Origin of the sequence: Heyndrickxia sp. NPDC080065 (assembly GCF_050281185.1) — a bacterium.
GTDB lineage: Bacteria > Bacillota > Bacilli > Bacillales > Bacillaceae_C > Heyndrickxia.
Map to the genome: position 1 here is coordinate 115,343 of NZ_JBNNWS010000008.1, position 57,671 is coordinate 173,013.

Sequence of the window (57,671 nt, forward strand, 5' to 3'; positions counted from 1 at the left end):
ATGGAAACTTGGAGTCAATTGGTTATTAGCTATGCAAAATGAAGATGGAGGCTGGGGTGCATTTGAAAAAAATCAATATAAAACATTTATTGGGTTATTTCCAATTGAAAATTTTAAAGACACAGCTATAGACCCTTCAACAGCAGATTTAACAGGTCGAACTTTGGAGTTTTTGGGTAATCATGTTAATATAACCAATTTACACCCCAAAATTCAATCAGGTGTCAATTGGTTATTGCAGCATCAAGAGAGTAATGGATCTTGGTATGGACGGTGGGGTGTTTCTTATATCTATGGAACATGGGCAGCTGTTACTGGTTTGATGGCGGTTGGAGTTGGGGCAGAGCATCCTTCTATACAAAAATCTGTCCAATGGTTGATGGAAATTCAACAACCAGATGGTGGATGGGGTGAATCGTGTAAAAGTGATAAAGAAAAAAATTACATTCCACTTTCGTTCTCTACGATTGTACAGACTTCATGGGCTTTGGATGCGTTAATTTCAACTACAAGCTATCCTACCCATGAAATTGAAAAAGGAATAGACTTCCTTACAAAAAGTGCTTCCAAGCCAATAAAATCTTTCACATATCCAACAGGAGCGGGATTGCCTGGGCATTTTTATATTTATTACCATAGCTACAATCTAATTTGGCCTTTGCTAACATTAAGTAACTATCGTAAGAAATTTATAGGACAATGAACCAATTTGATTAAAGGGGGTATATTGCCGTTTCTCCTATATTTATAACACATAAGATATATCAGCATTTAAGAAGTGGGGGACAATCTACTTTCGATGCTTCCAGTGTTATGTAAATTAAAGTAGATAGGAGGGAAGATAATGGGAGGAATTGATCCAAGATTAATGCGGACATTTCGCGGTAAAATGATGAATCCTTGGCATGCCCGACGTTGTTATATGATTTGCCGATCATATCGCGGTTGTGATTTACGACGGCCAGAACATGCTTACGGTATGGTAGACCGTTTATCAGGGTGCCTAGGGGTACCAGTTACTCCAGCACAAAGAGATCATGCCGCAGGTTATTTAATGCGATGTGGGGTGGATCCTCAAAACCCACATCATCAAAGAAGAATGTGGCGAATGGTTCGTGGTGGCTGGTAATAACCATAAAAGAATTTATTAATTTGGACGATATCTATATTAGAATGAAATAACTCTTTCATCTTCTAAATGAGGGAAAGAGTTATTTGTTTTTGAATCATTGGATATAGATGAATCATCTGGGAAATACATTTGAATAATATCCCTCTCTTACTCATAGAATGTATTAAATCGTAATTTTAGACGAATATTGCATGAGGGGAAGGAAATTGAAAATGAACTTTGAGCCAACAAAAATTAACATTGTTAATGCTGACATCAATAGCGCAGAGCATATAGGTTCGATTTCTTTTGGATCCACCGTTAAGGTTGGCAGAAATGTTTTTGCCAAAAAAAATCAGCCCTTTGGTCAGCAGTTAGGTGATACAACAGTTCTGGTTGCTCCTGTTGGAGTCACTTATGATGATGAAATATTAGATCATTCCATCATTAAAACAAATATTTAATTATATCTACTATTATTATATCACCAATGTTCATCTGATTTTTCCACTTTTCATTTCATATTAATTTTAATACTCCATTTTTCATCACCTGTAACTGTATTTTCTAATCTATCTTTAAAATCGTGAAATATTATTATCTGTTTCTCGGGGATGGGAGAGATGCATATGAACTTTGCCCCTGTTGTAATAAATCTTCAAACCTTGAAAGTAAATTCGATTGATCATTCAGCTATTTTAAATATGGGACCAAGTCAACATATTGATTTCTATCTTGCATATAAAAGAAATCAAGGGATTGGGGAACAAAATGGTGATCAATCTCCGATATTATCCCCGATTTCACTCGTTTTGGATCATGATATTAATGATACTCCTTCAGTTAAAAACAGTATTATCTAATAATAGGTTTTGTGCCTATAGGGATACGGGAGGTTTTCGGAGATATTTTTCTAAACGTATTCTCGACATAATTTATAAAGTTAAATTAGGGAGTGATTATATGGTGTTATTTACACCAATGGTTATTAATCTTTTAGGATTTAAAGTTAATGCAGTTGATAATTCGTCAGCAGTAAATGTAGGATCTTTTCAAGTTATTGATCATTTTAATTCATATAAAAGAAATCAGGGAATTGGTGAACAAAATGGTGACTTAGCACCGATTTATATTCCATTCGGAACAGTAATAGACCCTGATATAACTGATGACACGACTGCTAAAAACAGTTTAATTTAAAGGAGAAAAATATGCTGGGGGTGCTTGTAACGTTCTCAATTCGAAATACAAGTTCCCTACAGTTTTTTTTGTACCAATTTTATTTAATAAAGCTAGTGGAATAAATTGAACGCTTATTAAAATAATAATGAGTATTAGGAATGAGGTGTAAGCAAAATGGATATAAAGCCGAAGTTTTCTAGTACATTGAAAAAACAGATGGAAAATGATTTACACTTAATTAAAGAAGATATCGAAAATATTCTGGTCACAATTAAGAATAAAGATTGTTGTATTCTAGGTGAGTTCGAACAAATTAATCGAAAATTTGCTGAGCTCCAAATGAGTGCTGCCTCCTTTTATCTAAATTCCTATTTATCACCTTTTATGGATAGATACGAAGTGTTGACAACTGCAATAGAACATTTGTCTAGAAGAAAACATGGTGCATTGATTGTTATTGGTCGCAATGATCCTGTAGATTCTCACATGCATTCTGGGATTTCAGTGGGAGCAAGCCTATCATACTCTTTACTTGAGTCAATTTTCTATCCTGGCAGTCCCCTTCATGATGGAGCGGTTTTTATTCATAATAATAAGATTATATCTGCTGGAAATGTGCTGCCACTTTCGCAGTTCTATGTTGGTGAAAAAAAACTTGGAACTAGGCATAGAGCAGCGATAGGTCTTTCCGAACAAACCGATGCAATCGTTTTGGTAGTATCTGAAGAAACGGGAAAAGCCTCTTTTACTATGGAAGGCAAGATATATCCTTTTCATCCTGGGGCGATTACATAATCAAAAGATCATATTTATTAATATTGAAACATTAAAATACAGTTGTCTTAATATATTTGTGTAATTTTCATCGTTAAGTAGATGATTCTGTCATGTTTTATGAAAAATAGCATACATTTTTAAAAAAGGGACAACCATTGGAAGGGGAGAAGCACATGTCATTGCCTATATGGATATATTTATGTTTAGCTGGAATTGCTGTTAGTGCTTTTATGGCGGTCAAAACATCAAGAGAAGATCGAAAACTAGAACAGGAATGGATAGAAAAAGAAGGGGAAGAATATATTGAACGAATGGAAGAGGAAAAAGAAAGAAGGAAACAAGTGAATGAAGTAGGATAAAGTACAATCATTTAATAGCTATTAAAAAGAGGAGGCCATATGGCCAACCCTCTTTTTTATGCTTATTTTTTAGAAGTAGAACCAGATGTATCAGCATTTAAAACATTATCAAATGCTTTCTTTAAGTCTTTATCTTTGATATCCAATTTCGCATCTTTAATTTCTTTTTTCATCACTTCAGCAACTTTTGGTTGATTAACTTTTTCAGCTGTTATTTTCTCTTTAATTTCTTTTTTCATTTTGTCATCTAAAGGTGCTTTATCTTTTTCGCCAGTCAATTTAATTATATGGTATCCGTATTGGGTTTGAACAGGCTCACTGATCTCATTAACCTTTAATTTATAGGCTGCTGCTTCAAATTCAGGAAGCATTTTACCAGTATTAAACCAACCAAGTTCGCCGCCTTTTTTTGCAGAACCAGTATCAGTTGAATATTTCTTCGCTAAATCGGCAAAATTTTCACCTTTTTTAAGTTTAGCTTCGATCTCTTTTGCTGTTTTTTCATCAGCAACAAGAATATGGCTAGCTTGAATATCAGGCTTAATATTATTGTCGTAATAATCTTTTATATCTTTATCTGTTATTTTTAAATCCTTAGATGCCGCTTTTTGTTGTAATAGCCCTACTTTAATCGTGTTACGGAAGTCTTTTTCATTTGCATATCCGTATTGTTGAAGTGCTGTTTCGAACTGGTCTCCCAGTTGCTTCTTAGCGTCGTTTACTTGTTTATCGACTTCTTTATCAGAAACTTTATATTTATCGGATAGTACTTTTTCAAATACGATTTGTTGTAGAACTTGATCTCCGACTTTATCTTTCATTGCTTCGTATAATTCATCTTTTGTAACATTACCTGCTTTTGTTTTTACAACTACGTCACTTCCATTACTGCTACATGCAGCTAGTCCTAAAACTCCTGCCGCTAATGAAAGGGATAAAACCCATTTTTTCATCAATAAACAACTCCCTGTTTAAATAATCGTCCAATAAAACTTACAACAAATACTATACCATACATGTTATCAGAAAAGAAACATAATACCGGAAGACTAATGGTATTTTTAAGGAATTCTAATCAAATTTTAACTTAATCGATAATGAAGATTGTTTTTAACATCAAATATGAAAGTGAATAGAATAACATTATCTAGATGGGGAGGTGACTAATAATGGGTGGTGGAGCATATGGAGGCGGTTTTGCGTTACTCGTTGTATTGTTTATTTTGTTAATAATTATTGGAGCAACTTGGGTCTATTAGTAAGAAATAAATCAGGTTCAAATTTGAACCTGATTTATTTATGTATATAAAATTTCTACATAGGAAGAAACGAGTAAAATCGTAACGAGAATATTGATTGTCATAAAAACCTTTGGTTGTCTTTCTTCCGGAATTTCTTTTTGTATACAAAGAGAATTGGTCATATTGTTTATTAGGTATAAAATAACAATGGCAAATAAAATAAAAACGGAGATCAATAAAATCCCTCCCTTTAATCTCCTAATACATATATGCTTAAGATACCAAATTTTGAAATAAAAAGATAGGTATTTTGATAACCTAACTGAATAAGAGAAGAGAATAAATATATAATACAATAGATTACGGTTGGAAATTGCCGAAATCTGACGAGAAAATGATAGCTTTTTCATTAGGATGATAGTAAATTCAAAGGTGAAGTTGTATTATACTAGTATAAATGGGATATAAAACACTTATTTAACTTTAAAAAAAGATCTATAAAAGAAGATTTTATAAGATACTAACAAATGGGGTAAATATATGGAATCAATTGAGCAAAGACTTGATCGAATAGAATTTCATCAAAAATTGTTAATGAAAATGCTATCTGATGGTCATTACGAATTTTATCGAATAATTGTTGAAAAGCAGCTTCAAGAAAAAGAAGTAGAAGCCTTCTATAAACTTTGTGAAAAGTTGAGTGAAGAATGCGAAGAACAAAAAGCAGACAACTTTGTCTTTTTTTCACCACTTTTTAAAAAATTTAAAGAAGAGCTTCATTCGAAGCTCGATCCTATAGAAGTTATTCAAGCTTGCATCAAACAAAATTTATATCCGGAACTTATGAAGATTTTACTTAAAAACATTCCAAAAAGCTAAAAATTACTTAAGCTTTCATTCTCAGTCTGAAGTTTTTTTACATTCCCATTTACTTCACAAAACTCGGTTTCAATATTATTAAAAGATGTTTCAAATATTTCCATGAAATCATCCCCATATATATTTCTGATAATCGCCATTAATTCAATGAATTCTGGAAATTTACCGTATAAATCTCTTAGTGGCATTGCTCCATTTAATACAGTACTATTTGACGGATTGAAAGACTCCATAGAGTTTAATAATATCGTTTCACCTTTATCGGTTAATTGAATATAAGTGTTACGCTTGTCATTTTCCTTTTTTGAGAATTCCAAAAGGCCTCGTTCCTCTAGCTTTTTTGAAAAATTAAAAGCTGTGGAAACATGCATAACTCCAAATTTAGCAACATCTGAAATGGAAGCACCTTTAAGATGATAGGCAATCCATAAGATATGATGTTCATTAATATTTAAATCATAAGGCTTTATCCATTGCTGCCAATCCTTTTCAATCATTTTCCAAATCGCTTTACTTATTTGTGCAATTCTCTGACTAAAAAGCATCGCTTCCTTTACTGAGTATGGTCTCTCTGTCATAACTCCACCCACTTTTTCTATATATCTTATTTTCATTATGCCAATAAAATAAAAATTAATAAAGATATAAATATACAAAATTTTTAGAATAAATCTTCCCTTGTGTAATAAAATAAATTTATTCTTGTTTTATTACATTATGATTGATATTGGCAAATGTGTTATTTTTCTTCTCACATACCATTAATCCGGTCGTTTTTGAATTTTTTGCTCTAAATCTTCAATTGAATCTTTTAATGCTTGAACTTCGCGGAAGATGGATTCTTTATTTGGCTCAATATCATTTTGCCATTCTGATATAGTGGTTTTTACATCAGAGATTAATTTGACTGCCATATCCTTTCCTTCAGTTGTCAATACTTGAATTGAGTTTTTTAGCTCATTAACATTTTTCGTCATATCTTTAACTGTAGACACCCATTCCTTTTTAGAATCAGCTAATTGTTTTCTTAATGCTTTACCGGATGATGGAGCTGAAAGCAATGCAGATATTGCTCCGGCAAATCCTCCAACAATTAAACCATATGCGAATGCTTTTTTATCCATGAGAACACCCCATTTATATATTTTATTTTTTAAAGTGATTATTAAGAATTTTTTGCATACCTATATATCTATTTTTCTACAATAATTTGCAAAATCCTGCAAGAATATTTTAATTATATAATATTTTTTTTGAAAAATCATGGTAATTCATTATTTTATAGACATTATGAAGGGAAAAAGAATCATGAAAATATTTGCAGTCGCATATTTTTTAAGGATAGAAGTATTTTAAAAATATAATTTTGGACAAAGAGGTGTTGATAATGAAAGGAATAATATTTTGCCTCTTCCTCATTAGTACTTGTTTCTTTATTGGAATGTTTCATTCTTTCTTTAGCTTTCAGAGATTAGGGGTGTATCCCCCAAAACGGATTCTAAAACAACGAATTGTCGTTTTGGGGAGTGGGGGGATCATTTCTGTCATTTTGTCCTTTCTCTTGTTAATGATGACAAAATAAAAAGAACCCCGATCTTGGGGTTCTTAAAGAATTTATATATTTTCAGCAATGGTTGTCCGCTTTATGATTGTATTTACAATAGGATAAAGAATGAACAGTGTTATAGAATTCAATACTGTCGCAGGTAATACAACAACTGAGAATAGCGCCTTAAATGAATCTGGTAGACTAAATATAAAATATGCAGATGTTAAAAATATTACTCCAGATACAAGAGTACCAATAATAGTTAGTATGATAATTGCTAGCATTGATTTCAATCGTTTTGAAATTAACAGAAATAATCCAAAGAAAATAAAAGAAGTCAATATTTTATCAATAATATTTGGGATTAATCCCCCCGGAAAACTTGTTGTTATTCCTGATAGGATCCCTGTAACGACACCTAATAAAAGCACATTTTTCTTTCTAGGAAATAATAAAATTCCTAAAAACATCATCGTTAACATCATATCTGGTTTCATGCCTAGAAAAATTTGCGGAATGACTAGATGCAAAACTGCACCAATCCCAACGAATAAACTTAAGGTTACTAATGTTTTAGTATTCACTTCTCATCTCTCCTCATCTCTACTAAACTCGGGTTCTCTCCTACTGTACTCTGAATGTCAGTAGCGAAAGATTAGTAAGATTATATCATATAATATTAAATATGTAGAGAGTTATTATGAGAAATGAAAAAATCCTGCTTCCTTGAAGCAGGATTTTTAATAGGTAAGAAAGTATAATATTTATTGAAGTAAAAAATCATGAATAGTGTCTGCTATGTCTAGCTCCAGCGCCTATCGACTAGCGTACTTCAGGACTCCTCCCTACGATAAGTCAACATCGTTTCGCCCTTAAAGGGCTCATCGTGTTTCCTTTATCTCAGTCGATGTCCCTCCAGTACGTACGTCGATGAGCAAGGCGCCTGCGCTTTTCTTATGAATTTATTGAATATGTTTAGAAATTGCTGCAGCGATATTTTTATAGTCTTCTTGAGTATATTCACTTTGATGATTTTTCCATACAGCCCCAAATCCATCACCTTTACCGTAACGAGGAATAAGGTGTAAATGGAAGTGGAAAACAGATTGTCCTGCATGCTCACCATTATTATTAACCAGGTTCATTCCTATTGGTTCAAATTCAGTTTTTAGAGCATTTGCAATTTTTGGGACGATTTCGAAAAGATTTGAGGCAATCTCCGGTGTCAGCTCATAAATATTTTCTTTATGTATTTTTGGAATAACTAAGGTATGACCCGTTGTTACTTGACTAATGTCTAGAAAGGCAACTACATGTTCATTTTCAAAAACCTTTGCAGATGGAATTTCTCCATTTACAATTTTACAAAAAATACAATCACTCATAAAATGTTCCACCTTTCATTTATATTTTTCTTAGTATACCTTATAATGTCAAAAAAGTGGAATAAAAAGGACGGGATTTCGCTGAAATCCCGTCCTAATTGAAGGGGTATTAATAAGGGTTTATAAAATAAATGGTCTGCCTTTGATAAACACCTCATTTATGATAAGAGTGTTATTCAAATGAATGGAGTATATGACCTTTGTTCAACGTGATCATCTCCTTATTGTTTTAACATTATCTATTAACGTTTAAAACAGTAAGTGATCTACGACAAACACCTCATTTATTAAATGTGTGTTAAATCCGTTGCTGCCATATTCATTGACCAGCCCTTAATCGCTTTTACGGTTACGGTCTTTAATAACCACCCCGTTTTTTAACGTTTACTAACCCCTTCACTAATTATCCTGTACAATTTGATCTAAATTATTCGAAGGAAATTACTTTTTTTGTTATCCTTAAATATAATGAAAACTACTATTGCAAAATGAAGAAAGGACGTTTAAATATGTCGTTACTTGAAGTGCAAAACTTAACCGGGGGTTATACTAAAAAAGCGGTATTAAATGATTTATCCTTTACAATTGAAAAAAATCAAATGATCGGTTTAATAGGTTTGAATGGTGCAGGGAAAAGTACAACGATTAAGCATATCATTGGATTAATGGAGCCGAAAAAAGGAACGATTCGTATCAATCAGCTAGAGCTTCATAAAGGTCCTGATGAATATAGAAAACAATTTTCTTATATCCCTGAAACACCAATTTTATATGATGAATTGACTTTGGATGAGCACCTAAAGCTAACAGCAATGGCTTATGGGATAAGCAGTGATACATATCTAGAAAGAATTAAGCCTTTATTAAAAGAATTTCGTTTAGAAAAAAAATTAGGCTGGTTTCCTGCACATTTTTCTAAAGGAATGAAGCAAAAGGTCATGATTATGTCTGCCTTTTTAGTTGAACCAAACTTATATATTATTGATGAACCGTTTGTAGGCCTAGATCCATTAGGGATCCAATCATTATTAGACTTAATGAAGAAAATGAAGGAAAACGGTGCTGGTATTCTAATTTCAACCCATATCCTTGCAACAGCGGAGAGGTATTGTGACGGTTTTGTTATTTTACATAATGGACAGGTAAGGGCAAAAGGAACATTAAAGGAATTACAGGATGATTTTAATATGCCTGGAGCGACATTAGATGATATCTATATTCAGTTAACAAAGGAAGATTCCGATGAAACAGATTGAAAGTTTATGGAAGGAAAGGGTTCAATTATATATTCATGATTTAAGGCGTTACCTTAAATATATTTTTAATGATCATCTTTTATTTGTAGTGATTTTTGCTCTGAGTGCTGGTGCTTATTATTATAGTGGCTGGGTTAAAACCTTGAACGCTGACTTTCCAATCGGATGGGTCATGGGCATACTTTTAGGTATTGTCTTAACGATGAGTCCTATCTACACTTTACTAAAGGAAGCGGATAAAGTTTATTTGCTGCCGATTGAGATGAAATTAAAGTCATATTTTAGAAAAGCGATTTTTCTAAGCTTTTTTCTTCAAGCATATATCTTATTAATGCTCCTTGCAGTATGTATGCCAATGTATGCAAAAGTAAGCGGGAATGGATTCAAATCCTTTTGGTATATATTAATCATTTTGTTCATCTTAAAAATCTGGAATCTCTTTTTGCAATGGGATGTACTAAAGCTCCAAAATCAAAAGCTCGCAGCAATTGATTGGATTATCCGCTTTATTTTAAATATGAGTTTTATTTATTTTATTATCGAGCGTGTCGATATATGGATTAATGCAATATACATCCTTCTTTATTTAGCATTATTTGTTGTTTACCATCAGAAGGTAAAAGAAAAAACTTTAAAATGGGATATATTAATTAATAGAGAACAAAAAAGAATGAGTGCGTTTTATCGTTTTGCAAATTTATTTACAGATGTTCCGAAACTAAAAGGTCAAATAAAACGAAGAAAATGGCTGGATCCAGTACTTCAATTTGTACAGTATGATCAAAGAAATACTTATACGTTTCTATTCGCTAGAACATTTATTCGATCAAGTGAATATTTCGGTCTATTTGTGAGACTAACTCTCATTGGTGGTGTTCTGCTTTATTTTAGTGGACAGCAATATTTATTAATTGGAATACCTATCCTTTTCCTCTATTTAACCGGATTCCAGTTAATACCAATGATTCGATATCATGAGTTGAAAATTTGGCAATACCTATATCCTGTAGAGGGATCATTAAAGGGAAAATCATTTTTACAATTGTTAAATATTTTTCTTTTTGTACAATCCATCATCTTTGGCATCATTGTTTTACTGCGTCACTCATGGGAAAATGGTTTATTTGTCTTAATTCTAGGGATCGTCTTTTCTTTCATATTTATTAAGTGGTATGTACCTTCTAGATTACGTAAAATAAATCAAAGATAAAAGGTTGATAATGAAACTTCATATTCTTGTTAACGTATAATTTATTAATGAGAAGAGAAGGAGTTTTTATATGACGAGTGAACAACAAATAAAAAGTGAAGTTGAAGTTTGGAAACGTAAATTAAATAAAAAATCAGGAATAGTGAACCGGATTACGAAAAGAGCACAAGACAAAATAACTGGATTCATTCCTGAAAAAGCACATCAGCTCATTACGGAAAGTATTAAAAAGATGATACAAGCAACCCTTTTTGGATCTGAATATTTAACAAAGCCTAAAGTGACTCAAAGCTTAACAATGGAAGAAAAAGAAAAATTAATTATGGAGAGCTTGAATAAATTTCGTAAGACAGCAGCTGTAGAAGGAGCAGGAACAGGGGCAGGCGGGATCCTGCTTGGACTTGCAGATTTTCCACTATTGTTATCAATAAAAATGAAATTTTTATTTGAAGCAGCCTCTATCTATGGATATGATGTCAAAAACTATGATGAACGACTATTTATTTTATATGTATTTCAATTAGCATTTTCCAGTGAGGAACATAAAAGAGCTGTTTTAGAAACAATTGAAAATTGGGATCAATTAAAAGTGGAGTTAGTTGATGTTGACTGGAGAACATTACAGCAGGAATACCGTGATTTTATTGATTTCGTAAAAATGCTTCAGCTTGTTCCAGGAATAGGAGCAGTGGTTGGAGCTTACGCTAATTACAACTTGTTGGATCAACTAGGGGAAACAGCCATGAATGCTTATAGGATTCGGTGGCTTAATCAAAATAATACGAAAATAGAAGATCCCACTTGAACGGTCAAGTGGGATTTTACTTATTTTATATTAGTGATATGCTTTTGTTCAAAGGTAAGAAAGTATAAAATTTACTAAGGATATTAGGCATGAAAAGTGTCTGCTGTGTCTAGCTCCAACGCCTATCGGCTAGTGGATTTCTCCGTCTTCTCCCTACGATAAGTCAACATCGACTCGTCCCTCGCCGTGTCTCCTTTATCTCAGTAGAAGACTACGAAATCTATACACTAGAGCTGCGACGTTTCCGCTTTTCTTATTCTACTGTCTGATAATTCAAAGCGGCTGTTCCTAATGTTTTCGCAGCGATTAGTAATGCTTTTTCATTAATATCAAATTTAGGGTGGTGATGGGGATAAGGATTTTCCACATTATCAGGTTCAGCACCAGTAAAGAAAAATGTTCCTTTAACATGTTGCAAGTAATATGCGAAATCCTCTCCACCCATTTCTGGTGCAGCCATTACAATATTCTCTACATCTGCAACATTTTTAGCACAAGAAACTAAAAAGTCAGTTTCAACTTCATGATTTACAACAGCAGGATAACCCCTATGATACTCATACTCAATTTCACACCCTGCTGCTAAGCATGTTCCTTTGACAATTCGTTCAATTTCTTCTTCGATAAAATCACGAACATTCTCGTTGAATGTTCTTACGGTTCCAGATAATTTTGCTGTATCGGCAATGACATTAAAGGCATTTTCTGCGACGAAAGAGGCAACAGTGACAACTGCAGAGTCAATTGGATCAACTCGACGACTTACAATTTGTTGTAAATTCATTACCAATTGAGAGGCAATTACAATAGCATCCTTTGTTTTATGTGGTTGTGCACCATGTCCGCCATATCCTTGAATTTTGATTTCAAAACGATCAGCTGCCGCCATAATCGGGCCTGTTCGGTACGAAATAGTGCCACATGGAACTGGTGACCATAGATGAGTACCAAAAATAACATCAACACCTTCGAGGCAGCCATCTTGTATCATAGAAATGGCACCGCCGGGCGCAAATTCCTCTGCATGCTGATGGATCATTACATACTCTCCAGCTAGTTCATCCTTCATTTCAAATAGTGTTTTAGCTAGAACGAGAAGTGTGGCAGTATGACCGTCATGACCACAAGCATGCATAACTCCAGGTACTTTTGACTTGTAAGGAAGATCTGTCTCCTCATGGATTGGTAAAGCATCAAAATCTGCACGTAAGGCAACTGTTTTACCAGGATATTTCCCCTTAATTCGCGCAACCACACCATTCCCTCCAACATTTTCCTTTACTTCTATTCCTAAGTTTTTATAAAAATCAGCAATATATTTAGCTGTTTGAACCTCTTGGAATGATAGCTCCGGATGTTGATGTAAATATCTTCTGATATTTACCATTTCATCATATGATTGTTCAAGCTTTTGAAATAGTGTTTGGATTGTCATTGTTAGCACTCCTTATGAATGAAATCTTAATCTTTAAACAATTATAACACTATTAATAGAAGATTTGTAAAAACAGAACATCTATTCAATGTATTCCGACATTTCGTATTAAAAAAGGTGGGAAATGAAAAATCCGTCTGTAGACGGAGATGAACTAAAACGATTGTACGTTCAATAAAAAAGAAAGTAATATATAATTAATATATTAATATAAAGGGATTTTTTAGTTTTTCTCGAAATTAAATTAGAAAAGCGCAAGCGCCTTGCTTATCGGCGTACGGATTTTGTAGTCTTCGACTGAGATAAAGGAGACACGACGAGGGACGAGTCGATGTTGACTTATCGTAGGGAGAAGACGGAGAAATCCGCTAGCCGATAGGCGCTGGAGCTAGACACAGCAGACACTATTCATACTTAATATCCTAGTAAATTTTATACTTTCTTATTTTTAAAAAAAGGCGGGGAATTATATTGTTATTTTCAGTTGTTTTACTTTTAGTAGGAATTGCCCTTCTTTTAATAAATGTCGGTGTCATTTCCTTGGAAATAAAAGAGTTTTTTGTCATGTTTATTCCTATCGTGTTTGTTATTGTAGGAATTTGGTATATTATTAAGTCCATTCGTAAAAAATCGTCAGGTAATATATTTTTAGCTCTATTATTTTCGACTTACGGTGCATTATTAATTTTAAGTCAGCAAAAGGTGATTCATTTTTCCTTTGGAGATTGGTGGAAGCTTTGGCCTATATTTTTAATCTATTTGGCAATCGATCAGCTGTTTTTTAAGGGAAAGGGGAAGGTCGTTGTCAACTTTGATTCAAAAGAGGACGTTAAAGTATATAAAATTAATTTAAAAGATACTGCTAAAAAGAATTTAGAAAAAAATATTAAAATGAATATGAAAAATTTAGGGGATGGAATAAAGAGTAATCTAATAAGTTCGGAAAGCAAAATAAAGGAGAATATAAAAAAGAATCTTTCTGTATCGGATGTTCATTTTAATGAGCAAAATTGGCCGTTAAAGCCGATGGATATTCATACAACCATTGGTGACTTCTACTTGGATTTTAGCAAAGCATTTATCCCCGAAGAGGAGACATCTGTCAAAATTAAAAGTAGAATTGGTGATGTGAAGATGCTTATTCCCGAGGATATACCAGTTAGAATTGATGCGAAGACAAAGGTAGGAGATATTCGTTTATTTGACTTAAAATCTTCAGAAACAAAGCCACATTTGTTTTTTGAATCTCCCGACTATGAAGAAGGTATAAAAAAAATCGATATAATGATAGAAATTGGAATTGGTTCTATTCGAATCGATCGGGTATAGGAAGGAGGGAAGTTCTTTGAGAAAGGTTCAAAGTATTCGTTTTTGGTTTATTAAGAATTTTATTATGATGGCATTAATGGGCGGATTAATCTATTTTGTATTTTTACAATTCTATCTCTATACATATGGAGATCAAGTTTTAAATACAAAGAACATCCTCATTCTTACCTTATTTCTATTAGTCGTTTTTTTATTTTTAAGTATTTATTTTGGTTATCGCAGCGGACAAGTCTTTTTAAAAAGGCTTGATGAGATTTTATCCTTTGTTTCAATCTTGAGAAGTGGGAAATATTCTGCCAGAGCACCTGAAATTGAGAAGGATGAAATTGGCTTGATTTTTGAGGAAATGAATCAATTAGCAATGTTTATACAAGATCAAGTGCGTTCATTACAAAGATTGGCTGATGAAAAAACAGAATTGGCCAATCAGGCACATCAAGCTGCTGTGATGGAAGAACGACAAAGATTGGCAAGAGATTTACATGATTCTGTTAGTCAGCAGCTGTTTGCACTAGGGATGATTTCATCAGCAGCACTTAGAACTGTTTCTAAAGATCCAATCAAAACAGAAACAATGCTTGGACAAGTTGCAAATATAGCTGCTAAAGCACAAGGTGAAATGCGCGCGTTACTTTTACACTTAAGACCCATTGATTTAAAGGGAGATAAACTTAATGAAGGTCTGAACAAATTAGTGAATGAGTTAAGAGAGAAAACACAGCTGGATATCGAATGTCAAATTGAAAATATAGATCATCTTTCTAAAGCAATTGAAGAACATGTGTTTCGTATTGTTCAGGAAGCCCTCTCAAACATATTACGTCATTCTGAAGCAACAAAGGTGAGAATAAATCTTGAAACAATTAGAGAGCATCTACATCTATACATAAGTGATAATGGAAAGGGATTTAAGGTTGAAAGAAGTTTAATGACTTCATACGGATTGCAAACAATGAGAGAACGCTGTGAAGAACTAGGCGGAGTTTTTCAAATTCGTTCTATGGAAGAGGAAGGAACATATATTAATATTCGAATACCACTTTAAATAGACTCATACAGCTCATAGAGAAACGAGAAGGTCGAGGAATTTGGATTTAGGGGGAAAAAGGATGAGCAAAGTAAAAGTCATGATTGTAGATGATCATGAAATGGTGAGATTAGGAATCAGTTCTTATCTATTAACTGAAGAAAATATAGATCTCGTAGCTGAAGCTAGTTCAGGCCAAGAAGCTATTAAATTAGCAAAAATACATAAACCAAATGTAATATTAATGGATTTATTAATGGAAAACGGAACGGGGATTGATGCAACAAAAGAAATCATGAAGTTTTCTCCTGATTGTCGAGTGATTATTCTTACCAGCTATTATGATGATGAACAGGTTTTTCCGGCAATTGAGGCAGGAGCACATAGTTATATATTAAAAACATCACGTGCTGAAGAGGTGACAGAGGCGATTTATAAAGCAGCTCGAGGTGAATCTGTCATTGAACCGAAAGTAGCAAATAAAATGATGAATCGCTTTAGACGGCAAGAAAAAAAACCCCACGATGATTTAACAGAAAGGGAAATAGAGGTTTTAAAGTGTTTAGGTGAAGGGATGTCAAACCAAGAAATTAGTGAATTTTTATTTATCGGTGTGAAAACAGTAAAAACACACGTAAGTAATATTCTTGGAAAATTAGGAGTTGCTGATCGCACACAAGCTGCCATTTATGCGAATAGGCAAAATATTACATTAAACAAATAAATGATATTTTTGAGGTTGTAATATTATCGGAGTGAAATCAAAATGCGTCACATTATTGTGACGCATTTTGATTTTCATCATTTGGAATTGTATATTCAGTTTCATAAGGTGTTCCATTAAAAAGACTATTACTAGAAAGCGGGTTTTCCGTTTTGTGTTCACTTATGAACGTTTTATAAGAATCAGTATTTTTCCACCTTTTGTAATCTTTTTCGTCCTTCCACATTGTAAAGATGATATATGTATCACCTTTTTTAGGTTTGAGTAATCTAGAAGCGGTATTACCAAAGGCATTTTCAATTAAATGTTTTTTATTTTTATACCCGTATTCAAACACGGGCTTACCCTCATCTGAAATAGGAATATTGTAGAAAACGACAAATCCACAGTTTTCGAGCTCACCATTCCTATCGAGCACTTCATATTTTCTTGGAGCACCAAAAATAGATTTTTTCTCCGTTTCATGGATTAAGAGTGAGTTCTGGGCATTTTGCATTAAAATGATCTTTTCATCTTTGTATTTGTTAAATATTTTTTCTAAAAAATCATATGTGCCTGTTGTAATGTAAAAATTCAATTTGAATCACCTCACTATCATTATATCCATTAGAAATTATAAAAGTATAGTATAAATGATAGAAAATTCTAACATTATTACATTTTCCTTCACACAAAAAGGGAGAATTTATGACATTTCCACTAGCAAACTATACAACACTCATGAAAAAGTCTATAGTGATATCAGACTATAATGAAGATAGAATTAGATATTTTTTCTTTTAAAAATTTTGTTATACAATGGGGAAAGATTGTTTTGAAAGGTGGACATTTAATACATGAGTAAAATAACGAATGATACCCTTTTGAAGGCGGCAAAGGGTGAAAAAACAAGCCATGTTCCAGTATGGTTTATGCGTCAAGCGGGTCGTTCTCAACCAGAATATAGGGCATTAAAGGAAAAATACTCCCTTTTTGAGATTACCCATCAACCTGAATTATGTGCATATGTAACTCGTTTGCCTGTTGAGCAATACGATGTGGACGCAGCTATTTTATATAAAGATATTATGTCACCACTGCCTGCTATTGGGGTAGATGTTGAAATTCAGTCTGGAATCGGTCCAGTCATTAATAATCCGATTCAAACTTTAGCAGATGTTGAAAAATTAGGAGAAATTTCTCCTGAAGAAGATGTTCCATATGTGCTGGATACAATTAAGCTTTTAACGCAAGAACAATTGACTGTACCGCTTATCGGATTTGCGGGTGCACCATTTACAGTTTCCAGCTATATGATTGAAGGAAGGCCATCAAAGGATTATAAAAAAACGAAAGCATTTATGTATTCAGAGCCTAAAGCATGGTTTGCATTAATGGATAAGCTTGCAGACATGACGATTACATATGTACGTGCCCAAATAAAGGCAGGAGTAAGTGCCATACAAATTTTTGATTCATGGGTTGGTGCTTTAAATGTAGAAGATTATCGAATCTTTATTAAGCCAGTCATGGAAAGAATCTTTTCAGAATTGAGAAAAGAAAATGTTCCACTTATCATGTTCGGTGTAGGTGCTAGTCATTTAGCACTTGAATGGAATGACCTTCCTATAGATGTTGTTGGACTAGATTGGAGACTTCCAATTCACGAGGCGAGGCAAAAAGGAATTAAAAAGGCAGTGATGGGGAATCTAGATCCAGCGATTTTAATGGCACCATGGGAAGTGCTTGAAGAAAGAACAAAAGCTATTCTTGATCAAGGAATGGAAAACCCAGGATATATATTCAACCTTGGACACGGGGTATTTCCACAAGTAAATCCGGAAACCTTAAAAAGACTAACTGCATTTATCCATGAGTATAGCGCAAAGAAATAATAAAGAGTTCTTTTTTCTATTAGGCTGTTTTCGTAAAGTTTGTTGCTTTTTTAGTGATATTTTATTAACAATCTGAGTTGATTGTAGCGGAGGGCACTTGACTCCTGCGGGAAAAAGAGGGAAGTGGGAGACCCCCGCAGGCGGTAACGCCGAGGAGGCTCCCATCCCTCCCGCGGAAAGCAAGTGTCTGGAGCGGAAATCAACGGACTAAGTTTATAGTCTAAAAACAACAATTTATACGAAAAGAGCCTTCTATTAAGATCTTTTTATATTCTTTGCGAAAACAGCCTAACAATAAAGAAAAGAGGTTAAACCGATGACAAAGAAGAAAGTGGGACTTCTAGTCATGGCATACGGGACGCCATATAAAGAAGAAGATATTGAAAGATACTATACACATATTCGCCATGGACGTAAACCTTCTCCAGAAATGCTAGAGGATTTACGTAGCCGTTATAAAGCTATTGGCGGGATTTCACCTTTAGCAAAAATTACAGAAGATCAAGCCTATGGTCTTCAAAATCATTTAAATGAGATTCAAAGCGAAGTAGAATTTAAAGCTTATATTGGTCTAAAGCATATTGAACCATTTATTGAGGATACAGTTGAACAAATGCATAAGGATGGAATCAATGAAGCGATTTCACTTGTGCTTGCCCCTCATTTCTCTACGTTTAGCGTTAAGTCTTACAATGAACGAGCAAAAGAAACAGCTCAAAAATTTGGTGGACCAGTAATTAAATCAATTGAAAGTTGGTATAAAGAACCGAAATTTATTGATTACTGGGTAGAAAAGGTTTCAGAGGCTTATGCAAATATGCCTGAGGATGAACGGAAGTCTGCTTGTTTAATTGTATCGGCACACAGCTTACCAGAAAAAATACTTCAGTATGGTGATCCGTATCCAGATCAACTTAAGGAAACAGCTGATTTAATAGCAAGTAAGGCTGGTATTAAAGAGTATGCAATTGGATGGCAAAGTGCAGGCAATACTCCTGATCCATGGCTTGGCCCTGATGTACAAGATTTAACTCGTGATTTATTTAACGAAAAAGGATATAAGGCATTTGTTTATGTGCCGGTAGGATTTGTTGCTGAACATTTAGAAGTTCTTTTTGATAATGATTATGAGTGTAAGGTAGTAACAGATGAAGTTGGTGCCACTTATTATCGACCACCTATGCCAAATGCCAGACCAGAGTTTATTGACGCATTGGCTGAGGTAGTCTTAAAGAACTTGAAAAATAATTAACATACTATAGCATCAGGGTACCTTCCCTGATGTTCGTTTATTATAAAGCCTTTACAGTAAAAAGAATTTTCAGCCAAAGAAGGTGAAACTTTGTGGAGGGAGAAAAACAAAAAGTAGTTATAGTTGGTGGCGGGATCACTGGTTTAACTGCTGCATATTACTTACAAGAAGAGATAAAAAAGAAAAACTTACCGATAGAATATAAACTAATTGAAGCTTCCAGAAGATTAGGAGGAAAGATTCAAACGATACATAAAGACGGATTTCTTATCGAAAGGGGTCCTGAATCATTCCAAGCAAATAAAAAAAGTATTTTAAAATTAGCTGAGAAGGTTGGAATGCAAAATCTTTTAGTTCACAATGCATCTATGACATCCTTTGTGGTGGCAAATGAAAAGCTTTACTCAATTCCAAACGATGTAAGTGTGGGAATTCCAAGACAAATATCACCATTCATTGCGACGGGATTATTTTCTTTGGCTGGAAAAATGAGGGCGGCAGCAGATTTTCTACTCCCACGTTCAAATGAATCTAGAGATCAATCACTAGGGAAATTTTTTCGGCGCAGGTTCGGAAATGAAGTCGTTGAAAATTTAATTGAACCGCTGCTTTCAGAAATTTATGCTGGAGATATCGATCAAATAAGTTTAATGTCAACTTTTCCGCAATTTTTTGAAGTTGAAAAAAAGTATCGGAGCTTGCTAATCGGAATGAAAAAAACATTTTCTCATGAAGATGAAAATGGATCCAATGGTTTTCTAACTTTTAAAAATGGTTTAGAATCATTTGTCGAATCAATAGAAAAGGAATTAGAAGCTGATTCAGTAATGAAGGGAATTCGGGTTCAGTCTATAGTCAAACATCCAGAGAAAAATGTCTATCATATTTCACTGAATGATGGGGAAAAACTTCAAGCAGATAGTGTGATTGTCGCACTTCCACATTATTTGTTGCCGGATTTATTTTCTAATGATCATTTATTCGCCCCGTTTCGAAACTTTCCCACAACGTCCGTAGCCACAATTGTTATGGCCTTTCCAGAAAATGCTATTAAACATGATATTAATGGAACTCGTTTCGTTGTTTCAAGAAATAGTGATTATACCATTAATGCGTGTACGTGGACACATAAAAAATGGCCGCATTCGACCCCATATGGGAAAGTATTGCTGCGTTGTTTTGTTGGTAGAGCCGGTGACGAAACGGTTGTTGATTTATCAGATGCAGAAATTGAGCAAGTAGTTTTAGATGATTTAAAAAAAGTAATGGATATAACAGAAAAACCGCTATTTACAATTGTCTCAAGATGGAAACATGCGATGCCGCAATATACGGTAGGACATTTGGACCGAATGGCTGATTTTTATGAAAATGTACGAAAAGAACTTCCAGGAATGTTTATTACGGGAAGCTCTTTTAACGGGATAAGCATTCCAGATTGTATCGAGCAAGGTGAGTCTGTGGTAAATCAAATTCTTCAATACTTGAAAACTAGTTCTAATTAGATCATAAAAAGGCTATATACCACCTGTAGGGTATGTATTCAGTGATTTCTATTCGTAGAATAATTGCCGATTGCATACCCTACAGGATTTTTTTGTATTAATAATCTGTTTTACTAAGTCAATATTAAGATATATTCAAATAAAAAATGATTTGTATATTGTAAAAAAGTGTGATATAGTAATTCAATCGAAACTGTTTGACTGTTTTCCCCTTACGGTCAAAATTAAGATATTGGGGTGAGATTTATTGGCAATTGACCGCAAACAATTAATAATCGATGCAGCAACTAAGTCTTTTTCATTATTTGGGTATAAAGCCACTACAATGGACCAAGTTGCGAAGTTGGCAAGTGTTGGAAAAGGTACAATCTATACTTTTTTTAAAAACAAAGAAGAGCTATTTGATGAAATTGTTACTTCCTTAATTAAAGAAATGAAAGCTTCTGCAGAGGAAGCAATTGATGAAAACCTTTCTTTTTCAGAAAACATGCATAATGTTTTATTTCGTATATTGGAATTTCGTAAAGAACATCAATTGACAATCAAACTCTTTCAGGAAGAAAGGGAAATGGGAACTCCCGCTGTATCTGAGGTCATTCATAAAGTCGAGACCGCAGTGTTAAATTATATTAAGGGTTTTATCCAGATAGCAATGGATAAAGGTGAGATTAACAAATGTGATCCGGAAATTACAGCCTTTATTATGTTAAAGTTGTATATTTCATTAATTTTTGATTGGGAAAAACATCATGCGCCCCTTGAGAAAAAGGAGATAGCAGATCTATTTGAGTCTTACTTATTTACAGGATTATCAATCAGATAATCCTCAAATTTTTTGTTTTAATGACCGATTTAAGAATTCAGTCAATTTATAAGAAAGGAAGTTAGAAGATGAAGCGATCACTATTTTTAGCTGAATTAAAAGAGATTGGCCGTCATCCGATGTCCTTAATACAAGTTTTGGCTATTGTATTAGTTCCGATTCTTTATGCTGGTATGTTTATTTGGGCATTTTGGGATCCATATGGTCGATTAGAAAGATTGCCGGTAGCCGTTGTAAATGAGGATAAGGGCGCAGTTATGGAAAAGGAAAAAATCGCCATAGGTGATAATCTAATAGATAATCTTAAAGAAAATAAGAGCATGGATTTTCATTTTGTTAATAAAAAGAAAGCATATAATGGTTTAGATAATCAGAAGTATTATATGGTAATAGAAATTCCAGAAAATTTTTCTGAAAATGCAACGACATTGCTGGATAAAAAACCAAAACAGTTACAATTAAAATATGTGCAAAACCAAAGTGCAAACTACACATCATCAAAAATTGGCGAATCAGCAATGACGAAAATAAAAGATGAGGTATCAAAAGAAGTTTCTGCCACCTATGCTGAACAGATGTTTGATGTCGTTAAAAAAATGGGTGACGGATTTACCGATGCAAGTGAAGGTGCATCAAAACTAAATGATGGTGCAAAACAATTAGGTGATGGAACAAAAGAATTAAAAGATAACCTTGAAACATTGGCGAAAAGTGCTGTGACGTTTAATGGCGGTGTTAAAGAGGCTGATTCTGGTGCGGGTGAAATAGTAAAAGGTTCTACTGATTTAAGCGATGGGTTAAATCAGCTGAATAGTGGAAGCAATGAGTTATATAAAGCTTCTAAAGACATGCAAAATGGAACGAATGAATTAACGAAGGGAATTAATCAAGCAGGTCAAGGGTTGGAACAGCTGAATGAAGGATTGCCAGAATTAGTTAATGGCACACAAAAAGTTCAAGGTGGGCTTAAGCAGTTTAAAAATGAGCTCCCTCCAGCAATAGCTAAATCCTTTACTTCTCAATTAGGAGAAAGTGCTAAAACATTAAATAGTGGAATGGATCAGCTTCAAACTAAGTTAGAGGCAGGGCTTTCATCACAAATTGCTAAACAGGTGATAGATCAGCAAACATTACAGATGAATCAATTATTTGCCTCCCTTGAAGGTAAAGTAGATCCAGAGGTTTTAACTCAATTAAAAACTCAAATGGCTGCTAATGCTGAAGAGCAGGCAAAGAATTTGGAAAGTCAGCTCTCACAAGGCATTCATAAAGGAATGGATCAAGGATTTACTGCATTTAAAACAGAAGTAAATAAGCAAATGACTGGTAATTCAGATCAAATTGCCCAACAAATTAAAAAACAAACAGATCCACAATTTGATCAATTAATTTCCGGAGTAACAACGATCAATAAGAATCAAGTGAAAGTTCAAAAAGGAATTGAACAGTTAACAAATGGTTCTGTATTATTAAGCAACGGGGCTGCAAAGCTTCAAAAGGGGCAAAATCAATACATTGATAGTCTCGGACTATTTAACACTAAAATGGCTGAAGCATCAAAAGGAGCAGAGCAATTATCAAAAGGTGCGGAAAGCTTGAATGATGGATTAAATCAACTTGCGGACGGGTCTGCAAAAATTGAAGACGGAACACAACAGCTTGCAGGTGGATCTAAGAAATTAAATGACGGTACAAAAGACTTAAAAGACGGCACGAAAGAAATGAAAGACAAATTAACTGATGCTTCAAAAGATGCCGGTTCTGTAAATGGAACTGACAAACAATATGACATGATGAGTGATCCAGTTGATCTTGATAAAGGAACGATTAATAAAGTTCCTAACTATGGAACAGGGTTAACTCCATATTTCTTGTCACTCGGATTGTTTGTTGGTGGTTTGTTATTAACAATTATATTCCCACTTCGTGAGCCTGCTGTAGAACCGAAAAATGGGTTTTCATGGTTTATCGGTAAATATGGAATTATGGCTTTAGTAGGTATTTTACAAGCATTGGTCGCAGTATGGATTATTGTTGGCTGGATAGGTGTAGATGTGAAGAGCATTCCACTATTTATTGTGGCTGCAATCATTACAAGTCTAACATTCATGGCCCTTATTCAATTTTTAGTTACTTTACTTGATAATCCTGGGCGTTTTATCGCGATCATTATTTTAATACTTCAATTAACTTCAAGTGCAGGAACATTCCCGCTTGAGCTTCTTCCAAAAGTATTAAAACCGATTCATGAAGCATTACCTATGACTTATTCATTACAAGCCTTTAAGGCAGTGATTTCAAATGGAAACTATACAGTGATGTGGCAAAATCTTGGTGTTTTAGCGATTTACATGATTAGCTTCTTAGTTATAACACTTGTATATTTTATATTTAAGTCAAAAAGAAAAGATAAAATGGTAGCCAATGAAGAGGTTACAGTATAAAAAAAGAGAGCTGAAGCTTTTAATAAAGCTTCAGCTCTTTTTTATAAAAGGATTTTAGCGCAGCGCTTTTATATCTTTAACGATTTCGTCTAATGGAAATCCATTTGAGGTAGAATAATCCTTTACAACTTCCCCATCTTTATTGAAAAGGAAAAACTTGGTGTCATGGACAACCTGTGTATCATTTTCAGGCTTTTTAATCCACGCTTTAAAATTATCCATCCCAAATTTTTCAATTTTTTCTTGTGAATATCCAGTAAGTAAATGCCATGAAGAAAAATCTGGTTCGAAATGTGAGGCATATGTTTTTAAAGCAACCGGTGTGTCGATTTCTGGATCGACACTAAAGGAAACAAAATTTACATCATCATAGCCCTTTTCTTTTATAGCCTTTTGCAAATCACCCATATCTTTTGTTAGCTGTGGACAGACGGTTGTGCAGCTTGTAAACATGAAATGAGCTACCCAAACCTTTCCTTTTAAATCTTGAAGACCGAATTTCTTTCCACTTTGATCAGTGAACGTAAAATCTTCAATTTTATCGCCACTTTTCTTTACATTAGAACATGCACTAAGACTAAATAATATAACTGCAACTATCAATATTAATGATAGACGAAAATGTTTCACAATTGGAACCCTCCAATTATTATGTATTTTATTGTTTCATTATAAATGATATTTAAGGACAATAATATTGAATTACTTATTTTTCGATAAATATACATAATTAACAAAGCCAATATGAAAAAATGAGAGAAATGGAGTATAGTAAAATTGATAACGAATTTCAATTGAATTATAATTTAGGAGTGATTTTTATGAAGCTAACCGTTATCGGTCCTTGGGGTGGTTATCCAAAGGTAAATTCAGCAAGCTCTGGTTATTTACTCGAACATGATGGGTTTCACCTGTTGATGGATTGTGGGAGTGCCGTACTTTCTAAACTCCAGAAATATATAAAACCAGAAAAATTGGATGCGGTTATCATTTCCCACTATCATCCTGATCATATTGCTGATATCGGTGTATTACAACATGCCTTAATTATCAGTAAATATTTGAACAACAATATCAATACCCTTCCAATTTACGGACATAATGAGGACAAACATGGTTTTCAATCATTATTTTTTGATGAAGTATCCGTAGGTGTGGAATATAAAGAAAATCAAGAATTACATATCGGTCCTTTTAAAGTTACGTTTTTAAGAACTAAGCATCCCGTACCATGTTTTGCGATGAGAATAGAGGCTGGTAATCAAATATTGGTTTATACTGCTGATTCATCCTATTTAGACTCATTTTCTTCCTTTGCAGCAGATGCAGATATTTTGTTGTGTGAGTGTAATTTGTATGGTGATATGGATGGTTCAGCAGCTGGGCATATGACTAGCTTTGAAGCGGGTGAAATAGCACAAGTTGCTGGGGTGAAACATTTAATTCTTACCCATTTGCCACAGTATGGGAATTTGGAGCAATTAAAAACAGAAGCAGCTGCAAAGTTTTCTGGTAACATTCAATTTGCAGAGGAATCATTAATTATGGATTTGTCTAATTAAAATAAATAGGAGGAGTTACTTCACATGCTTTTTATAGATAATAATGGGATCACAGATCCACAAATCAATTTAGCAATTGAAGAATATGCATTAAATAACTTAGATATTAATGAAACTTATCTTTTATTTTATATTAACCAGCCTTCGATTATTATTGGAAGAAATCAAAATACAATTGAAGAGATTAATACAGAATACGTTGATAAAAATAATATTATCGTTGTACGACGACTTTCTGGTGGTGGTGCTGTTTACCATGATTTAGGAAATCTAAACTTTAGCTTTATTACGAAAGATGACGGTGAAAGCTTCCATAACTTCTTGAAATTTACTCAACCGGTCATCGAAGCGTTGAAAAAGCTTGGTGTAAATGCAGAGCTAAGCGGTCGCAATGATATTCAGGTTGGAGGACGAAAAATTTCTGGTAATGCCCAATTTTCAACTAAAGGCCGTATGTTCAGCCACGGTACGTTAATGTTAGATTCAGAGATTGAAAACGTTGTTTCGGCTTTAAAGGTTAAAAAAGATAAAATTGAATCAAAAGGGATTAAATCTATTCGCAGTCGAGTGGCAAATATTTCTGAGTTTTTAGATGAAAAATTAACAATGGAAGAATTCCGTCAATTATTATTAAGCTATATCTTTGGTGGAAGCGAAAACATTCAAGAATATAAACTAACTGATGAGGATTGGGAAAAGATTCATCAACTTTCAAAAGAACGGTATCAAAACTGGGATTGGAACTATGGTAAATCACCGAAATTTAATCTGCAGCATACACATCGCTTCCCAGTTGGTGGAATTGATGTACGATTAGAAGTGAATAAAGGAATCATTGAAAACTGTAAAATATATGGTGATTTCTTTGGTGTCGGAAATGTTGTTGACATTGAGGGCAAGCTTACAGGTATCCGTTATGAGCGTTCAGAGATTGAGAAAGCTCTAATGGATATAGATGTAAAGCATTATTTTGGAAACATTACAAAAGAAGAATTAGTTGAATTAATATATTAAAAGTAAACGCCTTTTAAACGCCTTTTCTAAGGCGTTTCTTCTTTATATATTTTTTAGTAAGGCTTGAATCCCTAATTTTCTTTCTATATAATATATTTAGAAAATTATTATGAATGATTGTTCATTCAGAAAGGGGAGGGGAATATGAATTTATCTTCACAATTAAAAAATATAGCAAAGGAACATGCAGACAAACCTGCTTATTATTTTATGGATCAACCTGTTTCCTATGCTGATTTTGATGGTACTGTTACAAAGTTTGCAAGTGGTTTAAAGCAATTAGGGGTAAAAAAAGGGGATCATATTGCGCTACTTCTTGGGAATTCTCCACACTTTGTCATTGCATTATATGGAGTGATGCGATTAGGAGCTACTGTTATTCCGATTAATCCAATTTATACTCCTGGAGAAATAAGTTACATACTTAAAAATGGGGATGTTAAAGCTGTTGTTGCATTAGATTTATTCGTTCCATTAGCTGAAAAATTGAGTTCAATGCTTCCGAATGTAGAGACATTTATCATTTGTGAATCAGATCCAACAAAAAAAGTAGAACTTAATCAAAACTTAAAAATGAATTCGTTTTCAGAGATGATTGCTTCTGGAGATATTGCTTTTGAAGGACCGGATTTATTAGAAGATGATGTCGCTGTTATTCTTTATACATCAGGAACAACAGGCAGACCTAAGGGTGCGATGCTAACCCATAAAAATCTTTTTTCAAATGCCAAAGATACCGGAGAATATTTGAAAATGAACAGCATAGACAGAATAATAACGACTTTGCCGATGTTTCATGTTTTTAGCCTGACTGTAGCTGTTAATGCACCGCTCATTAGTGGTTCTACATTATTAATTGTTCCGAAATTTAGTCCGAAGGAAATTTTTCGATTAGCAAAAAAATATAAGGCAACTGTTTTTGCTGGTGTCCCAACAATGTATAATTTTTTGTACCAGTATCCCGAAGGAAATCCAAGTGATATTTCATCATTACGTCTCTGTATTTCTGGGGGATCATCACTTCCAGTTGCTCTATTGAAAAACTTTGAAAAGAAATTTAATGTCCTTGTGTCAGAAGGCTACGGACTGTCTGAAGCATCACCAGTCACATGTTTTAATCCATTAGATCGTCCCAGAAAACCGGGCTCAATCGGAACAAACATTTTAAATGTTGAAAACAAGGTTGTAAATGAGATGGGAGAAGAGATCCCAGTTGGTCAAGTTGGTGAACTTGTTGTTCGCGGACCAAATGTGATGAAAGGATATTATAAAATGCCTGAGGAAACAGCTGTTACAATTCGGGATGGTTGGCTTTACACTGGAGATTTAGCACGGATGGATGAAGAAGGGTATTTTTTTATTGTCGATCGTAAGAAAGATATGATTATAGTTGGAGGCTTTAATGTTTACCCTAGAGAGGTAGAGGAAATACTTTACGAACATCCTGAAGTAGTGGAAGCTGCAGTAATTGGTGTACCAGATCCTGAGCAAGGTGAAGCAGTTAAATGTTTTGTGGTCCGTAAAAATCCATCCCTGACAGAAGCGGAACTGATTGAATACTGTAAACAGCATTTAGCTAAATACAAACTTCCAAAAACTATTGAATTTATAGAAGAGCTGCCGAAAAATACAACAGGAAAAATATTAAGAAGAGCATTAAAAGAGCAAATGCTGCAAAGTTAATAATAGACTGCAGAGAAAATGCAGAAGTTAAGCTGTATTTTCTTTTAAATAGTAATATTTGAATATTGAAACTATTCGATTGTGGAAGGGTTTTCAATAGCTTTAATTGAAATTATTGAGTGGAATAGGGGGGATATTATGGAGAATATTTTGTTAAACGTGAAAAACTATATTGCCTATGTCACACTTAACCGTGCTGAGGCAATGAATGCTTTTAATTATGATACACTTTGTGAGCTTGCTAATGTAGTCGAATCACTAAGAACCAATTCGGAGGTTCGTGTAGTTGTTTTCGGTGGAACTGGTGAAAAAGCCTTTAGTGTAGGGGCTGATTTAAAGGAACGAAAAACTTTGCCTGAACAGGATGTGCGTAGAAACGTTTACAAAATTGGTGAGGTTTTTGCTGCCGTTGAAAAACTGCCGCAGCCTACTATTGCCGCTATGAATGGCTATGCTTTTGGAGGCGGGATGGAGCTTGCGCTTTCATGTGATTTTCGCATTGCAGTATCTGATGCAGTAATGGGACTGACAGAAACAAGCTTAGCGATTATTCCAGGTGCAGGCGGGACTCAACGATTACCTCGATTAATTGGAGAGGCAAAAGCAATGGAACTAATCTTAACGGCTAAAAGAATGACAGCGGAAGAGGCTTATAAGTATGGAGTTGTTACAAAGGTTGTTGAGCGTGATAGCTTCATAGACGAAGTAGAAGACTTGGCAAACCGAATCCTTTCTAATGGTCCCATTGCTGTTCAACAGGCAAAATTTGCGATTAAAAATGGAATGAATGCAGATTTACAAACCGGACTTGAGATTGAAAGGAAAGCCTATGAAATTACGATTCCTACTGAGGATCGAGTAGAAGCACTGCAGGCATTTGCTGAAAAAAGAAAACCAAATTTTAAGGGGAAATAAATAAGTTTAGGGTGATCCAAGGCAAAGCGTTGTACGCTTAATGGATCCCCTTGTTTTTATTGAAAGGCAAGAAAGTATAAAATTTACTAAGGATATTTGACATGAAAAGTGTCTGCAATGTCTAGTTCCAGCGCCTATCGGCTAGCGGATTTCTCCGTCTCCTCCCTACGATAAGTCAACATCGGCTCGAGAACTACCTCACCGTGTTTCCTTTATCTCAGTCGAAGACTACGAAATCCGTACGCTAGAGCTGCGGCGCTTGCGCTTTTCTTATATAAACATAATTAAAAACCGTCTCCAAATCATCTTCTTGCGAATAATTTAAATAAATATCAAACGAATTTGCATGAGGGTGATGAAATGGATAGAAGATTTCTAAGATATTGTGCTATCGGTGACTCACTAACCGTTGGAGTTGGATCAACATGCTTTGTTAAGGGATTTATTACGAGATATTTATCGCTAACCCGAAAAACGGTTGAAATGCCTATTTTTCCTTCAATTTTTGGGAAATCCGGTGCAACATCTGGGGATATTTTAAACAATTTAAACCATCCTTTCATCTCAACAAGGGTTAAAGATGCAGAAATTATCACGATTACGGCTGGGGGCAATGATTTAATTGGTGCGGCTAAAGCATTTTTACAAAATAAAAACGAGAAGGATTTCCTCATTGCACTTGAAAATGGAAAAAAGAACTTATCAAAAATAATCAATCGAATCATGAATTTAAAGCATAGTCAGGGCCCTTATATTATTCGGATGATTAATTTGTACAATCCATTCCCTAACATAGCAGGTGCTGACAAGTGGGTCGAAGAATATAATCATAATATTGAGCGACTTGCCAATCCACCGATTATTCAAGTGGCAAACATCCATGATTTGTTTCATGGAAAGGAGAAGGAATTATTAGCTCATGATCATATTCATCCGAATAATAAAGGTTATTTGATTATTGCCAACGCACTTTTTCAGTTAGGCTATGAGCCGCTAATAGGAATCAAATAATCACTGATAATCGGATATCACAGTATTTATTTGTTGTGATATCCGATATTCGCTTACTTTAATTAACAAATATTCTAGGATAAAAATGGGTATATTTTTAATAATAGCCTTTTACTATGAATAAAAAATTAGAGATGTTTGTTCTATTTTAATGAAATGACTTCTACATTTATTAAAGAGGGACAAGGAGGGAGGAATAACTTTGTTAAGAAAATGGACTTTTCGTGCGGTGATGGCCTATTTACTATTTGGACTTGCTATCTATGTTTACCTTTTTTACTTAGCTGGAAATGCCATTCCGGCTCAATTTAAAGGAACAAGTGTCGATCCTGCAACCTTTTTAAATAGCAGGGAATTAATGCTTAGTGAGGAATACTCCAAAATCCGCAACCTATTATTTTTCATTTCAACACCTTATGAATGGTTATTTTATTTTTTAGTTCTTATTTTTGGTATATCTAAAGGGTTTGAAAACTGGGCGAAAAATACTTCAAAATATCATGGCATACAGACAGCAGTATATTTATTTTTACTTTCGCTCCTATCTTTTATTGTTACCTTTCCATTAAGCTATATTTCCTATCGTTTTTCAAAAGCCTATAATATTTCTACACAATCTTTTTCATTATGGATGAAAGATGAAGTGATCGGTTTTTGGGTTAATTTTATTGAAATGTTTATTATTGTTGCTGTTTTATATTGGTTAATGAAAAAATTCAAAAAAAGATGGTGGATACCAGCATGGCTGCTTTCTATTCCATTCATGGTTTTCATGATGTTTATTCAACCTGTTGTCATTGATCCTTTATACAATGACTTTTATCCTTTAAAAAACAAAGAATTAGAAACAAAGATACTAGCATTAGCCGATAAAGCAAATATTCCGGCTGAGCATGTGTATGAAGTTAATATGTCGGAGAAGACAAATTCTTTAAACGCATATGTAACGGGAATTGGTTCGAATGCCAGAATTGTTTTATGGGATACCACCTTAGATCGTCTCAATGAAAAGGAAATTCTTTTTATCATGGCACATGAGATGGGACATTACGTGGAGAAGCATATCTATTTTGGTATTGCGGGATATATTATTTTAACTGGGGTGGGCTTGTGGTTAACATCCATAATTATAAATAGAATGGTAAGGAAAAGAGGGAATGAACTAAAAGTGACGGGGGTTTCAAACTTAAGCTCTTTTCCATTATTTTTACTGATAACATCCATTTTACTATTTGCAGCAAGTCCCTTTACAAATTGGGTATCACGTTATGAAGAAACTCGGGCAGATCGTTACGGAATAGCAATGACACAAGATAAAAAAGCTGCTGTACAAACGTTTCAGGATTTAACAAAATCAGGACTTAGTCAAGTTGACCCTCCAATATTAGTGAAAATTTTTCGCTATGATCATCCTACGATGCTGGACCGAATTATGATGGTAGAGCGATTTAAGGAATAATAGTAGACTTTTATAGCGATAAAGAACTAAAATAAGAAAAACCCTCTGACCAACATTTTTGTCAGAGGGCTTTTCTTTATGATCCAAATTGTTTTTCTATTTCCCTTAATTCATTTGTTAATAATAAAAAGGCATTTTTGTCTCTAATGTCCAGTGCTATATCAATCTTCTTTACTATTTGTTCCTTCCGCCTCGTTAAAAGGATTTCATTTAAAATCATTTCTGAATATATTTCCGCCATGAATTTTTCATTTTTGATTTGTGTCATCGCATATGCCTTAACCATCTCTGTGTAGGATTTTTTATTTTCCATCGATGATCACCCTCTATACTTTTTCTTATTATAAGGGAATTTACACAAAAAGTCAATTGAATAATTATAATATTCAGATACTTAAAGTTTTAAATTTTTTTATTTTTTAGAAAAAATAGTACCAAAATTGGAAATCTATGTTACAATATGGTTGTATTCCCCGATTTTTGTTGAAAAGGAGAGAAAAGAATGTCAGAAAAAGAAAGAATGATAGAAGAATATGAGATTTCTCCATATACAATGGCTATTTTGCCAATTACGTATGGATCAAAACTGTATTCAGAGATATGGGAATTAGAAAATCGATTCATCTCCCCCTTTAAACCACTTGACATTGTAAAGAAAAGCTGTGAGTATTTTGGATCGTCCTACGAAGGAAGAAGAAATGGAACTAGGCGTCTCATAGGTGTTACACACAAAGCCCCTATCATGCTGGATTCTTATACTTCAAGCTTTTTGATCCCAACAACATCACCAATGAATCCTGATTGCATTTGGCTGTTACTTAATCATGTACACCACCACGAAAAATCATCTTCAAATAACACCTTGGTTACTCTTCGTAATAATCAGACTTTGGAAATACCAATCTCCTTAAGTTCATTCACAAATCAATTACAACGTGCAGCACAACTTAGACTGAAATATTATCAGCATATTGAAAACATGGATAATAAATATAAACGTACTGGTTTTTATTTGAATATGGAAGCTTCGGAACAAAAAAGAGATTATGAATTTAAAAGATTTTTTTCCGAATAAGTAAATAAAAGCTGCCTCATAAAAGGATCTGGTTCCAGTGAGGCAGCTTTTAAGCCTTTTTTGCATGTCTAGCTCCAGCTGATCAAGGTGTTTGCGCTTTTCTTGTTATAGAAGGAGGTTGGAATCTTTGGAATAAATAATACATCATTAATTCCTCTGTTCGATTACGAAGCCGAGGATTAAAATAATTGTGCTGCTCTTCATATCCTTTGTATAAAAACATGTACATGGTAAAAGTATCATCCGATTTAATTTTTTCTACTTTAATTTGTTGTTGTCTCATATAACGTTTGACATCAGCTAATTCTTTTTGGATGGTCCTCATCGTTTCTTCGATCCAATCAGTATAAGGCTTTTTAAGTTTAAAAGGACTATTTTCAATAATTGTTAAATCACGGTTCAATATAATTAGGAGCATCGGCAAATAAATCGCTTGCTCAATAATATTTCGGTCGTTTTCAGGTATCTTTGTCATCCGAAAAATCCCTCTTTCTTCTTAAAAAGAACATTTGTTCGTATAAATATTTTACTAATGAATGATGATAATTTCAAGTTAATTATTATGACTAGTTTCTCCAAAAAAAACAAAAAAATTGAAAATTTATTGCAGGTAAAATGTTTTGGGTGTCGAAATACTTAAGAAAGCAATTAATTTTTGTAAAAATGCAATATTACATGGAAGGTGATAACGATGGAAAAAAAATTGGGCATCCAAACAGAAGATTTATATCAGTTGAAATCTGTTGTTGATCCACAGCTTTCTCCGAATGGGGATGAAGTTGTTTATGTGCAAACACATATTGATCAAGAGAAAAAGGAATACGTCTCGAATTTATTTTACATAAATTTAAATGATAAACAGCCAAAACAATGGACATATGGGGATCATCGAACAAATACACCCCGCTGGTCTCCAAATGGAACTGTGCTAGCTTTCGTCTCTACGAGAGATGGTAAACCACAAATTTATGTTCTTTCTAAATTTGGCGGTGAGGCTAAGCAAGTGACATTTTGTAAAAATGGCGTACGAAATCCAGTTTGGTCTCCATGTGGAAAGAAATTAGCTTTTTCAGTTGTATTAGGGGAAGAAGAAACTATCGAGACCCGAACAAAAGCCGAAAAGGAAAAAGAAGAAGAGTTAAAGCCGCTTGAAGTAGAAAAAATGAAATATAAATCAGATGCAAGTGGGTTTTTAGATCTTACTCAACATTCACATATTGGATTAGTAAATTTGGAAACTGGAGAAATAGAACAGTTAACAACAGGTGAACATCACTACTCACTTGAATCTTGGTCACCAGATGGAAAATATATCGCGTATTCAGCCGATTTATCAGAGGATCGCGATGTATCGTTTATTTCAGATATTTATTTATTCAACCTTGAAACGAAGGAATCTATTTCAATAACAAAAGGAACAGGCGTTTTTTGGCAAACATCATGGTCACCGAATAGTCGTTATTTAACATTCCTTGGAAGTGAGCAGGAATTTAAAAACGCCACACATAGTAAGGTATGGATCTATGATTTAGATAATAAAGAGCTTAGCTGTTTTACAAGTGAAATTGATGCACCTGTTGGTGATTATGTTGTTGGCGATTTTCAACAAGGAACTGTTACTCCAGATGTACAATGGGCGGAAGATAATCAGAGTTTTTATTTCATGGTTTCCGATCATGGCAACACAATTATCTATTACGGAAATGTGTCAGGTGAAATTTATCCAGCATTACATGAACAACAATATGTATATGGCTTTTCCTTAAATCCTAATACTCATCATGCAGTGGTAGCAATTAGCACTCCTACAGAGCCGGGTGAACTATACTCTGTTAATTTGCAAAATGCAGAAAAAGATCAGTTAACCTTTGTGAATGAAGAATTTTTGAAAACAAGGGAGCTTTCAAATGTTGAACCGATCGAATTTGAAAGTGCGGAAGGCTGGAAGGTGCATGGCTGGCTAATGAAGCCAGTTGGATTTGAAGAGGGGAAAAAATACCCGCTAATTCTAGAAATACATGGCGGGCCGCACGCGATGTATGCCAACACTTATTTTAATGAATTCCAAATTCTTGCAGCACAAGGTTTCGCGGTTCTATATGTGAATCCACGAGGAAGTCATGGATACGGGCAAAAATTTGTCGATGCCGTTCGTGGAGACTACGGTGGGAATGATTATAATGATTTAATGAATGCTGTTGATTATGTTTTAGATCAATATGACTTTATCGATAAGGAACGCTTAGGGGTAACTGGTGGAAGCTATGGCGGGTTCATGACCAACTGGATTGTCGGTCATACGAATCGATTCAAAGCAGCAGTTACTCAACGCTCGATTTCAAATTGGATTAGTTTTTATGGTGTGAGTGATATTGGCTACTATTTCTCCGAGTGGCAAATTCTCGCTGATTTAAATGACATTGAAAAGCTTTGGAAGCATTCACCACTCGCATATGCTAAAGACATTGAAACACCGTTATTAATACTTCATAGTGAAAAAGACTATCGATGCCCAATTGAGCAAGCAGAACAATTATTTATTGCACTAAAGCATCAGCAAAAAACAACGAAGTTTATCCGTTTCCCTGAATCGAATCATGAGCTTTCGAGAAGCGGCAAGCCACACTTGCGTATGAAACGTTTAGACTATATTAAAGATTGGTTTTTACAATACGTCTAAAAAATTCATTATTTGAAATCTGAGAACTCCAGCTATTTGGAGTTCTTTTTGTATTTGCTTATAAAAAATCGATTATTTATGTTAAAATATTTTAAAAACTCTAATATTTCTAGTGCGAGGAGGTGAGAGGATGAACGAGTCTTTTCCAATTGTTGAAACAAAGTTAACACCACCAATGATTAAGAAAATTTATTTGCGAAGATCCTATCTTATGAAGAAGCTTCGAACAGTAACAAACTATCCTTTAACGATCATTCATTCTGGTGCAGGGTACGGTAAAAGTACAGCATTAAGCCTATTCATTCATGATTTTAAGCCTAATTTTTGCTGGTATACGATATCAGCTAATGATGACGATGTGATTCCATTTATCACCTATATTATTTATTCATTGAAAAAGCGCTACCATGATTTTGGACGGGGTCTCATGGATTACATGATGAAAATGGATAAATATATTCGTGATGAAGAAATTAACACACTCTGTGCACTCTTTATAAATGAAATTGCCAAAATAGAGAATGATACAACATTAGTGATAGACGATTATCATTTAGTCGATCACTCTTTTTCGATAAATATGTGGCTTGAAAGGGTAATAGAGCATTTGCCTTCTCAATTTCATATCATTGTTTCCAGTCGAACAAAACCAAAGTGGAATTTATTAACGAAGTGGCAAGTAACAGGCAGGCTGCTAGAAATTGAAGAGGAGCAATTAACCTTAACTCATGAAGAGGTCGAGTTACTTTTTCATGATTTTTATGGTGTCTCATTGGCACAAGATCAAGTTGATTCCATTTATAAATTAACAGAGGGATGGGTTATTGCACTTAGTATGATAGCAGAACAATTAAGTAATGGTGCTTCGGTGAATGCTATATTAAATGATCACCATTCATCAATGGAAGGACTTTTTCATTATTTAGCGATGGAGGTTTTTTCAAAGCAATCCTCTATTATACAAAGCTTCATCCAGCAGGCATCTATCTTTGACGAAATGACTCCAAAACTTTGTGACGAAGTATTAGGAATTCAAGGATCAGAATTGATGTTAGAAAAACTTGCGGATCACAATGCCTTTTTACATAAAATGATTGGTACAAATCAATATCGTTTTCATGCTTTATTTAAAGCATCGGTTGAAAGAAAATTTAAGGAAGAACAGGATCAGCTATATAGGGAGCTTCACGCAAGAAGTGCCAGATATTATGAAGGTATAGGTGGCTGGGAACAGGCAATTTCTCATTATGAGAAGATTCAACACTTTGAAGCGATCGGAGCATTGCTTGAAAAACGGGCTTCTGAAATGGTGCAAAAAGGAAAATTAGAAAGCCTGTATGAACGGCTTAAACAACTACCTAATGAGGTGAAAGATCGATATCGCTCATTATGGTTGTATGAAGGGGAAGTGCTTCGCTATCTCTCATACTATGAAAAAGCAAAAAATTGCTTCCAGCATTTAATCGAGCAATCGAAAATAAAAGAGGAATGGATATTCGTTGGTCAAGCATATGAAGGAATTGCCCAAATCTATTTAGATACGATTCAACCTGGAAAGGCGGAGCGCTACTTATATCTTGCCATCGAAGTGATGGAAGAGTATTTGGGTGATGATCATCCTGATGTAAAAAAGCTTTACTGTTTAATGGCAGAAAACTTAGTGAATTCAGGTCAAGCACTGAAGGCCGAAAAGTGGTTTAAAAAAGGATCATTAGAAGGTTATTCATTACTCGAAAATAATTTAGACGCGCGAATGTTTTTACGGACAGGCAAATTAGAAAAAGCAAAACATTCACTTGCCAAAAGGCTGCTAAGTGATGGTCGGTTTTTGCCGCAGACACATAGGGAAACAGAGATTTTATTATCGTTTATCGAAGTCTGCATGGGAAATGGCGGGGAGGCTAAACGATTAGCACAGAAAGGGATTGAACAAGGAATAAAATATAAGAATCCATTTGTCGAAGCATGTGGGTGGATGAGGCTTGGGCATGCAGCAATAATTTTAGATGAATATGATTTGAAGCTTGCTGAACAATGCTATGTCACTTCATTAAATTTAATGGAACAAGTAAATGTCCCTCGTGGTAAAGCGGAACCGTATATGGGACTTTGTATTTTGTACGGAATGAAAGGGGAGTTTGAAAGGGCCCAAGAGGTAGGAAGAATGGCCCTTTATGAAACCGAAAAGGTTCATGATCTTTGGTTATCCTCACTCATTCAATTATGTATGGGAGCAGCAGCTTATAATTGTTATAAGCTGAACGAAGCGGAATCTTTTTTGCTCAGTGCAAAGGAAAACTTTAAATATTGTGGAGATCAATATGGTTCTATGATAACCGAACTTTGGAGTGCTTTATTATACGATAAGAAAGAGGATAGCACTCTGTTTTATGATGCGATTTCATCCTTCCTCCAAGAGGTTCAACTAGGAAACTACGAATTTATCTTTTTTAAGAATACACCATTTGGACCAAATGATTTACAAACGGTTATGCCTCTGTTAATTAAGGCAAAAGAGCTGGGAATCCATCCAACTTTTACTCATAAAATTTTAAAAAAAGTTGGATATGATGAACTTGACTCACATCCAGGATATACACTGAAGGTCGTCACATTTGGAGAAATGAAGGTTTGGCTCGGTTCTCGCTTATTAGAAGATAAGGATTGGCAGCGTATGAAAGCGAAAGAGCTATTCCAATTTCTCTTAATTAGGAAAAATAAATGGTGGAGCAAGGAAGAAATTTATCAAGAATTATGGCCAGATGTAAATGAAAAAAATGTCGATCAAGAATTTAAAGTCATTTTGAATTCATTGAACAAAGCGCTTGAACCAAATCGAAAAGCTAGAGCCACTCCGTTTTATATTCAACGACAGCATAACACATATCGAATCAATCCTAAGGCAGTTATAGATTGTGATTTCGAGCAGTTCGAAGAGTGGGTTCAGCAAGGTTTGCGTGAAAAGTCAGCAGAAAAAGCAAAAGCATTACTCGAAAAAGGTTTAGATTTATATAAAGGAGATTTTTTCATCGAAAAGCAGGAAGATGTTTGGATCATGACAGAGCGTGAACGCTTCAAAACACTTTTTTTGAGAGGATCAGAGAAAATGGCGCAAGTTTATGTCCAGATAGGATTCATAGATGAAGCAATCTTTTGGTGTGATCGAATCATAAGTGTTGATTTCACTTGGGAAGAAGCCTACCGCTTATTAATGTATTGTCATTATCAAAAAAACAACCGACCACAAGCATTAAAATACTATAGAAGCTGCCAGCTGATATTGAAAAAGGAATATGGTGTAGAGCCAATGGAAGCAACGAAAAAAATGTATGAAATGATCCTGGCAGCAGATGAAATTGATGCAATGTAAAACTTTTTTAAAGACGGAATCTATTTTCGTCTTTTTTTGGTTCCGGAAAAGATTGAGGGAAACTAACATAAAAAAATAGATTAATAGAACCTCCTAAAATCTTAAGAAAACTTTAAGAAGAAATCCTATTATTATTTTTCAGTGAATCTTTTATGATATTGGTAATATTCCAATGCGGGATAAAAATGAATCAAAGGGGAGTGGGTCCTTCATGATTAAGCTTGAAAAAGCATCAGTTACTTATCATGGTAATCACACAGTACATGCATTAAAAGAAGCTTCAATTAGGATCAAAAAAGGAGAATGGGTTAGTATATTGGGTCCATCAGGTTCAGGTAAGACGACTTTGTTAAATGTCATTGGTGGGATGGAAAAGCTGAGTGATGGGATGATAGAGGTCAACAATCAAAACCTTACTGCTATTTCTGAGAAGGAATTGCAGGAATATAGAAGAAACAAGATAGGATACATCTTCCAAAATTATCGCTTGTTTGACCAATTTTCTGTACTAGAAAATGTCATGATTCCTCAATGGCCATATCAACCAAGAAATAAAATCGAGAATAAAGCCATTTCACTTTTACAACAACTTCAAATGAGTCATAGAATGCACCACTTACCTGGTGAACTATCAGGTGGGGAAAAGCAGCGAACAGCGATCGCAAGGGCATTATTACATAATCCTAATATCCTTTTATGTGACGAACCGACAGGAAATTTAGATGGAGAAAACCGGGAAAACATTCTGGAAGTATTAAAGCGGCTTCATGAAAATGGGATGACCATTCTTCTAGTTACCCATGATTTAGAGGTAGCCAAAAATGGTTCACGACAATTAAAAATTCGTGATGGAATTGTACAGGAGAGGGTAGATTATGAAACAACTAATCTTTCATAGTTTAAAAAGAAAAAAAACTACAAGTCTTCTTTTCGTTATAGCCTTTCTTATTATCTTGGTCATCATGCCATTATCCTCAACATCGTTGCAAGATGCACATACACAAGTGAAAACAGATATTACTTATTATTCAAGGGGAAGTTATGATCTATTAATCCGGCCTTTAGGAAGCGAGCGAGAGATAGAAAAAGAGCTGGGAATCGTTCCCGAAAATTACTTAGGCTTCGGAAATGGAGGAATCACTTTAAAACAATGGAAAGCGATTAAAAATAGGAAAGATATCGAGATTGCGGCTCCAGTTATCTCATTAGGTTATTATACCGGTGTAAATACGAATATGGGCTTGGTTCAGCCAGAGCATTCGACTAGATATTTGATTCAACATCTTACAACAGATGGAGTAAATCGATATCCAGCATCAAAAAAGTATGCTTGTATATTGCTTGAATCTCCTAAGACAATAGATGGGATTGAAAAATTTGATTCAATTTATAATGATAAGAAATTAATGAACAACTGTACTGAAGTTGCGATGGTTCCGTTGCCAACGACATATAATTTATTGGTAGGAATTGACCCAGAACAAGAAGAAGCATTGACGGGTATTTCCTTCGATAATATTGATGAGGAATATCCTTATGAAGGTTTGAGAGCAGCTTGGAAATATTCGACGAAATCTAAAGGAAAGGTTATCCCGGTTATTCAATTGGAAGAGGGAAAATCAGCAATTGAAACAGCTATAACCATTGATACATTAGATATCAATCCAGCTAAAACGAAGGAACTTCGTGTTAAGATTCAATTAGATGATAATTATTTAGAGGGAAAAGATGGTAATGGCAATGTCTATAGAAAAGGTACTGTATTTTTTTCTGAAAAATTTTATACTGAAGAATACCGTCATCTAGTTCAAGAATTATTACAATATCCTGCAGAAAAACATGTGGATTTCTCCGCTAATACAGGTTCTATAATACAGCCTTTTAATCCAAATGCAGTCGAAATTGATGAAGCAGGGAAGGTTAATGAGTTACAAGATGGAAAGCTACTCCAAAATATTACTATGAATGATGTAACACAATATTTTACATCAGGACCTTTGAAGTATGAGAAAGAAGGCAATAAATTAATTGTAAAAAAAGTAGGGGAGCATGATGGTGTTCCTATTTATCGTGACATACAAAAACATGGAACAACACTTACCGAAGCTTTAGATAAAGATGGAGATGTGCCTTTCATTATCGATCCAGTTGGTGATTTTAAAATTGGAAAAAGAAAGGAGAAGCTAGCATCAAGTCCTCTAGGTATTTATCAAATGGCACCGGTTTATTATATTGGAAATGGAAAAGATAAGAAGGTTCAAATGCAGGCAACGATTACTCCTGGAAGTTTCGTTACTTCTTCAGCAAGAGGTGTAACGAATATCAAATCTGCAGCTGCAATGAAAGGAGATAAACCAATAGACGCCATCCGGGTAAAAGTAGCTGGAATTAAAGGCTATACGAAAGAAGCTGCAAAAAAAATCGAGAACATTGCTCATGATATCGAAAAAATGGGCTTAAAAGTAACAATGGTTGCAGGTGCTTCTCCACAAAAGATGAAAGTTGATGTGGAAGGGGTCGGATTGGTCGAAGAATCATGGACAACCTTAGGTGCAGCAGGAAGTATAGTTGGTCAGTGGAACATGACTAATATGATTTTGGCTTTCTTATTTTCCTTGGTTACGATCATTTATATAATGAACCGTATGACATTCTGGCAAGTGAATAAACAGCAAGAAATGTTATTACTTTATCAGTTAGGCTGGAACAAAAAGCATATATTGCGTTTTTCAAGAAGAGAAATAAGCATTTTAATGTTTGTTGCATGGGTATTTTCTCTAGGTGTTCTTAGTGGGATTCAGCAATGGCTGCATCTTTCGAATAAAATCTATCTTTGGCAATTGGCTATTACTGTTATCTCTATCTTTTTCCTGTACTTTACGATTAGCAGAAAAACTAAGAAAACATTTAATGTAAAAATGAAGAAAAAATTAGTCCATGTTCGTGAAAAAACTTCAAATCAACCGCACAGAAAATCTTTAGTACCTATTAACTTACAGTATTTTTATCGTTTCATTCGACCACCATTTATCCAACTTTTGCTGGTCAGTACTTTATCGTCATTTGTTTATCTTTCATTAACGGAAACGGTTCAACAGACGAATGTTACGATATTAGGAGAATATATTAATCTAAAAGTAAATAATTGGCATATCTTGTTAATCGTTAGCTCGTATCTGCTCGGACTGTTTACATTGGTGGAAAGCTTAGCTTCAATTTTAATGACGAGAGAACAGGAAATCGGTATTTTTCGTTCGATAGGCTGGAAAATAAATCATATATTTAAACTTTACATGAAAGAAATAGCCCTTTGGACAGGAAGTTCCATCTTAATTGGAAATAGTATAAGTTTGATCATTTATTTGAGTTTCTATCCTTTACAATCTACAGTTTGGTTGACGATTATTGGATCATTTTTTGGATTTTATCTATGTATTTTGCTCGTATCAGCAATTGTTATCAATCGTTATTTAAAGAAAGAATTAGGAGATACATTATCTTTAAGGAGAAAAACTAAATAATATTTTTTAAATCTCCCCAAAAATAGGGGAGATTTTTTTATAGGAACAAACCAAATTTCTTAAAGACGGCACATAAATTAAAGAAAACAGCCACAAAAAGGACAACCTCAAATTCCTCTCCTGTAACTAATTTGTAACTCCTTTTTCTTACGATGGATGAAAGCAAAAAGCTTAAAACAAAGTAAGGGGGAGAAAAGGTGAGAAGAACAAAACGGTTTTCACTGTTAATTGGGGTAGTAATTGCTGTTTTGCTTTTAACGACAGCTTGTGGGTCGAATAAAGCAAATGGGGGCAAGAAGGAAGGGACGATTAAAATTGGGGTGCTTGCTTCTTTAACGGGGGCTCTTGAGTCCTATGGAAAGCAAACGAAACAAGGATTTGAATTAGGACTTGATTATGCAACAGATGGAAAGCTTGAAGTGGATGGAAAGAAAATAAAAGTTATTTATGAAGATACGGAAACAAAGCCTGAGGTTGCTGTTAAAAAAGCGACAAAGCTTCTTGAAGAGGATAAGGTGGATTTCTTAGTTGGGTCATCTAGCTCAGGGGATACACTCGCAGTTCTTCCATTAGCTGAAGAATATGAAAAAATTATGGTCGTCGAACCGGCAGTTGCTGATAGTATTACAGGTTCTGAGTTTAATAAATATATTTTCAGAACAGCACGGAACTCATCCCAGGATGCTGTTGCAGGTGCAGCGGCGATTGCAAAACCAGGAGTGAAAATTGCAACACTAGCACCAGACTATTCATTTGGACGTGACGGGGTTGCTGCATTTAAAGAAGCAGCGGAAAAGCTAGGTGCGAAAATTACACTTGAAGAATATGCAGATCCAAATGCTACAGACTTTACATCGAATATTCAAAAAATTATTAATGCAAAACCGGATTATTTATTTGTTATTTGGTCTGGAGCAAATTCACCGTGGAATCAAATTGCCGATATGAAGGTGCAAGAGAAAGGAATTAAAATTTCAACAGGTGCACCTGATATTGCAGCACTTTCAACAATGGAGCCGCTTGTTGGGATGGAAGGGTTTACTGTGTATTACAATGATCTTCCGAATAATAAAGTCAATGATTGGTTAGTGACAGAGCATAAGAAACGCTACAATAACGAAGTTCCAGATCTATTTACTCCAGGTGGGATGAGTGCCGCTATTTCCATTATAGAGGCATTGAAGAAGACTAAAGGAGATACGGACACCGACGGGCTTATTAAAACAATGGAAGGAATGAGCTTTGAAACACCAAAAGGAAAAATGACCTTCCGAAAAGAAGATCATCAAGCAATACAATCAATGTACGCCATCAAATTAGAGAAAAAAGACGGAGTTCCATATCCAGTACCTGTACTCATTCGTGAATTAACTCCAGAAGAAACAGCACCACCAATCCGTAATAAAAAGTAAGGCTTTGTTAAACAATATTGTTGTTTTTAATAAAACCCTGTATGGTATGCGTTCAGCTAGTTTTACTTCGTAAAGAAATCGCTTCACACATACCATACAGGTCATATTATCAACAATAACCATTAACAAAGCCAAAAATAACAAGAAGAAACCTGCTGCTAAGTGACCTGGTAACTAGGTACCAGGTCACTTACTCCTAAATTTATAAGGTGGTGAAGGAATGAAGCCTATTTTAGAAACGAAAAATTTAACGATACAGTTTGGCGGTCATACAGCGGTGAATAATGTAAGTTTAACAATTGCTGAGAAACAATTTAAGTCGATCATTGGTCCGAATGGGGCAGGAAAAACTACTTTTTTTAATTTACTGAGCGGTCAGTTAACTCCAACAAAGGGAGGGATTTTTTTAAAAGGGGAAGAGATTACATCCCTATCTCCTGCCATGAGAACGAGAAAGGGCATTGGACGTTCGTTTCAGATTACCAATGTTTTTCCTAATTTATCTGTGTTAGAAAATGTGCGTTTGGCTGTGCAATCTCAAATGGGAATACGCTATCAAATGTTCAGGCATTTTCGAAAATATAATGATGTCACTGAAAAATCCAAGCAATTGCTTGAATTAGTGATGCTTGGGAATAAAGCTGATTTTCTTGCGAAAAATCTAGCTCATGGTGAAAAGCGAAAATTAGAGATTGCGATGTTACTAGCATTAGAAACAGAAATTTTACTATTAGATGAGCCGACAGCTGGTATGTCATTGGAAGAAGTACCTGCCATTCTAGAGGTGATTCATAATATTAAAAAACAAGGAACGAAAACCATTATTCTAATTGAACACAAGATGGATATGATTCTTGATTTATCAGATACAGTCATGGTGTTGTTCAATGGCTGTTTGCTAGCCGATGGAACACCAACAGAAATTATGGAAAATGAAACCGTTCAAACAGCCTATTTAGGAGGTTTATATGATGGAAGTATTGCTTAAGGTGAAGAACCTCCAAACCTATATTGGACAATACCATATTCTTCAAGGTGTATCATTTGAGGTTCGCAAGGGTGAAGTAACGGTTCTATTAGGGCGTAATGGTGCTGGCAAGACAACAACACTAAGAAGCATCATGGGACTGAATCCGCCTTCCCAAGGAAAAATAATTTATGATGAACACCAAGAAATTCAAGGTCTGCCAACCTATAAAATTGCAAATCTTGGAATAGGTTATGTGCCAGAAGATCAGGGAATATTTGGTCAGCTTTCTGTTGAAGAAAATATGAAGGTAGCCATGAAAAAGCAAGATGAAGAAACATTAAAACGTATGGATTGGATTTTAAACCTTTTTCCGGATTTAAAAAAGTTTTGGAAAAAGCCTGGTGGACTATTAAGTGGCGGACAAAAACAAATGCTCTCAATCGCACGTGCCTATTTAAATGATAATCAGTTGCTGCTAATAGATGAACCTAGTAAAGGATTAGCACCTATTGTCGTTGAGAAGGTAATGGAATCGATTCAAGAAATGAAAAAACAAACGACCATCGTTTTAGTTGAACAAAATTTTATGATGGCCAGCACAATAGGTGATCGTTTTTACATTATAGATGATGGAAAAACAGCCTATTCTGGTTTAATGAATCAATTAGTAGAGGATGAGCAATTAAAGAGAAAGTATCTAGGTATAGCATAAGGAAGGAGGGCTTGAACGAGAGTGGAACTATTCATCAATTTAATCATTAATGGATTGGCAACGGGTATGCTCGTTTTTCTTCTAGCGGCAGGATTAACATTAATTTTTGGTTTAATGGACGTGCTGAATTTTGCCCATGGAGGTTTCTTTGCTTGGGGAGCTTTTAGTGGAGTATGGCTTTATTCAACGACAGGAAGCTTTCTTGTTTCCATTATTGGCGCAATGGCAACAGGACTAATTCTCGGTGCATTTACTGAAAAAATAATCATTAAGCCTGTATATGGGAATCACGTACAGCAAATTCTTATAACGCTTGGTTTGATGCTAGTTCTTTCAGAATTATTAAAAGTGGTTTGGGGGCCAAATCAAATTGTTGCAAAAGCACCGGCTTACTTGAAAGGCAGTTGGGAGCTAGGTGATATCATCATTATTAAATATCGTGCATTCATCATTATTATAGGATTTCTTATGTTTACGATCGTTCAATTAATATTAAAGAAAACAAAAATTGGTTTAGTTGTTCGTGCAGGAGTAATGAATAAAGAAATGGTGCAAGCTCTTGGAATTAATATTAAAAAGATATTTATGTTTGTTTTTATGGTTGGTGCAGCAATGGCAGCTCTTGGTGGTGTTTTAATGGCTCCTTATTCTGGTGTGATATATGCCGAAATGGGAATGGAATTTGCAATTCTAGCCTTTATTGTTGTGGTCATAGGTGGAATGGGAAGTTTCCCTGGTTCCTTGTTTGCTGCAATTTTAGTTGGGCTTACCGGATCATTTATGGCTTATTTTGTTCCGGAATTATCACTAGCAGTAAATATGCTGTTAATGGCAATCGTGTTGATTTTTAGACCACAAGGATTATTTAAGGCAAAGGGGTGAGGACATGAAGAAAATCGGAAATATCTCAACCATCGCCATGATCATTATTGGAGTAGGATTATTGGCCCTGCCATTTGTTAATGATTCCCGCAGTATGTTGATTTTGCTTACACAAATTTTTATATTTGCTATTTTTGCCATGAGCTACGATCTTTTACTCGGGTTTACAGGTATTGTTTCGTTTGGACACGCGATGTTTTTTGGAATTGGTGCTTATACGACAGGAATTTTTCTGCAAAGATTTGAACCGACAATGGGCTCATTGCTCCTCTCATTAGTCGTTGGATTTGCTATTACGATGCTGATTAGTTTTATTGTTGGCTTATTAACATTAAGACTGAAAAGTCATTTTTATGCGATGCTAACATTAGCATTCGCCAGCCTTTTTCTAGTGCTTGCTGAAAAATGGAGATCCCTTACATCTGGAAATGACGGATTTACATTTAGGGTGCCGGAAGCGCTAAAGGATAGGACAACTTTTTACTTAGTCTGTTTAATATTGATGATTGCCATTTTTCTAGTCTTAAAGAGATTTACAAATTCACCTTTAGGTCGTGTTTTAATGGCAATAAGAGAAAATGAGCCAAGAGTGGAGTCACTAGGTTTTAATCCCCTTTATTATAAAATTACCGCTAGTATTATAGCAGGGGTAACGGCTTCATTAGCAGGTTCCTTCTATGTAATGTCACTACGCTTTGTTAATACTAGTGTATTTACGATAGATACAACATTAGATGCATTATTAATGACGATCATTGGCGGGGTTGGTACCTTAATAGGGCCAATTATTGGTGCTGGATTAATTGAGTTTGCCCATCATTGGTTAAGTGAATTAGCTGCAAGTTACCCGATATTTGAGAGATGGATTATTTTCTTTGGAATTTTATATATTCTTGCTGTTATGTTTTTCCCGGCAGGAATTGTAGGAACCATTCGTGGATGGAGAGCTAGCAAGAAAAAACAAATAACAGAAACAACATCAAAAGAGAAAAAAGTAGCAGGTTAATCGGAGGGGAAAGTATGGATATCGGAATTTTGAGTACAGGGATTTATATTCCCGAGCATTTTATTTCAGGTGAGGAAATAGCGAAAAAAGCAGGAATTCCGAAAGACATTGTTGAACTGAAAATGGGAATAAAGCGGAAAACGATTCCAGGCCCCGATGATCATACATGCCAAATGGGAATATGGGCAGCGAAACAAGCAATTGAACGTGCAGCTATCGATCCGAAAGAGATTGATCTTATTATTTATATTGGCGAGGAGCATAAAGAGTACCCATTATGGACGGCAGGAATTAAGCTGCAGGAAGAGATCGGAGCACATCATGCATGGGCATTCGACATTGGTCTTCGTTGCGGGACAACGATTATGGCATTAAAGGTTGCGAAAAATATGATGCTGGCTGACCCATCTATTAACACAGTATTATTAGCGGGCGGTTACCGTAACGGTGATTTTATTGATTATAAAAATGAGAGAACGAGATTTATGTTTAATCTTGGTGCTGGGGGAGGAGCAATCCTTTTGCAGAAAGGATTGAAAAAAAACATCTTACTGGAATCTGAAATTAGGACGGATGGATCATTTTCGGAAGATGTAATCGTTACAGCTGGCGGAACAAAAAATCCAATATCACATGATGCATTAGAGAAAGGATTACTAAGACTTGATGTTCTAGACCCAGAGGGGATGAAAAGAAGACTGGAACAAAAATCAATGGATAATTTTTTGAAGGTTATTCGTGAATCACTTTATAAAAGCGGTTACACAGAACAAGATATAGATTATGTGGCGATGCTTCATATGAAAAAATCTGCCCATCAATATGTTTTACGTGAATTAGGATTGACGGAAGACCAATCTATTTATCTAGAAAATTTCGGACATATTGGCCAGTTTGACCAAATATTATCTATTGAACTAGCCGAACAAGAAGGCAAATTAAAAAGTGGAGATATTGTTGTTTTTGTCAGTGCGGGTATTGGATATGCATGGGGCGCTTCAACTATACGCTGGGGAAATTGATTATATGAGGAGGAGTAATGATGGCTATTTCAATTAAACAGGCTGAATTACCAAATGGTGAAACATTGTCTTACCGTGAACGAGAAGGAGGCAAGGACGTTCTGTTATTAGTCCATGGAAATATGACTTCTTCAAAACATTGGGATGTATTAGTGGATAAATTGGATCCGCAATATAAGCTGTATGCTGTTGACCTTCGCGGATTTGGAGGGTCATCTTATCGTAAAAGAATTAGCGGCATTAAAGACTTTTCCGATGATATTAAGCTTTTTGTCGATCAATTAGATTTGAAAGACTTTGCTATGATCGGGTGGTCAACAGGCGGCGCAGTAGGGATGCAATTTGCTGCCGATTACCCAGGTTTATGTCAGAAGCTGATTCTGTTAGCATCCGCATCCACGAGAGGATATCCTTTCTTTGGTAAGAAATTCGATGGTACTCCTAACTTAGAAAATCGACTGAGCACTATCGAGGATATAGAAAAAGATACGGGTACAATCGCTGTTCAATCAGCATATGACACTAATAATCGTGATTTTCTAAAGAACATGTGGAATCTATTAATCTATACGAAAAAACAGCCTGAACCAGACCATTATGAAGAATATGTCGATGATATGCGAACACAAAGAAATATTGCAGATATTTACCATGCTTTAAATACTTTTAATATAAGTTCACAGCACAATGGTCTAAACGACGGATCTAATCAAACGAAGGATATTAATATTCCTGTACTGGTGTTAAGGGGAGACAGGGATTATGTAGTGAATGCCGAAATGACAAATGAAATACTGGAAGACATAGGAAATAACGCGTTGTTTATCGAATTAAAGGACTGTGGACATTCTCCACTCATTGATGATTTAGAGCAACTCACAATTATAGTGGAAGACTTTTTAAATGGTAGGAGGCTTTAATAATGAGATTGAGTAATAAAGTAGCGATTATTACAGGTGCAGCTAACGGAATTGGATTCGCTGCAGCGAAGCGGTTTGCTAAAGAAGGTGCAAAGGTGGTCATTGCTGATTTTAATGAATCAGAAGGGAAGCTTAAGGAGGTTGAATTAAGAGAAGAAGGCTATGAGGCATTATTTGTACAAGTAGATGTTTCTAATAAAGATAGTGTTGATCGGATGGTTGAACAGGTGCTAAGCACATACGGAACGATTGATATTTTGATTAACAATGCTGGCATTACGAGAGATGCGATGCTAACCAAAATGAAGCAAAATGATTTTCAGAGGGTTTTAGATGTTAATTTAACAGGTGTATTTAACTGTACACAAGCTGTTGTCCCATTCATGATTGAAAAGGGGACAGGGAAAATCATTAGTACCTCTTCTGTAAGCGGTGTATATGGTAATATTGGTCAAACCAATTATGCGGCAGCTAAAGCAGCGATTGTTGGGATGACGAAAACTTGGGCAAAAGAATTAGGAAGAAAAGGAATAAACGTAAATGCAGTTGCACCTGGTTTCACTGAAACAAATATGGTTGCAAGTGTCCCTGAAAAAGTGGTTGATTCCATGAAGGCAATGATCCCATTGCAAAGATTAGGAAAGCCTGAGGATATCGCCAATGCGTATTTATTTTTAGCTTCAGATGAATCAGATTACGTAAACGGAACTGTACTCCATGTCGATGGCGGGATTATGATGTAAAGAAGCTGTTTTCCTAGAAGAATTATGCAAATAAAGATGGGACTAGTGAATGAACTAGCCCCATTTTGATTTTTGTAGAAACAAATCAAACAATGGAAGGTTCATTTTTATCCTTATCATCTCCTTCTGCATTATTAACTTCTTTTTCTAGTTTTTCATCATGAAAAGCTGAGCTGGTTTGTCCAGTAATATTGTCAAAAGGAGTATAGTAATTGTTAATACTTTTTTTCTGGATTAATCGTTTATATAAAACAATACCAATGCTAACCACTATAAATAATGAAAAAACGATTGAAACCCATAACATAATATCCATGATTCGAGCAGCCACCTTTCATTTTTTAGGCTCTTTTCTAATACTTTGTTTCTATTTGTAACAAAGTAAAAATCGGCAGAGATTTTACGCAGTAAATATCTAGTAGGATTTTTACGGTTATTTTTGCACCTATACAAAAAGTATTGGATGAAGAAAAGAGCACGAAACCAATTTAATTAAGTATTAGAGCTGTTTATGAAAAGCAACAATTTTCACCAAAACAGCCTTTTAAAAAGGATTTGTAAAATTTTCTCTTTATTTATATTCTATGTAATTACCTGTTTTCCCTTTCCTTAATGTAACTATTTTGTAACTCCGATTTTTAAAATAGTCTTAACATGTTTGAAGGGAGAGACTAGAGTGGATTGGATTTCGAAAAGAGCATCTTTGTCACCTGATAAAATAGCATTAATTGATATAGAGTACGGAACGAGTTTTACATATAGCAAATTAAATGAATGTGCGAATAGATGGGCAACGTTTTTTTTATCTAGAGAAATAAAGAAAGGGGATCGAATTGCAACAATTGCCCAAAACCAAGCAGAACTCTTTGCAATTATGTTTGCTTGCGGAAAAATCGGCGCGATTTTTGTTCCATTAAATTGGAGGCATTCGAATCATGAATTACAATATATACTTGATGATTCCTCACCAAAGATATTAATCATTAATGAACGATTTACTAATATTGTTCAAAACTTAAATATAGATCAAGTAGTTTCATTATCAGAAATAAACACTAAAAGTAACATTATTGATTTTAATTGTTCGGAAACAATTGATGATTCTGATCCTTGGTTAATGATTTATACAGGTGGAACGACTGGCAAACCTAAAGGGGTAGCTCTTACTCATCTATCGGTTGATTGGAATGCTGTGAATACAATTATTAGTTGGGGGCTATCTAGTGAGGAAATTACCTTAACGTACATGCCGTTATTTCATACAGGTGGGATTAATGCATTATCTATACCAATTTTATTAAATGGAGGAACCGTAGTCATTGGCAATCAATTTGAGCCAAGACAGGCCTTACGTTACTTAAAAAAATATAAATGTACGATCGCATTGTTTGTGCCAACGATGTATCATATGATGCAGCAAACAGAGGAATTTCATCATTTGGATTTTCCTGACATGAAAGTTTTTCTTTCAGGAGGAGCACCCTGTCCATTATCGATTTATGATAAATTTGCTGAGAAAGGCTGGCCGTTTAAGGAGGGGTACGGTTTAACAGAAGCGGGTCCGAATAATTTTTTTATCACACCAGAGGAGGCCATTAAAAAGAAAGGATCTGTAGGGAAGCCAATGATGTTCAATGATATTAAGCTTTTAAAGCCAGATGGGATGGAAGCAGGAGATAATGAGGTTGGGGAATTGCTAATTAATGGGAAGCATTCATTTAAAGGATATTGGAATAATCCATTAGCAACTGCGGAAACTTGGATAAATGGCTGGCTTCATACGGGTGATTTAGCAAAAAGAGACGAAGAAGGGTATTACTATATCGTCGGCAGAAAAAAAGATATGATTATTAGTGGCGGAGAAAATGTGTATCCCCTTGAAATCGAACAGTGGCTTTGTGAACATAGTTCCATTAATGAAGCTGCAGTAGTAGGTATTCCGGACGAAAAATGGGGAGAAAAAGTAATAGCTTTTATCACATTAAAAGAAGTCAGAAAAATAACTGAAGAGGAATTGAAAAATTATTGCTCCCATAAACTAGCAAAATACAAAATTCCAAAATCGTTCATTATTTTAGAGGAATTACCTAAAACAGATGTTGGGAAAATTGATAAAAAGAAATTGCGAAATAATATTTATATATAAATATAAATGAGGAGTAGGATCAGTGTGCAGATTCTACTTTTTTTTGTTTTAGGCTGTTTTCGTAAAGTTTGTTGATTTTTTGGTAATATTCTATTAACAATCTGAGTTGATTGTAGCGGAGGACACTTGACTCCTGCGGGAAAAAGAGGGAAGTGGGAAACCCCACAGGCGGTAACGCCGAGGAGGCTCCCATCCCTCCCCACGGAAAGCAAGTGTCTGGAGCGGAAATCAACGGACTAAGTTTATTGTCTAAAAACAACAATTTATACGAAAAGAGCCTTGTTTTAAGTAACCAGTTATTTCATCCGTGAAAAAATTAAGTTTGTATTATAATAGAAGAATATGAAATTTAAGTAGGAGTTGAAATCATGTCTGTTCGCTTTATTATAGGTCGTTCAGGAACGGGCAAAACAAGGTTTGTTACGGATGAAATTCGAACAAAACTAATGGAAGAGCCGAGTGGTTCATCGATTATATATTTAGTTCCCGATCAAATGACTTTTTTATCTGAATATAGTTTTATTCATACTCCAGGTTTAGGAGGTATGATTCGTACCCAAGTTTTTAGTTTTTCTCGTCTTGCTTGGAGACTTCTTCAAGAAACAGGTGGGATTAGTCGTCTACATATTACGAATGAAGGTTTAAATATGCTCATTCGTAAAATTATTGAAGACAAGAAAGATGAACTTAAGCTTTTTCAGCGTGCTTCTGATAAAACAGGATTTATACAACACGTAGAAATGATGCTTACAGAATTTAAACGCTATTGTATTCAGCCAGAAGACGTTTTAAATATACAAAATGAACTTGATTCTAAAAACAGCTCCAAGTCGCTTGCGGATAAATTACATGATCTAGAATTAATTTATCATGACTTTGAAGAGATATTAGTTGGAAAATATTTAGATTCTGATGATTATTTAAGACTGCTTGCAGACTCTATTCAACACTCTTCTTATTTACAAGGGGCAGAAATATATATTGATGGATTTCACAGTTTTACCCCTCAAGAGTATGTGGTAATCAATCAATTAATGAAAACTTGTAGTCGAGTTACGATAGCAATAACATTGGACAAACCTTTTCCAAATGAATTACCGAATGAACTACATTTATTTCGAATGTCTGGTGAAGCATATTCGACATTATATGGAATGGCGATTGAGAGCGGAGTTTCAATTGAAGAAAATGTCCTCTTAACAGAACCAATCCGTTATGTGCATGAAGGTTTGCGTTATTTGGAAGCGCATTTTGAAAAGCTTCCTGTTCGTCCATTTGAAAATGAACCGAACTTCTTTTTATTTCAAGCAGTAAATCGAAGAGCTGAAATCGAGGCAGTTGCTCGTGAAATTCGTGAGCTTATAAGAATAGAAAACTATCGTTACCAAGATATAGCGGTATTAGTCCGCAATGGTAATGAGTATCAAGAAATGTTGGAAACTTGTTTTTATGATTATGATATACCTTATTTTATTGATCAAAAAAGATCGATGCTTAATCATCCATTAATCGAACTAATACGCTCAACATTAGAAATTATTAATGGTTTCTGGCGTTATGAATCGGTTTTCCGAGCAATAAAAACAGATCTACTCTATCCGTTAAATCATAGTCCTGAAAAACTGAGAGAAAAAATGGATCAGCTTGAAAACTATGTATTAGCCTACGGGATACAAGGGGCAAAGTGGACAAGTAAGGAACGCTGGAAATACCGAAGAATTCGTGGTCTTGAACTAAATCATTTGCCGCAAACAGATAGAGAAAAAGAAATTGAACAAGAACTAAATGAATTACGTGGAATGGTTGCTGCTCCTTTAATAAAACTTTCCAAGAGAATGAGTAAAGGAGGGAGTGGCAGGGAATTATGTGAAGCTCTATTTTTATTCTTGGAGGATTTAGATATCCCTGCTAAGCTTGAAAAACTAAGTAATGAAGCAGGAGAACAAGGCAATTTAATTTTGGCTAGGGAGCATGATCAAGCATGGAATGCTGTAGTTGAATTACTTGATCAATATGTTGAAATACTAGGAGGAGAAAACATTTCGTTAAAGAAATTCGCTTCGATTTTGGATGCAGGTATTGAAGCGATGAAGTTCTCCATTGTTCCACCTGCCATCGATCAAGTATTGGTTGCCAACTTAGAGCTTTCAAGATTATCTGATGTAAAAGCTGCATTTGTGATTGGTTTAAATGACGGAGTGCTGCCTGCGAAAATAAATGAGGACGGCGTTTTAGCTGATTCAGATCGTGAAGAATTGCTCCAATATGGAATGAAAATTGCACCTAGTAGCAAAACGAGATTGCTAGATGAGGAGTTTATCGCTTATAAAGCATTAACGACACCATCACATAAGCTGTATTTATCTTATCCAATTGCAAATGAGGAAGGGAAGGCATTATTGCCATCTCCATATATTAAAAGATTGAAAGAAATGTTCCCGAAATTAGTTGAGAAGATCGTTGTCAATGATCCATCTGAGTTATTGGATGAGTCCGAAATTAATTATATTTCACATCCGAATCGTTCAATTGCTTATTTAACCTCTCAGCTACAGTTAAAAATGCATGGGTATCCAATGCATGATATCTGGTGGGACGTATATAATTATTATTTGGAAAACCCATTGCAAAAACATCGTGTTTTACATGTGTTATCAAGTCTCTTTTATAAAAATCACGCAAAGAAGCTATCAGAAGATATTAGCAAGGACTTATATGGTGAAACGATATTGGCAAGTGTATCGAGAATGGAACTTTTTCATTCGTGCCCCTTTGCTCATTTTGCGGCTCATGGCCTGAAGCTTCATGAGAGGGATATATTCAAGCTTGAAGCACCTGATATTGGTGATCTATTCCATGGTGCACTAAAATGGATCGCTGACGAGCTTCAGAGGAATGGTGTTTCATGGGCAAGTCTTACGAAAGAGCAATGTGAATATTTAGCAAGAAAATCCGTATCGCAGTTAGCACCTTACTTACAACATCAAATTCTTTTAAGCTCGAACCGACACCACTATATTAAACGTAAGCTAGAACAAGTAATCGGTAAAGCGTCGCAAATTTTAAGTGAACATGCGAAAGTAAGTGGATTTGCACCTATTGGTTTAGAACTTGGATTTGGTCCAAAAGCAGTTTTACCACCTTTAACCTTTTCATTAAAAAATGGGACGAAGATGGAATTACAAGGACGGATTGACCGGGTAGACAAAGCTCAGGATGATCATGGAATCTATTTACGAATTATTGATTATAAATCAAGTTCAAGGGAATTAGATTTAAATGAAGTTTATTATGGCTTAGCATTGCAAATGCTTACCTATTTAGATATCGTCGTTTCCCATTCAAAAAATTTAATTGGAACGGAAGGATTGCCTGCGGGTGTTTTGTATTTTCATTTGCATAATCCTATCGTCAAAAGTAATCGTCTTTTAACTTTGGATGAAATCGATGAGGAAATTTTTAAAAGCTTTAAAATGAAAGGACTTCTCCTAGAAGATTCGAATGTGATAAAGCTAATGGATCAAACATTAGAAAGCGGAAAGTCAAAAATTGTCTCGGCAGAAATAAAGAAAGATGGTTCGCTATCAGCACGTTCCCAAGTCGCAAGTAAGGACAATTTTTCACTTATGAGTCATTATGTCAGAAACATATATGAGAAGTCAGGGAATGATATTACATCAGGAACTGTGGATATTGCCCCATACAAACTAAAAAAACGAACTCCTTGTGAGTTTTGTTCGTTTAGGTCTGTGTGTCAATTTGACCAATCATTAGAATCAAATGATTATCGGACATTAACACCTAGGAAGCAGGAAGATATCCTCACACAAATCAGAGAGGAGGTTGCACAAAATGAAAAGATCTATACCATCTAAACCACAAGATGTAACCTGGACCGATGATCAATGGAAAGCAATTATGGCAAAAGGGCAGGATATTTTAGTAGCGGCAGCTGCCGGGTCGGGAAAGACAGCCGTTTTGGTTGAAAGAATCATTAAGAAGATAATTGATGATGAAGACCCGATAGATGTTGATGAGTTATTAGTTGTGACATTTACAAATGCATCTGCTGCTGAAATGAGACATCGGATTGGCAATGCATTGGAGAAAGAAATTAATAATCATCCGAATTCAAGCCGGTTACGAAGACAGCTAAATCTTTTAAATAAAGCTTCTATATCCACCTTGCATTCCTTTTGTTTGGAGGTTATCCGGAAATATTATTACTTGATTGACATCGATCCAAGCTTTAGAATAGCGGACTCCACAGAAGCCGACCTGCTAAGGGATGAGGTATTGGATGAATTATTTGAGGATGAATACGGAAACCAAAATAACGAGCCATTTTATAAAGCAGTAGATACTTTTACGAATGATCGAAGTGATTCCGCATTACAGGACTTAATCCAAAAACTCTATGAATTCTCACGATCACATCCATTCCCAAACAGGTGGCTTGATGATGTGATAGCTATGTATAGTGTGGATGAAACGACAGAAATTGATAGCCTACCATTTATGGATGTTTTGCGTTTTGACATACAACTGCAATTGCAAGCTGCAAAAGAAATGTTGGAGGAAGCATACGAGATGACTCTGCTCCCTGGAGGACCTTCTCCTCGAGCAGAAAATTATTTAGATGATCTAGCCATTATCGAGCGTTTAGTCCAAGCTAGTGAATGTTCTTGGCAAAAATTATATGAAGAAATGAATGCTTGGAACTTTTCTCGAGCGAAAAGTTGTCGAGGGGACGATTTTGACAAAGAGCTTGTTAAGCTAGCAGATGATTTAAGAAAAAATGCGAAAAAGGTTTTAGATAAGCTAAAAGAGGAGCTTTTTTCGAGGAAACCGACAACTTTTTTAAAAGATTTACGTGAAATGAAAGATGTCATTGCAACATTAGTTGAGCTCACAAAAAAATTCTCTATTCGTTTTGCAAATGTCAAAACAGAAAAAGCTTTAGTCGATTTTTCTGATTTAGAACATTATTGCTTACAAATATTATCAGATCCATATTCAAAGCCTGGAGAGCCCACACCTTCTCTTGCAGCGGATGAATACCGTAAACAATTTAAAGAAGTTTTTGTGGATGAATACCAGGATACGAACATGGTTCAAGAAACCATTTTAAATCTTGTAACTTCTGATACAGAGCATGATGGAAATCTGTTTATGGTTGGTGATGTTAAACAATCAATCTATCGTTTCCGACTAGCTGAGCCAAATTTATTTTTAAGCAAATATAATCGATTTACTTCGGAAGGGGAGGAAACTGGGTTACGAATTGATTTATCACAAAATTTCCGAAGTCGATTCGAAGTTTTGGCAGGGACAAATTTTTTATTTAAACAAATCATGGGAACTGCTGTCGGTGAAATTGAGTATGACAAGCAAGCAGAGC

Annotated in this window: 54 protein-coding genes (2 of these 54 running past the window's edge); 42 read left to right on the forward strand and 12 right to left on the reverse strand. The window is 34.9% G+C overall.

Going from position 1 to position 57,671, the window contains the following annotated elements; translation table 11 throughout:
• From ACQKP0_RS11205 to ACQKP0_RS11235, 7 genes are all read left to right on the forward strand, one after another.
• Positions 1-703, forward strand: the 3' portion of a protein-coding gene (locus ACQKP0_RS11205) for a terpene cyclase/mutase family protein (protein WP_427405930.1). 1,136 nt of this gene lie to the left of the window's left edge; 703 of the gene's 1,839 nt are visible here — the last part of the coding sequence; its start codon lies off the left edge, out of view; its stop codon occupies positions 701-703.
• A gap of 141 nt (positions 704-844) precedes the next feature.
• Complete coding sequence (locus ACQKP0_RS11210; protein ID WP_427405931.1) at positions 845-1,129, forward strand: hypothetical protein; 285 nt, start codon at positions 845-847, stop codon at positions 1,127-1,129.
• 215 nt (positions 1,130-1,344) lie between these two features.
• Positions 1,345-1,575 (forward strand): hypothetical protein, encoded by a 231-nt coding sequence (locus ACQKP0_RS11215; RefSeq protein WP_427405932.1) that lies wholly within the window; start codon positions 1,345-1,347, stop codon positions 1,573-1,575.
• Positions 1,576-1,740: 165 nt separating this feature from the next.
• Positions 1,741-1,974, forward strand: coding sequence for a hypothetical protein (locus ACQKP0_RS11220; RefSeq protein WP_427405933.1), 234 nt, complete (start codon positions 1,741-1,743; stop codon positions 1,972-1,974).
• A 103-nt stretch (positions 1,975-2,077) separates the two neighbouring features.
• The gene (locus tag ACQKP0_RS11225; RefSeq protein WP_427406089.1) at positions 2,078-2,311 is read left to right on the forward strand and encodes a hypothetical protein; all 234 of its coding nucleotides are present in this window, start codon (positions 2,078-2,080) and stop codon (positions 2,309-2,311) included.
• A 156-nt stretch (positions 2,312-2,467) separates the two neighbouring features.
• Complete coding sequence (cdaS, locus tag ACQKP0_RS11230; RefSeq protein WP_427405934.1) at positions 2,468-3,088, forward strand: sporulation-specific diadenylate cyclase CdaS; 621 nt, start codon at positions 2,468-2,470, stop codon at positions 3,086-3,088.
• 155 nt (positions 3,089-3,243) lie between these two features.
• Entirely contained in the window at positions 3,244-3,429 is a 186-nt protein-coding gene (locus ACQKP0_RS11235; protein ID WP_427405935.1) for a sporulation YhaL family protein, read from the forward strand.
• 62 nt (positions 3,430-3,491) lie between these two features.
• Here ACQKP0_RS11235 and ACQKP0_RS11240 read toward each other — a convergent pair whose 3' ends face one another.
• Positions 3,492-4,382, reverse strand: a complete 891-nt coding sequence (locus ACQKP0_RS11240) for a peptidylprolyl isomerase (protein WP_427405936.1) — start codon at positions 4,380-4,382, stop codon at positions 3,492-3,494.
• Between the two features lie 216 nt (positions 4,383-4,598).
• Here ACQKP0_RS11240 and ACQKP0_RS11245 point away from each other — a divergent pair, with 216 nt between their 5' ends.
• Positions 4,599-4,688 (forward strand): YjcZ family sporulation protein, encoded by a 90-nt coding sequence (locus ACQKP0_RS11245; RefSeq protein WP_427405937.1) that lies wholly within the window; start codon positions 4,599-4,601, stop codon positions 4,686-4,688.
• Positions 4,689-4,726: 38 nt separating this feature from the next.
• Here ACQKP0_RS11245 and ACQKP0_RS11250 read toward each other — a convergent pair whose 3' ends face one another.
• The gene (locus ACQKP0_RS11250) at positions 4,727-4,906 is read right to left on the reverse strand and encodes a hypothetical protein (protein ID WP_427405938.1); all 180 of its coding nucleotides are present in this window, start codon (positions 4,904-4,906) and stop codon (positions 4,727-4,729) included.
• 304 nt (positions 4,907-5,210) lie between these two features.
• Between ACQKP0_RS11250 and ACQKP0_RS11255 the strand changes: the two genes are divergently transcribed.
• The gene (locus tag ACQKP0_RS11255; protein ID WP_427405939.1) at positions 5,211-5,549 is read left to right on the forward strand and encodes a DUF1878 family protein; all 339 of its coding nucleotides are present in this window, start codon (positions 5,211-5,213) and stop codon (positions 5,547-5,549) included.
• Here the strand turns inward: ACQKP0_RS11255 and ACQKP0_RS11260 are convergent.
• The 4 genes from ACQKP0_RS11260 to ACQKP0_RS11275 form a co-directional block, all read right to left on the reverse strand.
• A complete protein-coding gene (locus ACQKP0_RS11260) occupies positions 5,546-6,127 on the reverse strand; it encodes an HTH-type transcriptional regulator Hpr (protein WP_427406090.1) in 582 nt (193 codons plus the stop codon). The genes ACQKP0_RS11255 and ACQKP0_RS11260 overlap by 4 nt on opposite strands.
• A gap of 183 nt (positions 6,128-6,310) precedes the next feature.
• Positions 6,311-6,673 (reverse strand): YtxH domain-containing protein, encoded by a 363-nt coding sequence (locus ACQKP0_RS11265; protein WP_427405940.1) that lies wholly within the window; start codon positions 6,671-6,673, stop codon positions 6,311-6,313.
• Between the two features lie 490 nt (positions 6,674-7,163).
• Positions 7,164-7,682, reverse strand: coding sequence for a tryptophan transporter (locus ACQKP0_RS11270; RefSeq protein ID WP_427405941.1), 519 nt, complete (start codon positions 7,680-7,682; stop codon positions 7,164-7,166).
• Between the two features lie 378 nt (positions 7,683-8,060).
• Positions 8,061-8,483 carry an HIT family protein gene (locus ACQKP0_RS11275; RefSeq protein WP_427405942.1) on the reverse strand — a complete coding sequence of 141 codons (423 nt, stop codon included), beginning with the start codon at positions 8,481-8,483 and terminating at the stop codon, positions 8,061-8,063.
• A 509-nt stretch (positions 8,484-8,992) separates the two neighbouring features.
• Between ACQKP0_RS11275 and ACQKP0_RS11280 the strand changes: the two genes are divergently transcribed.
• From ACQKP0_RS11280 to ACQKP0_RS11290, 3 genes are all read left to right on the forward strand, one after another.
• Positions 8,993-9,739, forward strand: a complete 747-nt coding sequence (locus ACQKP0_RS11280) for an ABC transporter ATP-binding protein (RefSeq protein ID WP_427406091.1) — start codon at positions 8,993-8,995, stop codon at positions 9,737-9,739.
• Entirely contained in the window at positions 9,726-10,949 is a 1,224-nt protein-coding gene (locus ACQKP0_RS11285; protein ID WP_427405943.1) for an ABC transporter permease, read from the forward strand. The genes ACQKP0_RS11280 and ACQKP0_RS11285 overlap by 14 nt, the downstream gene beginning before the upstream one ends.
• A gap of 70 nt (positions 10,950-11,019) precedes the next feature.
• Positions 11,020-11,754 (forward strand): EcsC family protein, encoded by a 735-nt coding sequence (locus tag ACQKP0_RS11290; RefSeq protein WP_427405944.1) that lies wholly within the window; start codon positions 11,020-11,022, stop codon positions 11,752-11,754.
• 253 nt (positions 11,755-12,007) lie between these two features.
• Here the strand turns inward: ACQKP0_RS11290 and ACQKP0_RS11295 are convergent, their stop codons facing one another.
• Positions 12,008-13,189, reverse strand: coding sequence for a M20 family metallopeptidase (locus ACQKP0_RS11295; protein WP_427405945.1), 1,182 nt, complete (start codon positions 13,187-13,189; stop codon positions 12,008-12,010).
• 471 nt (positions 13,190-13,660) lie between these two features.
• Here ACQKP0_RS11295 and liaF point away from each other — a divergent pair, with 471 nt between their 5' ends.
• From liaF to ACQKP0_RS11310, 3 genes are all read left to right on the forward strand, one after another.
• Positions 13,661-14,518: a cell wall-active antibiotics response protein LiaF gene (gene liaF, locus ACQKP0_RS11300; protein WP_427405946.1), complete on the forward strand. Its 858-nt coding sequence runs from the start codon at positions 13,661-13,663 to the stop codon at positions 14,516-14,518.
• A 16-nt stretch (positions 14,519-14,534) separates the two neighbouring features.
• A complete protein-coding gene (locus ACQKP0_RS11305; protein WP_427405947.1) occupies positions 14,535-15,563 on the forward strand; it encodes a histidine kinase in 1,029 nt (342 codons plus the stop codon).
• A 64-nt stretch (positions 15,564-15,627) separates the two neighbouring features.
• On the forward strand, positions 15,628-16,269 hold the full coding sequence (locus ACQKP0_RS11310; RefSeq protein ID WP_427405948.1) for a response regulator transcription factor: 642 nt from the start codon (positions 15,628-15,630) through the stop codon (positions 16,267-16,269).
• A gap of 52 nt (positions 16,270-16,321) precedes the next feature.
• Here the strand turns inward: ACQKP0_RS11310 and ACQKP0_RS11315 are convergent, their stop codons facing one another.
• Positions 16,322-16,846: an antibiotic biosynthesis monooxygenase family protein gene (locus ACQKP0_RS11315; protein ID WP_427405949.1), complete on the reverse strand. Its 525-nt coding sequence runs from the start codon at positions 16,844-16,846 to the stop codon at positions 16,322-16,324.
• Between the two features lie 259 nt (positions 16,847-17,105).
• On the opposite strand from ACQKP0_RS11315, the gene hemE reads away from it, so the two are divergent.
• The 5 genes from hemE to ACQKP0_RS11340 all read left to right on the forward strand — a co-directional run bounded on the left by hemE (position 17,106) and on the right by ACQKP0_RS11340 (position 24,167).
• A complete protein-coding gene (gene hemE, locus ACQKP0_RS11320; RefSeq protein WP_427405950.1) occupies positions 17,106-18,143 on the forward strand; it encodes a uroporphyrinogen decarboxylase in 1,038 nt (345 codons plus the stop codon).
• Between the two features lie 316 nt (positions 18,144-18,459).
• A complete protein-coding gene (gene hemH, locus ACQKP0_RS11325) occupies positions 18,460-19,395 on the forward strand; it encodes a ferrochelatase (protein WP_427405951.1) in 936 nt (311 codons plus the stop codon).
• A gap of 92 nt (positions 19,396-19,487) precedes the next feature.
• Positions 19,488-20,900, forward strand: a complete 1,413-nt coding sequence (gene hemY / locus ACQKP0_RS11330) for a protoporphyrinogen oxidase (RefSeq protein WP_427405952.1) — start codon at positions 19,488-19,490, stop codon at positions 20,898-20,900.
• A 247-nt stretch (positions 20,901-21,147) separates the two neighbouring features.
• The gene (locus tag ACQKP0_RS11335; protein ID WP_427405953.1) at positions 21,148-21,723 is read left to right on the forward strand and encodes a TetR/AcrR family transcriptional regulator; all 576 of its coding nucleotides are present in this window, start codon (positions 21,148-21,150) and stop codon (positions 21,721-21,723) included.
• 68 nt (positions 21,724-21,791) lie between these two features.
• Entirely contained in the window at positions 21,792-24,167 is a 2,376-nt protein-coding gene (locus tag ACQKP0_RS11340) for a YhgE/Pip family protein (RefSeq protein ID WP_427405954.1), read from the forward strand.
• A gap of 54 nt (positions 24,168-24,221) precedes the next feature.
• Here the strand turns inward: ACQKP0_RS11340 and ACQKP0_RS11345 are convergent, their stop codons facing one another.
• Entirely contained in the window at positions 24,222-24,797 is a 576-nt protein-coding gene (locus ACQKP0_RS11345; protein ID WP_427405955.1) for an SCO family protein, read from the reverse strand.
• Positions 24,798-24,988: 191 nt separating this feature from the next.
• Here ACQKP0_RS11345 and ACQKP0_RS11350 point away from each other — a divergent pair, with 191 nt between their 5' ends.
• The 6 genes from ACQKP0_RS11350 (at position 24,989) to ACQKP0_RS11375 (ending at position 31,811) form a co-directional block, all read left to right on the forward strand.
• Positions 24,989-25,729: an MBL fold metallo-hydrolase gene (locus tag ACQKP0_RS11350; RefSeq protein WP_427405956.1), complete on the forward strand. Its 741-nt coding sequence runs from the start codon at positions 24,989-24,991 to the stop codon at positions 25,727-25,729.
• A gap of 24 nt (positions 25,730-25,753) precedes the next feature.
• Complete coding sequence (locus ACQKP0_RS11355) at positions 25,754-26,743, forward strand: lipoate--protein ligase (protein ID WP_427405957.1); 990 nt, start codon at positions 25,754-25,756, stop codon at positions 26,741-26,743.
• 144 nt (positions 26,744-26,887) lie between these two features.
• Positions 26,888-28,426, forward strand: coding sequence for a fatty acid--CoA ligase family protein (locus ACQKP0_RS11360; RefSeq protein ID WP_427405958.1), 1,539 nt, complete (start codon positions 26,888-26,890; stop codon positions 28,424-28,426).
• A 138-nt stretch (positions 28,427-28,564) separates the two neighbouring features.
• Positions 28,565-29,341: an enoyl-CoA hydratase-related protein gene (locus tag ACQKP0_RS11365; RefSeq protein ID WP_427405959.1), complete on the forward strand. Its 777-nt coding sequence runs from the start codon at positions 28,565-28,567 to the stop codon at positions 29,339-29,341.
• A gap of 360 nt (positions 29,342-29,701) precedes the next feature.
• On the forward strand, positions 29,702-30,352 hold the full coding sequence (locus ACQKP0_RS11370) for a GDSL-type esterase/lipase family protein (protein WP_427405960.1): 651 nt from the start codon (positions 29,702-29,704) through the stop codon (positions 30,350-30,352).
• A gap of 202 nt (positions 30,353-30,554) precedes the next feature.
• On the forward strand, positions 30,555-31,811 hold the full coding sequence (locus ACQKP0_RS11375) for a M48 family metallopeptidase (protein WP_427405961.1): 1,257 nt from the start codon (positions 30,555-30,557) through the stop codon (positions 31,809-31,811).
• A gap of 76 nt (positions 31,812-31,887) precedes the next feature.
• On the opposite strand, the gene ACQKP0_RS11380 is transcribed toward ACQKP0_RS11375, so the two are convergent.
• On the reverse strand, positions 31,888-32,124 hold the full coding sequence (locus ACQKP0_RS11380; protein WP_427405962.1) for an IDEAL domain-containing protein: 237 nt from the start codon (positions 32,122-32,124) through the stop codon (positions 31,888-31,890).
• A gap of 189 nt (positions 32,125-32,313) precedes the next feature.
• Here ACQKP0_RS11380 and ACQKP0_RS11385 point away from each other — a divergent pair, with 189 nt between their 5' ends.
• Positions 32,314-32,886, forward strand: a complete 573-nt coding sequence (locus ACQKP0_RS11385; RefSeq protein ID WP_427405963.1) for a competence protein ComK — start codon at positions 32,314-32,316, stop codon at positions 32,884-32,886.
• An 82-nt stretch (positions 32,887-32,968) separates the two neighbouring features.
• On the opposite strand, the gene ACQKP0_RS11390 is transcribed toward ACQKP0_RS11385, so the two are convergent.
• A complete protein-coding gene (locus tag ACQKP0_RS11390) occupies positions 32,969-33,361 on the reverse strand; it encodes a hypothetical protein (RefSeq protein ID WP_427405964.1) in 393 nt (130 codons plus the stop codon).
• A 216-nt stretch (positions 33,362-33,577) separates the two neighbouring features.
• On the opposite strand from ACQKP0_RS11390, the gene ACQKP0_RS11395 reads away from it, so the two are divergent.
• The 12 genes from ACQKP0_RS11395 (at position 33,578) to fabG (ending at position 50,124) form a co-directional block, all read left to right on the forward strand.
• Positions 33,578-35,566: a S9 family peptidase gene (locus ACQKP0_RS11395; protein ID WP_427405965.1), complete on the forward strand. Its 1,989-nt coding sequence runs from the start codon at positions 33,578-33,580 to the stop codon at positions 35,564-35,566.
• A gap of 130 nt (positions 35,567-35,696) precedes the next feature.
• On the forward strand, positions 35,697-38,936 hold the full coding sequence (locus tag ACQKP0_RS11400) for a BTAD domain-containing putative transcriptional regulator (protein WP_427405966.1): 3,240 nt from the start codon (positions 35,697-35,699) through the stop codon (positions 38,934-38,936).
• A gap of 211 nt (positions 38,937-39,147) precedes the next feature.
• Positions 39,148-39,834: an ABC transporter ATP-binding protein gene (locus ACQKP0_RS11405; RefSeq protein WP_427405967.1), complete on the forward strand. Its 687-nt coding sequence runs from the start codon at positions 39,148-39,150 to the stop codon at positions 39,832-39,834.
• Positions 39,812-42,457 (forward strand): ABC transporter permease, encoded by a 2,646-nt coding sequence (locus ACQKP0_RS11410; RefSeq protein WP_427405968.1) that lies wholly within the window; start codon positions 39,812-39,814, stop codon positions 42,455-42,457. Before ACQKP0_RS11405 ends, ACQKP0_RS11410 begins: the two co-directional genes overlap by 23 nt.
• A gap of 248 nt (positions 42,458-42,705) precedes the next feature.
• Entirely contained in the window at positions 42,706-43,869 is a 1,164-nt protein-coding gene (locus ACQKP0_RS11415; RefSeq protein WP_427406092.1) for a substrate-binding domain-containing protein, read from the forward strand.
• A gap of 220 nt (positions 43,870-44,089) precedes the next feature.
• On the forward strand, positions 44,090-44,857 hold the full coding sequence (locus tag ACQKP0_RS11420; RefSeq protein ID WP_427405969.1) for an ABC transporter ATP-binding protein: 768 nt from the start codon (positions 44,090-44,092) through the stop codon (positions 44,855-44,857).
• On the forward strand, positions 44,841-45,551 hold the full coding sequence (locus ACQKP0_RS11425) for an ABC transporter ATP-binding protein (protein ID WP_427405970.1): 711 nt from the start codon (positions 44,841-44,843) through the stop codon (positions 45,549-45,551). Before ACQKP0_RS11420 ends, ACQKP0_RS11425 begins: the two co-directional genes overlap by 17 nt.
• Positions 45,552-45,572: 21 nt before the next feature.
• Positions 45,573-46,433, forward strand: a complete 861-nt coding sequence (locus ACQKP0_RS11430) for a branched-chain amino acid ABC transporter permease (protein ID WP_427405971.1) — start codon at positions 45,573-45,575, stop codon at positions 46,431-46,433.
• A 4-nt stretch (positions 46,434-46,437) separates the two neighbouring features.
• The gene (locus tag ACQKP0_RS11435; RefSeq protein ID WP_427405972.1) at positions 46,438-47,439 is read left to right on the forward strand and encodes a branched-chain amino acid ABC transporter permease; all 1,002 of its coding nucleotides are present in this window, start codon (positions 46,438-46,440) and stop codon (positions 47,437-47,439) included.
• 14 nt (positions 47,440-47,453) lie between these two features.
• Positions 47,454-48,461 carry a 3-oxoacyl-ACP synthase gene (locus ACQKP0_RS11440; RefSeq protein ID WP_427405973.1) on the forward strand — a complete coding sequence of 336 codons (1,008 nt, stop codon included), beginning with the start codon at positions 47,454-47,456 and terminating at the stop codon, positions 48,459-48,461.
• A 17-nt stretch (positions 48,462-48,478) separates the two neighbouring features.
• The gene (locus ACQKP0_RS11445; RefSeq protein WP_427405974.1) at positions 48,479-49,381 is read left to right on the forward strand and encodes an alpha/beta fold hydrolase; all 903 of its coding nucleotides are present in this window, start codon (positions 48,479-48,481) and stop codon (positions 49,379-49,381) included.
• Between the two features lie 2 nt (positions 49,382-49,383).
• Complete coding sequence (fabG, locus tag ACQKP0_RS11450; RefSeq protein WP_427405975.1) at positions 49,384-50,124, forward strand: 3-oxoacyl-ACP reductase FabG; 741 nt, start codon at positions 49,384-49,386, stop codon at positions 50,122-50,124.
• Positions 50,125-50,209: 85 nt separating this feature from the next.
• Here the strand turns inward: fabG and ACQKP0_RS11455 are convergent, their stop codons facing one another.
• Complete coding sequence (locus ACQKP0_RS11455; RefSeq protein WP_427405976.1) at positions 50,210-50,440, reverse strand: DUF3951 domain-containing protein; 231 nt, start codon at positions 50,438-50,440, stop codon at positions 50,210-50,212.
• A gap of 360 nt (positions 50,441-50,800) precedes the next feature.
• Between ACQKP0_RS11455 and ACQKP0_RS11460 the strand changes: the two genes are divergently transcribed.
• The 3 genes from ACQKP0_RS11460 to addA all read left to right on the forward strand — a co-directional run.
• Positions 50,801-52,270, forward strand: a complete 1,470-nt coding sequence (locus ACQKP0_RS11460; RefSeq protein ID WP_427405977.1) for an acyl-CoA synthetase — start codon at positions 50,801-50,803, stop codon at positions 52,268-52,270.
• Positions 52,271-52,638: 368 nt separating this feature from the next.
• Complete coding sequence (addB, locus tag ACQKP0_RS11465) at positions 52,639-56,145, forward strand: helicase-exonuclease AddAB subunit AddB (protein ID WP_427405978.1); 3,507 nt, start codon at positions 52,639-52,641, stop codon at positions 56,143-56,145.
• Positions 56,123-57,671 carry the 5' portion of a helicase-exonuclease AddAB subunit AddA gene (gene addA, locus ACQKP0_RS11470; protein WP_427405979.1) on the forward strand. Its footprint extends 2,216 nt past the window's final position, so 1,549 of the gene's 3,765 nt are visible here — the first part of the coding sequence; the start codon lies at positions 56,123-56,125; its stop codon lies beyond the right edge, outside the window. The genes addB and addA overlap by 23 nt, the downstream gene beginning before the upstream one ends.

Coding starts and splice junctions, on each gene's coding strand:
- ACQKP0_RS11290 (WP_427405944.1), top strand. CDS start 11,020: ATGACGAGTGAACAACAAATAAAAAGTGAAGTTGAAGTTTGGAAACGT.
- ACQKP0_RS11340 (WP_427405954.1), top strand. CDS start 21,792: ATGAAGCGATCACTATTTTTAGCTGAATTAAAAGAGATTGGCCGTCAT.
- addB (WP_427405978.1), top strand. CDS start 52,639: ATGTCTGTTCGCTTTATTATAGGTCGTTCAGGAACGGGCAAAACAAGG.
- ACQKP0_RS11260 (WP_427406090.1), bottom strand. CDS start 6,127: ATGACAGAGAGACCATACTCAGTAAAGGAAGCGATGCTTTTTAGTCAG.
- ACQKP0_RS11390 (WP_427405964.1), bottom strand. CDS start 33,361: ATGACAAAGATACCTGAAAACGACCGAAATATTATTGAGCAAGCGATT.
- ACQKP0_RS11400 (WP_427405966.1), top strand. CDS start 35,697: ATGAACGAGTCTTTTCCAATTGTTGAAACAAAGTTAACACCACCAATG.
- cdaS (WP_427405934.1), top strand. CDS start 2,468: ATGGATATAAAGCCGAAGTTTTCTAGTACATTGAAAAAACAGATGGAA.
- ACQKP0_RS11220 (WP_427405933.1), top strand. CDS start 1,741: ATGAACTTTGCCCCTGTTGTAATAAATCTTCAAACCTTGAAAGTAAAT.
- ACQKP0_RS11380 (WP_427405962.1), bottom strand. CDS start 32,124: ATGGAAAATAAAAAATCCTACACAGAGATGGTTAAGGCATATGCGATG.
- ACQKP0_RS11350 (WP_427405956.1), top strand. CDS start 24,989: ATGAAGCTAACCGTTATCGGTCCTTGGGGTGGTTATCCAAAGGTAAAT.
- ACQKP0_RS11420 (WP_427405969.1), top strand. CDS start 44,090: ATGAAGCCTATTTTAGAAACGAAAAATTTAACGATACAGTTTGGCGGT.
- ACQKP0_RS11310 (WP_427405948.1), top strand. CDS start 15,628: ATGAGCAAAGTAAAAGTCATGATTGTAGATGATCATGAAATGGTGAGA.
- ACQKP0_RS11425 (WP_427405970.1), top strand. CDS start 44,841: ATGGAAGTATTGCTTAAGGTGAAGAACCTCCAAACCTATATTGGACAA.
- ACQKP0_RS11235 (WP_427405935.1), top strand. CDS start 3,244: ATGTCATTGCCTATATGGATATATTTATGTTTAGCTGGAATTGCTGTT.
- ACQKP0_RS11405 (WP_427405967.1), top strand. CDS start 39,148: ATGATTAAGCTTGAAAAAGCATCAGTTACTTATCATGGTAATCACACA.
- ACQKP0_RS11360 (WP_427405958.1), top strand. CDS start 26,888: ATGAATTTATCTTCACAATTAAAAAATATAGCAAAGGAACATGCAGAC.
- ACQKP0_RS11445 (WP_427405974.1), top strand. CDS start 48,479: ATGATGGCTATTTCAATTAAACAGGCTGAATTACCAAATGGTGAAACA.
- ACQKP0_RS11215 (WP_427405932.1), top strand. CDS start 1,345: ATGAACTTTGAGCCAACAAAAATTAACATTGTTAATGCTGACATCAAT.
- ACQKP0_RS11370 (WP_427405960.1), top strand. CDS start 29,702: ATGGATAGAAGATTTCTAAGATATTGTGCTATCGGTGACTCACTAACC.
- ACQKP0_RS11245 (WP_427405937.1), top strand. CDS start 4,599: ATGGGTGGTGGAGCATATGGAGGCGGTTTTGCGTTACTCGTTGTATTG.
- ACQKP0_RS11240 (WP_427405936.1), bottom strand. CDS start 4,382: ATGAAAAAATGGGTTTTATCCCTTTCATTAGCGGCAGGAGTTTTAGGA.
- hemH (WP_427405951.1), top strand. CDS start 18,460: ATGACAAAGAAGAAAGTGGGACTTCTAGTCATGGCATACGGGACGCCA.
- ACQKP0_RS11355 (WP_427405957.1), top strand. CDS start 25,754: ATGCTTTTTATAGATAATAATGGGATCACAGATCCACAAATCAATTTA.
- ACQKP0_RS11455 (WP_427405976.1), bottom strand. CDS start 50,440: ATGGATATTATGTTATGGGTTTCAATCGTTTTTTCATTATTTATAGTG.
- ACQKP0_RS11275 (WP_427405942.1), bottom strand. CDS start 8,483: ATGAGTGATTGTATTTTTTGTAAAATTGTAAATGGAGAAATTCCATCT.
- ACQKP0_RS11365 (WP_427405959.1), top strand. CDS start 28,565: ATGGAGAATATTTTGTTAAACGTGAAAAACTATATTGCCTATGTCACA.
- ACQKP0_RS11440 (WP_427405973.1), top strand. CDS start 47,454: ATGGATATCGGAATTTTGAGTACAGGGATTTATATTCCCGAGCATTTT.
- fabG (WP_427405975.1), top strand. CDS start 49,384: ATGAGATTGAGTAATAAAGTAGCGATTATTACAGGTGCAGCTAACGGA.
- ACQKP0_RS11265 (WP_427405940.1), bottom strand. CDS start 6,673: ATGGATAAAAAAGCATTCGCATATGGTTTAATTGTTGGAGGATTTGCC.
- hemE (WP_427405950.1), top strand. CDS start 17,106: ATGAGTAAAATAACGAATGATACCCTTTTGAAGGCGGCAAAGGGTGAA.
- ACQKP0_RS11255 (WP_427405939.1), top strand. CDS start 5,211: ATGGAATCAATTGAGCAAAGACTTGATCGAATAGAATTTCATCAAAAA.
- ACQKP0_RS11210 (WP_427405931.1), top strand. CDS start 845: ATGGGAGGAATTGATCCAAGATTAATGCGGACATTTCGCGGTAAAATG.
- ACQKP0_RS11385 (WP_427405963.1), top strand. CDS start 32,314: ATGTCAGAAAAAGAAAGAATGATAGAAGAATATGAGATTTCTCCATAT.
- ACQKP0_RS11295 (WP_427405945.1), bottom strand. CDS start 13,189: ATGACAATCCAAACACTATTTCAAAAGCTTGAACAATCATATGATGAA.
- ACQKP0_RS11280 (WP_427406091.1), top strand. CDS start 8,993: ATGTCGTTACTTGAAGTGCAAAACTTAACCGGGGGTTATACTAAAAAA.
- ACQKP0_RS11285 (WP_427405943.1), top strand. CDS start 9,726: ATGAAACAGATTGAAAGTTTATGGAAGGAAAGGGTTCAATTATATATT.
- ACQKP0_RS11410 (WP_427405968.1), top strand. CDS start 39,812: ATGAAACAACTAATCTTTCATAGTTTAAAAAGAAAAAAAACTACAAGT.
- ACQKP0_RS11395 (WP_427405965.1), top strand. CDS start 33,578: ATGGAAAAAAAATTGGGCATCCAAACAGAAGATTTATATCAGTTGAAA.
- ACQKP0_RS11435 (WP_427405972.1), top strand. CDS start 46,438: ATGAAGAAAATCGGAAATATCTCAACCATCGCCATGATCATTATTGGA.